The organism is Salinispora goodfellowii, assembly GCF_059570675.1.
Map to the genome: position 1 here is coordinate 57,672 of NZ_JCANTD010000014.1, position 57,671 is coordinate 115,342.

Annotated in this window: 48 protein-coding genes and 4 pseudogenes (2 of these 52 cut by a window edge); 20 read left to right on the forward strand and 32 right to left on the reverse strand. The window is 67.9% G+C overall.

The features are described from left to right. Positions 1 to 180: the 3' end of an AAA family ATPase gene (locus T398_RS15070; protein ID WP_496447561.1), read on the forward strand. The gene continues 363 nt to the left of window position 1, outside the view; the window shows 180 of its 543 coding nt (coding positions 364–543); its start codon lies beyond the left edge, outside the window; it ends in the stop codon at positions 178 to 180. Here T398_RS15070 and T398_RS15075 read toward each other — a convergent pair. From T398_RS15075 to T398_RS15085, 3 genes and pseudogenes are all read right to left on the reverse strand, one after another. Continuing rightward, on the reverse strand, positions 177 to 737 hold the full coding sequence (locus T398_RS15075; protein WP_496447562.1) for a DUF1697 domain-containing protein: 561 nt from the start codon (positions 735 to 737) through the stop codon (positions 177 to 179). The genes T398_RS15070 and T398_RS15075 overlap by 4 nt on opposite strands. Before the next feature lie 16 nt (positions 738 to 753). Beyond that, a pseudogene (locus T398_RS15080) lies at positions 754 to 834 on the reverse strand (GNAT family N-acetyltransferase); the annotation flags it as partial. Positions 835 to 887: 53 nt separating this feature from the next. Next, positions 888 to 1,074 (reverse strand): annotated as a pseudogene (locus T398_RS15085) (GNAT family N-acetyltransferase); the annotation flags it as partial. A 57-nt stretch (positions 1,075 to 1,131) separates the two neighbouring features. Here T398_RS15085 and T398_RS15090 point away from each other — a divergent pair. Further along, a complete protein-coding gene (locus tag T398_RS15090; RefSeq protein ID WP_496447563.1) occupies positions 1,132 to 1,512 on the forward strand; it encodes an ArsR/SmtB family transcription factor in 381 nt (126 codons plus the stop codon). A 156-nt stretch (positions 1,513 to 1,668) separates the two neighbouring features. Beyond that, entirely contained in the window at positions 1,669 to 2,451 is a 783-nt protein-coding gene (locus T398_RS15095) for a bestrophin-like domain (RefSeq protein WP_496447645.1), read from the forward strand. A gap of 63 nt (positions 2,452 to 2,514) precedes the next feature. Here T398_RS15095 and T398_RS15100 read toward each other — a convergent pair whose 3' ends face one another. The 7 genes from T398_RS15100 to T398_RS15130 form a co-directional block, all read right to left on the reverse strand. Further along, on the reverse strand, positions 2,515 to 3,897 hold the full coding sequence (locus tag T398_RS15100; protein ID WP_496447647.1) for a GH1 family beta-glucosidase: 1,383 nt from the start codon (positions 3,895 to 3,897) through the stop codon (positions 2,515 to 2,517). Between the two features lie 61 nt (positions 3,898 to 3,958). Further along, a complete protein-coding gene (locus tag T398_RS15105) occupies positions 3,959 to 4,990 on the reverse strand; it encodes an ABC transporter ATP-binding protein (protein ID WP_496447565.1) in 1,032 nt (343 codons plus the stop codon). Then, positions 4,987 to 6,060: an ABC transporter permease gene (locus T398_RS15110; RefSeq protein WP_496447567.1), complete on the reverse strand. Its 1,074-nt coding sequence runs from the start codon at positions 6,058 to 6,060 to the stop codon at positions 4,987 to 4,989. Before T398_RS15110 ends, T398_RS15105 begins: the two co-directional genes overlap by 4 nt. Before the next feature lie 4 nt (positions 6,061 to 6,064). Next, on the reverse strand, positions 6,065 to 7,045 hold the full coding sequence (locus T398_RS15115) for an ABC transporter permease (protein ID WP_496447569.1): 981 nt from the start codon (positions 7,043 to 7,045) through the stop codon (positions 6,065 to 6,067). Continuing rightward, the gene (locus T398_RS15120; RefSeq protein WP_496447571.1) at positions 7,042 to 8,112 is read right to left on the reverse strand and encodes an ABC transporter ATP-binding protein; all 1,071 of its coding nucleotides are present in this window, start codon (positions 8,110 to 8,112) and stop codon (positions 7,042 to 7,044) included. Before T398_RS15120 ends, T398_RS15115 begins: the two co-directional genes overlap by 4 nt. 74 nt (positions 8,113 to 8,186) lie before the next feature. Continuing rightward, on the reverse strand, positions 8,187 to 9,863 hold the full coding sequence (locus T398_RS15125; RefSeq protein WP_496447573.1) for an ABC transporter substrate-binding protein: 1,677 nt from the start codon (positions 9,861 to 9,863) through the stop codon (positions 8,187 to 8,189). Positions 9,864 to 9,937: 74 nt separating this feature from the next. Continuing rightward, a complete protein-coding gene (locus T398_RS15130; RefSeq protein ID WP_496447574.1) occupies positions 9,938 to 10,936 on the reverse strand; it encodes a LacI family DNA-binding transcriptional regulator in 999 nt (332 codons plus the stop codon). Positions 10,937 to 11,174: 238 nt separating this feature from the next. Between T398_RS15130 and T398_RS15135 the strand changes: the two genes are divergently transcribed. Then, positions 11,175 to 13,463 (forward strand): glycoside hydrolase family 9 protein, encoded by a 2,289-nt coding sequence (locus T398_RS15135; protein WP_496447576.1) that lies wholly within the window; start codon positions 11,175 to 11,177, stop codon positions 13,461 to 13,463. A gap of 213 nt (positions 13,464 to 13,676) precedes the next feature. Here T398_RS15135 and T398_RS15140 read toward each other — a convergent pair. From T398_RS15140 to T398_RS15160, 5 genes and pseudogenes are all read right to left on the reverse strand, one after another. Then, positions 13,677 to 13,847, reverse strand: a pseudogene (locus T398_RS15140) (IS630 family transposase); the annotation flags it as partial. A 57-nt stretch (positions 13,848 to 13,904) separates the two neighbouring features. Continuing rightward, a pseudogene (locus T398_RS15145) lies at positions 13,905 to 13,961 on the reverse strand (hypothetical protein); the annotation flags it as partial. A gap of 96 nt (positions 13,962 to 14,057) precedes the next feature. Then, positions 14,058 to 14,282, reverse strand: coding sequence for a hypothetical protein (locus T398_RS15150; protein ID WP_496447578.1), 225 nt, complete (start codon positions 14,280 to 14,282; stop codon positions 14,058 to 14,060). A 16-nt stretch (positions 14,283 to 14,298) separates the two neighbouring features. Continuing rightward, complete coding sequence (locus tag T398_RS15155) at positions 14,299 to 15,069, reverse strand: hypothetical protein (protein ID WP_496447579.1); 771 nt, start codon at positions 15,067 to 15,069, stop codon at positions 14,299 to 14,301. Beyond that, on the reverse strand, positions 14,993 to 23,683 hold the full coding sequence (locus tag T398_RS15160; protein WP_496447581.1) for a SpvB/TcaC N-terminal domain-containing protein: 8,691 nt from the start codon (positions 23,681 to 23,683) through the stop codon (positions 14,993 to 14,995). The genes T398_RS15155 and T398_RS15160 overlap by 77 nt, the downstream gene beginning before the upstream one ends. Before the next feature lie 341 nt (positions 23,684 to 24,024). Here T398_RS15160 and T398_RS15165 point away from each other — a divergent pair, with 341 nt between their 5' ends. Together T398_RS15165 and T398_RS15170 are read left to right on the forward strand one after the other, a co-directional pair. Further along, complete coding sequence (locus T398_RS15165) at positions 24,025 to 24,939, forward strand: NUDIX domain-containing protein (RefSeq protein WP_496447582.1); 915 nt, start codon at positions 24,025 to 24,027, stop codon at positions 24,937 to 24,939. A 156-nt stretch (positions 24,940 to 25,095) separates the two neighbouring features. Continuing rightward, positions 25,096 to 25,872: a DUF4034 domain-containing protein gene (locus T398_RS15170; RefSeq protein ID WP_496447583.1), complete on the forward strand. Its 777-nt coding sequence runs from the start codon at positions 25,096 to 25,098 to the stop codon at positions 25,870 to 25,872. Positions 25,873 to 25,938: 66 nt separating this feature from the next. Here the strand turns inward: T398_RS15170 and T398_RS15175 are convergent, their stop codons facing one another. The 3 genes from T398_RS15175 to T398_RS15185 form a co-directional block, all read right to left on the reverse strand. Further along, positions 25,939 to 26,163 carry a flavin reductase gene (locus tag T398_RS15175; protein WP_496447585.1) on the reverse strand — a complete coding sequence of 75 codons (225 nt, stop codon included), beginning with the start codon at positions 26,161 to 26,163 and terminating at the stop codon, positions 25,939 to 25,941. 172 nt (positions 26,164 to 26,335) lie between these two features. Next, entirely contained in the window at positions 26,336 to 26,533 is a 198-nt protein-coding gene (locus T398_RS15180; RefSeq protein ID WP_496447586.1) for a hypothetical protein, read from the reverse strand. After that, positions 26,533 to 26,787 carry a hypothetical protein gene (locus T398_RS15185; protein WP_496447588.1) on the reverse strand — a complete coding sequence of 85 codons (255 nt, stop codon included), beginning with the start codon at positions 26,785 to 26,787 and terminating at the stop codon, positions 26,533 to 26,535. Before T398_RS15185 ends, T398_RS15180 begins: the two co-directional genes overlap by 1 nt. A 216-nt stretch (positions 26,788 to 27,003) precedes the next feature. Between T398_RS15185 and T398_RS15190 the strand changes: the two genes are divergently transcribed. Together T398_RS15190 and T398_RS15195 are read left to right on the forward strand one after the other, a co-directional pair. Beyond that, positions 27,004 to 27,879, forward strand: a complete 876-nt coding sequence (locus T398_RS15190; RefSeq protein ID WP_496447589.1) for a helix-turn-helix domain-containing protein — start codon at positions 27,004 to 27,006, stop codon at positions 27,877 to 27,879. Then, a complete protein-coding gene (locus T398_RS15195; protein ID WP_496447591.1) occupies positions 27,863 to 28,051 on the forward strand; it encodes a DUF397 domain-containing protein in 189 nt (62 codons plus the stop codon). The genes T398_RS15190 and T398_RS15195 overlap by 17 nt, the downstream gene beginning before the upstream one ends. Positions 28,052 to 28,186: 135 nt before the next feature. On the opposite strand, the gene T398_RS15200 is transcribed toward T398_RS15195, so the two are convergent. Next, entirely contained in the window at positions 28,187 to 29,227 is a 1,041-nt protein-coding gene (locus T398_RS15200; RefSeq protein WP_496447593.1) for a S1 family peptidase, read from the reverse strand. A 404-nt stretch (positions 29,228 to 29,631) separates the two neighbouring features. On the opposite strand from T398_RS15200, the gene T398_RS15205 reads away from it, so the two are divergent. Beyond that, positions 29,632 to 30,351 carry a DUF3159 domain-containing protein gene (locus T398_RS15205; protein ID WP_496447595.1) on the forward strand — a complete coding sequence of 240 codons (720 nt, stop codon included), beginning with the start codon at positions 29,632 to 29,634 and terminating at the stop codon, positions 30,349 to 30,351. 237 nt (positions 30,352 to 30,588) lie between these two features. Here T398_RS15205 and T398_RS15210 read toward each other — a convergent pair whose 3' ends face one another. Beyond that, positions 30,589 to 33,480 (reverse strand): glycoside hydrolase family 48 protein, encoded by a 2,892-nt coding sequence (locus T398_RS15210; RefSeq protein ID WP_496447648.1) that lies wholly within the window; start codon positions 33,478 to 33,480, stop codon positions 30,589 to 30,591. 661 nt (positions 33,481 to 34,141) lie between these two features. On the opposite strand from T398_RS15210, the gene T398_RS15215 reads away from it, so the two are divergent. Beyond that, the gene (locus T398_RS15215; RefSeq protein WP_496447597.1) at positions 34,142 to 35,515 is read left to right on the forward strand and encodes a GH1 family beta-glucosidase; all 1,374 of its coding nucleotides are present in this window, start codon (positions 34,142 to 34,144) and stop codon (positions 35,513 to 35,515) included. 76 nt (positions 35,516 to 35,591) lie between these two features. On the opposite strand, the gene T398_RS15220 is transcribed toward T398_RS15215, so the two are convergent. Then, a complete protein-coding gene (locus T398_RS15220; RefSeq protein ID WP_496447598.1) occupies positions 35,592 to 36,977 on the reverse strand; it encodes an FGGY family carbohydrate kinase in 1,386 nt (461 codons plus the stop codon). 279 nt (positions 36,978 to 37,256) lie between these two features. Here T398_RS15220 and T398_RS15225 point away from each other — a divergent pair, with 279 nt between their 5' ends. Both T398_RS15225 and T398_RS15230 read left to right on the forward strand, forming a co-directional pair. Beyond that, positions 37,257 to 39,173, forward strand: coding sequence for a chorismate-binding protein (locus tag T398_RS15225; RefSeq protein WP_496447599.1), 1,917 nt, complete (start codon positions 37,257 to 37,259; stop codon positions 39,171 to 39,173). Between the two features lie 102 nt (positions 39,174 to 39,275). Further along, positions 39,276 to 40,280: a glucosyl-3-phosphoglycerate synthase gene (locus T398_RS15230; RefSeq protein ID WP_496447600.1), complete on the forward strand. Its 1,005-nt coding sequence runs from the start codon at positions 39,276 to 39,278 to the stop codon at positions 40,278 to 40,280. A 73-nt stretch (positions 40,281 to 40,353) separates the two neighbouring features. Here the strand turns inward: T398_RS15230 and T398_RS15235 are convergent, their stop codons facing one another. Further along, entirely contained in the window at positions 40,354 to 41,748 is a 1,395-nt protein-coding gene (locus tag T398_RS15235) for an MFS transporter (protein WP_496447602.1), read from the reverse strand. A gap of 149 nt (positions 41,749 to 41,897) precedes the next feature. On the opposite strand from T398_RS15235, the gene T398_RS15240 reads away from it, so the two are divergent. Then, positions 41,898 to 43,307, forward strand: a complete 1,410-nt coding sequence (locus T398_RS15240; RefSeq protein ID WP_496447603.1) for a chitinase — start codon at positions 41,898 to 41,900, stop codon at positions 43,305 to 43,307. An 84-nt stretch (positions 43,308 to 43,391) separates the two neighbouring features. On the opposite strand, the gene T398_RS15245 is transcribed toward T398_RS15240, so the two are convergent. The 5 genes from T398_RS15245 to T398_RS15265 form a co-directional block, all read right to left on the reverse strand. Continuing rightward, entirely contained in the window at positions 43,392 to 43,781 is a 390-nt protein-coding gene (locus tag T398_RS15245; protein ID WP_496447605.1) for a hypothetical protein, read from the reverse strand. 34 nt (positions 43,782 to 43,815) lie between these two features. Further along, the gene (locus T398_RS15250) at positions 43,816 to 44,448 is read right to left on the reverse strand and encodes a TetR/AcrR family transcriptional regulator (protein WP_496447650.1); all 633 of its coding nucleotides are present in this window, start codon (positions 44,446 to 44,448) and stop codon (positions 43,816 to 43,818) included. 77 nt (positions 44,449 to 44,525) lie between these two features. Next, positions 44,526 to 45,311: an ISAs1 family transposase gene (locus tag T398_RS15255; protein WP_496447607.1), complete on the reverse strand. Its 786-nt coding sequence runs from the start codon at positions 45,309 to 45,311 to the stop codon at positions 44,526 to 44,528. 174 nt (positions 45,312 to 45,485) lie between these two features. Then, a complete protein-coding gene (locus tag T398_RS15260) occupies positions 45,486 to 46,316 on the reverse strand; it encodes an ETX/MTX2 family pore-forming toxin (RefSeq protein WP_496447609.1) in 831 nt (276 codons plus the stop codon). Positions 46,317 to 46,602: 286 nt separating this feature from the next. Next, on the reverse strand, positions 46,603 to 48,018 hold the full coding sequence (locus T398_RS15265) for an MFS transporter (protein WP_496447610.1): 1,416 nt from the start codon (positions 48,016 to 48,018) through the stop codon (positions 46,603 to 46,605). A gap of 351 nt (positions 48,019 to 48,369) precedes the next feature. Here T398_RS15265 and T398_RS15270 point away from each other — a divergent pair, with 351 nt between their 5' ends. Next, positions 48,370 to 49,347, forward strand: coding sequence for an alpha/beta hydrolase family protein (locus T398_RS15270; protein ID WP_496447611.1), 978 nt, complete (start codon positions 48,370 to 48,372; stop codon positions 49,345 to 49,347). Positions 49,348 to 49,357: 10 nt separating this feature from the next. Here T398_RS15270 and T398_RS15275 read toward each other — a convergent pair whose 3' ends face one another. Together T398_RS15275 and T398_RS15280 are read right to left on the reverse strand one after the other, a co-directional pair. After that, positions 49,358 to 50,059, reverse strand: a complete 702-nt coding sequence (locus tag T398_RS15275; RefSeq protein ID WP_496447613.1) for a 2'-5' RNA ligase family protein — start codon at positions 50,057 to 50,059, stop codon at positions 49,358 to 49,360. Next, positions 50,046 to 50,864, reverse strand: coding sequence for an HAD family hydrolase (locus tag T398_RS15280; RefSeq protein WP_496447615.1), 819 nt, complete (start codon positions 50,862 to 50,864; stop codon positions 50,046 to 50,048). Before T398_RS15280 ends, T398_RS15275 begins: the two co-directional genes overlap by 14 nt. Before the next feature lie 326 nt (positions 50,865 to 51,190). Here T398_RS15280 and T398_RS15285 point away from each other — a divergent pair, with 326 nt between their 5' ends. From T398_RS15285 to T398_RS15300, 4 genes are all read left to right on the forward strand, one after another. Continuing rightward, a complete protein-coding gene (locus tag T398_RS15285) occupies positions 51,191 to 52,192 on the forward strand; it encodes a 2-hydroxyacid dehydrogenase (RefSeq protein ID WP_496447616.1) in 1,002 nt (333 codons plus the stop codon). Positions 52,193 to 52,235: 43 nt separating this feature from the next. Continuing rightward, the gene (locus tag T398_RS15290; RefSeq protein WP_496447618.1) at positions 52,236 to 53,141 is read left to right on the forward strand and encodes a haloalkane dehalogenase; all 906 of its coding nucleotides are present in this window, start codon (positions 52,236 to 52,238) and stop codon (positions 53,139 to 53,141) included. Between the two features lie 192 nt (positions 53,142 to 53,333). Beyond that, positions 53,334 to 53,765 (forward strand): RusA family crossover junction endodeoxyribonuclease, encoded by a 432-nt coding sequence (locus T398_RS15295; RefSeq protein WP_496447619.1) that lies wholly within the window; start codon positions 53,334 to 53,336, stop codon positions 53,763 to 53,765. 46 nt (positions 53,766 to 53,811) lie between these two features. Then, positions 53,812 to 54,081, forward strand: coding sequence for a hypothetical protein (locus tag T398_RS15300; RefSeq protein ID WP_496447621.1), 270 nt, complete (start codon positions 53,812 to 53,814; stop codon positions 54,079 to 54,081). 36 nt (positions 54,082 to 54,117) lie between these two features. Here the strand turns inward: T398_RS15300 and T398_RS15305 are convergent, their stop codons facing one another. Next, the gene (locus T398_RS15305; protein ID WP_496447623.1) at positions 54,118 to 54,819 is read right to left on the reverse strand and encodes an HAD family hydrolase; all 702 of its coding nucleotides are present in this window, start codon (positions 54,817 to 54,819) and stop codon (positions 54,118 to 54,120) included. Between the two features lie 215 nt (positions 54,820 to 55,034). Here T398_RS15305 and T398_RS15310 point away from each other — a divergent pair, with 215 nt between their 5' ends. Together T398_RS15310 and T398_RS15315 are read left to right on the forward strand one after the other, a co-directional pair. Next, on the forward strand, positions 55,035 to 55,844 hold the full coding sequence (locus tag T398_RS15310; protein WP_496447625.1) for a metal-dependent hydrolase: 810 nt from the start codon (positions 55,035 to 55,037) through the stop codon (positions 55,842 to 55,844). Between the two features lie 5 nt (positions 55,845 to 55,849). Beyond that, positions 55,850 to 56,752 (forward strand): amidohydrolase family protein, encoded by a 903-nt coding sequence (locus tag T398_RS15315; protein WP_496447627.1) that lies wholly within the window; start codon positions 55,850 to 55,852, stop codon positions 56,750 to 56,752. Here T398_RS15315 and T398_RS15320 read toward each other — a convergent pair whose 3' ends face one another. Together T398_RS15320 and T398_RS15325 are read right to left on the reverse strand one after the other, a co-directional pair. Beyond that, the gene (locus tag T398_RS15320; RefSeq protein WP_496447652.1) at positions 56,753 to 57,346 is read right to left on the reverse strand and encodes a nucleotidyltransferase family protein; all 594 of its coding nucleotides are present in this window, start codon (positions 57,344 to 57,346) and stop codon (positions 56,753 to 56,755) included. A gap of 250 nt (positions 57,347 to 57,596) precedes the next feature. Next, positions 57,597 to 57,671 carry the end of a bifunctional 3'-5' exonuclease/DNA polymerase gene (locus T398_RS15325; protein WP_496447629.1) on the reverse strand. It continues 1,674 nt past the right edge of the window, so only the last 75 of its 1,749 coding nucleotides appear in the window; the start codon falls outside the window, past its right edge — the gene reads right to left on this strand; the stop codon is at positions 57,597 to 57,599.

Here is a 57,671-nt window from a genome sequence, read left to right on the forward strand (position 1 = left end):
GAGCGACTGCTCCCCGGAACGGAGTGGCCCGGCCTCCGGGCACGCATGAATGACGCACTGCTGGAACTCGTCTATGCCGACCCGCTGGACGCCTGGCCGGACACGCCGGTGCTGGAGCTCAACGGGCCGCTAGATGGCAGAGCCGACCTGGTCCTCGGCGCCGTCGCGCAACTCGGCTAGTCAGAAGCAGCGCCGACCGGGCCGGCGAGGGAGACCAGCTTCCGCACCGTGTTCCAGCTGCGCAGGGTCATGTTCGCGCCGAGTTTGTGGGCGCGGATCGCCTTGCCGAGGGGGGAGTTCTGGGGCCCCTCGGCAAACCAGAGGTAGCAGGTACCGTCGCGGACCATGATCCGATCCGCGCCGAGCTTGTTGGGATCGATCGAGTCCAGGCGTTCCTGGCGCGGCGCGGGGTCGCCGAATCCCACGTGGAAATAGCTCGGCGCGCGCTCCGCTTCCTCGGGCATGGGATTGCGCTCGATGACCGCCTCGACCAGGGCGCGACTGCGCACCATGACGGCGATCGACAGACCGAACGATTCGCTGATCCCCTTCTGGATCTTGCGCGCCACCGCGGCCGAGTCCACGTCCGGCGTCGTGACCACGGCGTTCCCGCTGTTGAGCAACGTCCGCACGTCCGTGTAGCCGAGGTCGGTGAGCAGCGCGGTGAACTCGGCCATCGCGATCCGGTTGTGCCTACCGACATTGATGCCCCGCAACAGGACGATGTGCCTGGCCATAGCCCTCCTCGACTCGTCAGATGATAACCGGGCTGCGGCGCTCCAGCAGCACCACGTCGCGCCACCGGCCGTGCTGACGAGCGACCCGCTCGCGGGCGGCGATCAGCGCGGTGAGCAGCGCGGTGAGCAGCGCGGTGAGCAGCGCGGTGAGCAGCGCGGTGAGCAGCAGCCGGGCGATACCGCGCCGCTGCTGCGTCGGGTCGACGTAGACGGAGTGCTCCACCACTCCGGCAGACACACGGCGGGTGGAGACCGACGATACGGCGATCCAGCCAAGAACCGTGCCGCTGGTGTCAACGGCGACGTAGCGGTGCTCCGGTAGCCGGCCGGCATCAAATTCCGTCTGCAGGCTGATTCGCTTGCACGCTGATTTGAGAAGTGTCAACCTAGACGAATGCCGAAGCAAGCGACACCGCTCCCCCACACCGTCCTCGGCGACGACGCGCCCTGCTGCCCACCCCTGGCGCAGCAGCGCGTTCCGGCGGAAGTCGCCACCGCACTCGCTCCGGCGTTCAAGGCGCTCGGCGATCCGGTGCGGCTCCAGCTGATGTCGATGATCGCTTCCGCCGAGAACGGCGAGGCGTGCGTGTGCGACCTGACCCCCGCCTTCGACCTGAGCGGGCCGACGATCTCGCACCACCTCCGGACGCTTCGCGAAGCGGGGCTCGTGGACGCCGAGCGTCGGGGCACCTGGGTGTACTACCGAGCCCGGAAGGCCGTCCTGAGCCAGTTGGCGGCGCTACTCGCCAACGGGGGCGAGACAACAGCCCCGTAGGGTCGAAGCACCCCCTTCGCGCCGACCGGCTCCACCGCCCCCTCCACCAACACCGCCCGTCACCCGGTCGCGAAACCCCCGCTGCCTGGACCGCAGAACTTGCCATACTCCTCTCATCTGGGCATGAAACACCTTCCGGACGAGGGGCGGGTCACCGTGCGCGACTGGAGCCATCTGGTACCGGGCTGGGCACTGTTCCTCGTCTTCCTGACGTTCTTCGTCGGAATAGCCGCGTTGGGCGCACTCCTGCTACACGGGCGGGCCAGACGGACGTTCAGCGCCGAGCCGAAGTGGCTGAACTTCATCACGCACACCATCATGATCACCGGTACCTTCTATGCGCTTCTGCTCGCCCTGACCGCCTTCTCCGCGTACGGGACCTACACCCAGGCGAGCTTGTCGGTCGCCACCGAGGCAGCGGATCTGAGCGCGCTCTATCGCACAGTGTCCGAGCATCCCGAGCCCGCCCGAAGTCAGCTGCGGGGTCTGCTGCGCGAACATGTCGACTTCATGATCGAAGAAGCCTGGCCCGCCTACCAGCAGGGAAGCAGTGCGGACGGGGAACTTGAGGCAGAGAACAACGTTCACCACGTGTTGCTGAGGTTCACACCAAAGTCGGAGAAGGACGGGCAGCTCAACGGTCTCGCCCTGTCCGAGCTCGAGAAGTGGAGCGAGGCGCGCCAGCTCCGTTACACCTACACCACCACCGCACTTCCGACAACGCTGTGGTTCGCGCTCCTGTTCGGCGCCCTGATTGTCATTCTTCTGTCCTGCCTGATCCCGACCCGGACCCGACGCGCCCTCATGATCCTCGTGTGCACCGTCGCCACCATGATCAGTCTCCTGCTCTTCGTGGTCGAGGGCATCGACGAGCCGTTCCGAGGATCGATGATCGTATCCGTCGATCCCTACATCAAAGCCGGACAAACATTCAACTGACCACCGGCAGATGCCCCGCACGTCTGCGTTGGCCCGGCTCACGGTGGAGCCGGGCCCCGTCGCCTATCCCGCCTGTCGCGCCCGCGCGACGACATCGCGGTAGAAGAGGGCCGAGCGCTTGGGCACCCGCCGTTGGGTCTCGTAGTCCACCCGGACCAGGCCGAACCGCTTCGCGTACCCCTCGGCCCACTCGAAGTTGTCCAGCAGGGACCAGGCCAGGTAGCCGCGAACGTCGGCGCCGCGTTGGCGGGCCCGGGCTACCGCCCGCAGGTGCTCGGCGACGAAGGCCACCCGGTCGTCGTCGGCGACGAAACCGTCGGCGTCCGGCTCGTCGTCGAAGGCGGCACCGTTCTCGGTGATGACCATGGGGATGCCGGGGTAGTCGTGGCCGAGGCGGACCAACAGGTCCGTCAGGCCCTCGGGCTGGATCTCCCACCCCATCGCGGTCACCGGCCGACCGGTGGGCAGGGAGCGTCGAACGGGTAGGCCGTCGGCGTCCTCGGTGCGGCCCTGTTCGTCGGTCCCGCTGATCCGGTGCGCGAAGTAGTAGTTGACGCCGAGTACGTCGATCGGCGTGGAAATGGTCTCCAGATCATCCGGCCGCACCGGGATCTGGACGCCGACCCGAGCAAGGTCGGCGACCACGTCGTCGGGGTAGCTGCCACGCAGCACGGGGTCGAGGTAGAGGCGGTTGCCGAGGCCGTCCGCGAGCCGGGCCGCGTTGCGGTCCAGCGCGCTGTCGGTGGCCGGCTCTCCCGGCCCCAGGTTCAGGGTGATGCCGAGCTTGGTGCCGGGGGCGGAGGCCGCCCGCAGCCGCTCCGTGGCGAGGCCGTGACCGAGCAGCAGGTGGTGGACGGCGGCGACAGCGGCACCCAGGTCGCGCCGGCCCGGGGCGTGCACCCCGATGTGGTAGCCGAGCATCGCCGAACAGAGCGGCTCGTTGAGCGTCGTCCAGGTGGGTACCCGGTCACCGAGCGCGTCGTGGACAAGCATCGCGTAGTCGGCGAACCGGTACGCGGTGTCCCGAGCCGGCCAGCCGCCCGCGTCCTCCAACTCCTGCGGCAGGTCCCAGTGGTAGAGCGTGATCCACGGTTCGACACCGCGACTGAGCAGTTCGTCCACGAGCCGGTCGTAGAAGGCCAGGCCGGCGTGATTGACCGGGCCTCGCCCGCCGGGTTGCACCCGCGGCCAGGCCACCGAGAAGCGGTAGGTGTCCAGACCGAGGTCCGCGATCAGGGCGACATCCTCCGGCATCCGGTGGTAGTGGTCGCAGGCGACATCTCCGCGGTCGGCGTCGTGCACCGCACCCGGGACGCGACAGAAGGTGTCCCAGATGGAGGGGGTGCGGCCGTCCTCGCTCACCGCGCCCTCGATCTGGTAGGCCGACGTCGCCACACCCCACCGGAACGTGGCCGGCAGCGACCAGATCGGGTCGTCCTGGCCCATGGCGAACGAGGCACGGTGCGCGGTGGGGATAGGAGGTGGTGCGGTGTCCATGCTGCTCCTGTCACGGTCGGGTATCGGTGGAGGGCTCAGTGGTGGAGGGCTCAGTGGTGGGGTGCAGCCAGCAGGCGACGGTGCGACCGGCGTGGCTGTCGATGGGTCGGCCGAGGGGTGGCAGTCGGACGCGGCACACGTCCAGAGCGGTCGGGCAGCGAGGGTGGAAGGCGCAGCCGGTGGGCATCGCCCGGAGGTCGGGTGGGGACCCAGGAATGCCGGTGAGGGTGCGCCGCGGCCCCCGCAGGGCGGGGAATGACTGCAGCAGGCCCTTGGTGTACGGGTGCAGCGCCTGCTGGTAGAGACGGTTACCCGTGGCCTGCTCGACGACGCGACCGCCGTACATGATGGCGATGCGGTCGGAGAATTCCACCAGCAGCGACAGGTCGTGGGTGATGAACAGGACGGCGAATTCGAGCCGCTGGCGTAGTCGCGCGAGCTCGCCGAGGATCTGCCGCTGCATGACCACGTCCAGTGCGGTGGTCGGTTCGTCCATGATCACCAGCTGCGGTTCGAGCAGCAGCGCCATCGCGATCATGACCCGCTGCCGCATGCCACCGGAGAGCTGGTGCGGATAGGCGTCCAGCCGGTCCGCCGGGATGCCGACCAGCCGCAGCACCGCTCGGGCCCGCTCGCGCCGCCAGCCGGCGGTGCTGGTCGGCCGGTGCGCCTTGAGCACGTCCAGCAACTGGGTGGAGATTCGGTGAACGGGATTGAGCGAGTTCATCGCGCCCTGGAACACCACGGACGTCTCGCCCCAGCGGAATCGGCGCAGCTGCGCGGGCGTCATGGCCAGCACGTCCACCGGGGTACCGGCCGGCGGGTGGTAGATCACCTGCCCGCCCGCCACCACGCCGGGCGGGGGAAGCAGCCGGGTCAGCCCGTACGCCAGCGTGGACTTGCCGCTGCCACTCTCGCCCGCGAGACCGAGCACCTCACCCCGGTGCAGGGTCAGGTCCACGTCGCGAACCGCGCGGACCGCCGTCTCACCCACTCCGTAGTCGACGCACAGGTTGCGGATCTCCAGTACCGGGCTGCTCACGGCCCGACCTCCTCGGTGTGGTCGGCCGGCGCCGCTGCCGACGTGGTTGGCGGCTCAGCGGCTCGTGCCGGGGCTGCCGGCGCCGGGGCGAGTACCGGGGTGAAGCCGGTCCGCATGCGGACGGCACGGCCGTCGGGAGTCCGGATCGGGCCGCTGCCTCCGGTACGAAGCCGCGGGCTGACCAGTTCGTCGATGCCGAAGTTGACCAGCGCGAGGGCGGTGCCGAGCAGCGCGATGGCCAGGCCCGCGGGTACGAACCACCACCAGGCGCCCTGGGCGAGGGCCTGTTGGCTCTGCGCCCAGTAGAGGATGGTGCCCCAGTTCCAGGGGGAGATGGACGAGATCCCGATGAAGGCCAGGGTGATCTCGGACATGACCGCGAAGATGACCGTGCCGATGAAGCCCGAGGAGATCACCGCGGTCAGGTTCGGCAGCACCTCGAAGCCGATGATGCGCCAGGTCGACTCCCCGGTGGCGCGGGCGGCCTCGACGAAGTCGCGCCGACGCAGCGACAGCGTCTGCGCGCGCAGCACCCGGGCCCCCCAGGCCCAGGCCGTGAGCCCGATGAGCAGCGCGATGGTCAGGTCACCGGCCTCGGGAATGGCGGCGGAGACGATGATGATCAGAGGTAGCGCCGGAATCACCAGGAACACGTTGGACAGCACCGAGAGGCTCTCGTCGGCGATGCCGCCGAGGTAGCCGGCGGTGACGCCCACGGCGACGGCGAGCAGGGTGGCCACGAGACCGGCGGTGAAGCCGACCAGCAGCACACCGCGGGTGCCGACCAGGACCTGGCTGAAGATGTCCTGCCCGAGGTGCGTCGTGCCGAACCAGTGCCGACCCGAGGGCGGTTGCAACAGGTCGGCGCTGCGGCGGCCGGGGTCGTACGGGGCCAGCCAGGGACCGACGATCGCGACGACGGCGAAGAGCCCGAGGGTGATCAGCCCGGTCATGGCCTTACGGTTGCGCAGCAGCGGGAAGCGCCGCCCGGTACGGCGGCGTGCTCCGGAGCCGACCGTCGCGGGGCCCGCCGGGGTGACGGCGTCGACGGTGCCGGTAGGGACAGCCATCTCCTCAGCCCTCCTTGCGGGTACGCGGGTCGAGTGCGAGGTACGCCAGGTCGGCGAGGAGGTTCGCCACCAGTACGGAGACTGTGATGATCAGGAATATGCCCTGTAGGAGGGGGTAGTCCTTGGCGCCGACCGCCTGGAAGAGCAGGAAGCCCAGTCCGGGGTAGGAGAAGACGATCTCCACCAACAGGGTGCCGCCGACGATGAAGCCGAGGGACAGCGCGAAGCCGGAGATGTTGGGCAGCAGCGCGTTGCGCGCCGCGTAGTGCAGGGCGACCCGGCGTTCACCGAGCCCTTTGGCGTGGGCGACGGTGATGTAGTCCTCGGCGGCGACGGTGACCATCATGTTGCGCATGCTGAGCACCCAGCCGCTCATCGAGGAGACCAGGATGGTGGCGGCCGGCAGCAGGCTGTGCTGGAGCGCGCTGCCGAGGAAGATGGTGTCGAAGGCGGGCACCAGGCCGGGTTCGTAGCCGCCCGCGGACGGGAAGAAGCTGCCGGGGCCGGTGAGCAGGGCGATCGCGACGAGCCCGAGCCAGAAGTACGGGATCGAGGACAGGAACGTGGTGACCGGCAGCAGTCCGTCCAGCCAGGAGCCACGCCGCCAACCGGCCAGGACGCCCAGCCCGGTGCCGAGGGCGAAGCTGACCAGCGTGGTGATGCCGACCAGCGCGACGGTCCAGGGCAGCGCGTCCCCGATCACGTCGGCGACCGGCGTGGGAAAGAAGGTGAAGGAGAGTCCGAGGTCACCGCGGAGCAACTGCCCCCAGTAGTCGACATACTGCGCCCAGAGGCCCTGTTCCTGATCGAGCCCGAACAGCACGTACAGCGAGTTAATGGCATCGGTGCTCAGTTGCCCCTGGTAGCGGGCGATCAGCGAGCGCACCGGGTCACCGGGGATGAGCCGGGGCAGGAAGAAGTTGACGGTGATGGCGGCCCAGGCGGTGAACAGGTAGAAGGCGAGCCGCTGCAGCAGGAACCTCACCCGTCCCCCTTCCCCGGGTCGGCGACCGGCGCGGTGGTTGGCCGGTCGTAGAGCCAGCAGGCCGCCCAGTGGCCCGGCTTGTCCCCCACGTCGAGGCGGGGCGGCAGGTCGGTGGCGCAGCGGGGCAGCGCCGCCGGGCAGCGTGGATGGAACCGGCACCCGGCCGGGGGCCGGATCAGGCTGGGCGGCTCCCCGTCACCGCGGTCGGACACCGCCGGCGGCGCGGCACCGGTGATCCGGTCCGGGTCGGGTGCCGAGCTGACGAGCAGCCGGGTGTACGGGTGCGCGGGTCGCTGGGTGACGGTCTCGCTGTCACCGCCCTCCACCGACCTGCCCGCGTACATCACCAGTGTCTCGTCAGCGAAGTAGCGCGCCGAGGCGATGTCGTGGGTGATGTAGAGGACGGCCAGGTGTAGCCGTTCGGTCAGCTCGCGCAGGAGGTTGAGCACGCCCAGTCGGATGGAGACGTCGAGCATGGACACCGGCTCGTCGGCGAGGAGCACCTCCGGGTCGGCGCCGAGGGCGCGGGCGATGGCCACCCGCTGCCGCTGACCGCCGGACAGTTCGTGCGGGAAGGCGTCCAGGTAGCGCTGCGGTGGCGTGAGGGCTACCCGTTCCAGCAGCCGGTGCAGGGCGGCCTCGCACTCGGCCGGGCCGCGGCCGGCCGTGCCATGGATCCGCAGCGCGCGCGTCAGGTGGTAGCGCACGGTGTGTACCGGATTCAAGGAGGCGAACGGATCCTGAAAGATCATCTGCACCCGCCGGACGTACGCCCGGAACGGCCGGCCACCACGAACAGCGACGGGCTCGCCGTGCAGCAGGATCCGGCCGCTGGTGGGCGGTTGCAGTTGGGCCAACAGCCGCGCGACGGTGGACTTTCCGGAGCCGGACTCGCCGACGAGCGCGGTCACCCGGCCACGGCGCAAGGTCACGGTCACGTCGTCAACGGCGTGCACGACGGGCCGCTGCCGGCGCAGGAGTTGCACCAGCCCCCGGCGGACCGGGAAGTGCCGGGTCACCGCCTCGGCGGTGAGCACCACGTCGGAGCGGGTTTCGGTCTCGGTCATCTGGGCTCCTTCGCCCGGGCGGGCAGGACCGGGTGCGGGGCCCACCCGGACGAGGCCCCGCACCCGGTCCACCGTCAGGAGGTGGGCTTGAGGCGCAGCAGCACGTCCAGGGCGCTGGGCTGGGTCGGCTGCGCGGACGCGTAGGGGGCGGCGTCATCCGGCCAGCCGGTCCAGTTCCTGGTGACGTACGCGCCGCCGACGTTGCCGGCCCCGGCCGGCAGCATCGGCGCCTGCTCGACCATGATCTTTTGGAGGATGTTCAGGGCCGCGGTACGGGTGGCGTCGTCGGTGGCTTCGGCGTAGTCCCGCAGCGCCTTCGTCGCCTCCGGGCTGTCGAACCGGCCGAAGTTGCCCTGCTGTGAGACGGTTCCGACCGGCTTGAGCAGCGCACCATCCATGATCGTCTGATACAGGTCATAGGGGGTGGCACCGGAGTTGGTCCAGCGGAAGGTGCCCTCGAAGGTGCCCTCCTCGACGGACTTCTGCCAGGCCTCGGTGTTGGCCTTGTCGACGGTGGCGGCGATGCCGATCGTGGACAGGTTGTCCTTCACGATCTCCAGACTGGTGATGTAGTCGGACCAGCCGGCCGGATCGCTGAGCGTGATGGTGACCGGCTCGCCGGCGGGGTCGAGCAGCGTGTCGCCGTCCAACCGGAAGCCGGCGTCGGCCAACACCTGCTGCGCACCGTCAACGTCGACCTGGTACGTGCGGCCCTTGTACTCGGGGGCGATGAACGGTTCACCGGCCGGGGTGGGGATGCCGGTAACCGAGGTCACCTCGGGGTGGAACCACCCGGCCGAGGCCTGCACGAAGATGTCGTTGCGGTTGATCACCATGCTCATCGCCCGGCGCAGTGCGGGGTTGTCGAACGGCTTGCGGGTGGTGTTGATCCACAGCCCGTGGACGCCCAGTGCCGGCGCCGCCCACACCTTGTTGTGCTCCGGGTCCTTGGCGACGAACACCGTCTGGTAATTGGGGATGAAGACGAAACTCCACTCCGACTCGCCGTTGGCCAGGGCGGTTGTCTGCGCGTTGTTGTCGTTGTACGAGGTGTAGCGCAGCTCCTTGACCTTCGGCAGGTCCTGCCAGTAACCGCCGTCGCGCAGGGTGAGGGTGGTGGTCTGCGGGGTGAAGGACTTCAACGTGTAGGGACCGCTGCCGACCGGCTCGGCGTTGAGGTCGGTGGCCGGGTCCGGCACCGCGGACCAGATGTGCTTCGGCACGATCGGGATCTGACCGAGGATCTTGGTTTGGTTGACGAACTGCGAGGCACCGAAGGTGACGGTCACCTGGTTGCCGTTGGTGGTGATCGAGGAGAACGGCAGGGCGTTGAGGTTCAACGCCTCGTTGTTCTTGATCAGGTCAAGCGTGAACGCGACGTCGTCGGCGGTCAGCTGCTGCCCGTCCGACCAGGTGGCGTTCTCCCGGATGGTCAGGGTGAGGGTGCGGTAGTCGGGGGACCACTCCCACTCCGTGGCCAGCCACGGCCGGGCGGGCTCGGCGGGACGGGCCAGATTGGTCATGGCGAGCGGCTCGTAGAGCGTCCACCGGTAGCCGAGCGCCGCCGCCGAGGAGGACTCGAGAAACGGGTTGTGGTTCTCGGTCTGCGGGCCACTCGGCATGCCGATGTTGAGCACCGGCACGCCGTCGTCTTGGGCGCGGGTGTTCGCGGTCTCGCTGCAACCGACGAGGGCGGTGGTGGCGACGGTGCCGGCGAGCGCGACGGCGAGGAGGCGACGTCTGTCGATCATAACTCCCTGCCCTTCTCCGGCCGCAGGGCCGGCGGGGATGGTGTGGGGGGTGATCCAGGACCAGTGGTGCGACCTCAGGCGACGGTGGATTGACGAACGGTGAAGGTGGTGGGGATGACCACCGGCGCCGTTGGCAGCGGCATCCCGTTGAGGTGATTCAGTAACGCGCGCGCGGCGACCGCACCCATCTCGCGAACGGGTTGCCGCACGGCGGTCAGCGGCGGCTCGGTCTGCGCCGCCAGTGGCAGGTCATCGAAGCCGACCACGGCCACGTCGGCCGGAACCCGCCGGCCGTTCTCCCGGAGCACCCGCAGGGCCCCGGCTGCCATCACGTCGTTGTGCGCGAAGACGGCATCGAACTCGAGGCCCTCGGCGAGTGCGCGGCCGGCCAACGCCCGCCCGCACTCGTACGTGAAGGCACCCTCGAGAAGGAGTGTCGGGTCCAGCCGCGCACCGGCGGCGGCGTAGCCGTCGGTGAAGCCGGCCAGGCGCTCCTGGATGCAGCCGAACCGATAGGGCCCGGCGATGACCAGGGGCCGTAGCCGCCCGAGACCGACCAGGTGCTCGGCAGCGGCCCTCGCCCCCGCCCGGTTCGTGGTGCCGACCGAGGGGAACCGTGGCTCGTGCCCCCGATCGTCGATCAGCACCACGGGCAACCCCTGGTCGTGCAACTCCGCGATGTAGTCAAGGGTGCCCTCGGGCTCGATGACCAACAGCCCGTCGAAGGACTTCGCGGACACGTGGGTGGCGAACTGCCGCATCGATTCGACACCCCGGTTGCAGGTGGACAGCAGCAGGCCGTACCCCTCGCTCTCCACCACGTCCACGGCACCCTGGAGTACCTCGCCCGCCCAGGGCCAGGTGAGCGCGGGGATCAGCATCCCGATGACCCGGGTGGAGCCACGGGCGAGGTTGACGGCGCGGGCGCTGGGAACGTACCCGAGTTCGTCGATGACGGCCCGGACCCGCGCGGCGGTGGCCTCGTCGAGCTCCCCCTTGCCGTTGATGACCCGGGAGACGGTGGTCTTGCTGACCCCCGCCCGGGCCGCCACGTCCGCGATGGTGATCGGCACTGTTGCGTCCTTGTCAAGCGCTGAACGAACCCGAAACCGGTTCCGGAATCGGTTTCGGGCAGTCAACCCCCGTGAGGTGCGTCACGTCAATAACAAGAAGGCAACAGAAGAAGTTTCCTCGCCATCCCTTCTCAGCCCCGCCCCCCGCATGGTTTCATCGGCACACGTGAGTTCGTGGAGCGCTCCCACGTCGCCCGACGCCCCACCCGCCACCAGCACCAGGATCGAGAGGAGCCGCATGGCCCCCAATCCACCGGCCGACCGGAGGCGACGCGCCGCACCGCTCGCCGCCGGCATCGTCGTCGCGCTCGCCGTCAGCGGATTCACCGGCGGCAGCGCGCAGGCCGACGCCGTGGAGCAGATCGTCAACGGCACCTTCGACGACGGCCACGCGCCCTGGTGGTCCACCCCCAACCTCACCCTCGACTCCAGCGACGGCAAGCTCTGCGCCGACGTGCCCGGCGGCACGACCAACCCGTGGGACGCCATCATCGGCCAGGACGACATCTCCCTCCAGGCCGGCGAAACGTACGAGTTCCAGTTCTTCGGCAGCGCCACCCCGGGCAAGGTCGGCAAGGCGCTCATCCAACTCCCGGTCGCCCCGTACACCCAGTACCTCGCCGCCAACCCGGCGCTGACCGTCTCCGGCGACAGCTACCGCTACACCTTCACCTCCCCGGTCGACCTGCCGAACGCCCAGGTCGCGTTCCAGATCGGCGGCAGTGCCGAGCCGTGGCGAATCTGCCTCGACGACATCAGCCTCGTCGGGGACGCCGAGCCGGACGAGTACGAGCCGGACACCGGTCCACGGGTACGCGTGAACCAGGTCGGTTACCTGCCCAAGGGGCCGAAGAACGCCACCGTCGTCACGGAAGCGACCGAAGCTCTGCCCTGGCAGCTCAAGAACGGCGCCGGGACCGTCGTGGCCAGCGGCACCAGCCAACCCCGTGGCCTGGATGAGTCGTCCGGGCAACACGTACACAGCATCGACTTCGGCGGCTACCAGAAAAAGGGCACCGGCTACACCCTGACCGCCGACGGGGAAGCCAGCCGGCCCTTCGACATCGGCACCGACTTCTACGAGCAGCTCCGACTCGACGCGCTCAAGTTCTACTACACCCAGCGCAGCGGCGTGGAGATCCGCGACGAGCTGCGCCCCGGCTACGGCCGACCGGCCGGGCACGTCGGGGCCGCCCCCAACCAGGGGGACACGTCGGTTCCCTGCCAACCCGGCGTCTGCGAGTACTCCCTGGACGTCTCCGGCGGCTGGTACGACGCGGGCGACCACGGCAAGTACGTCGTCAACGGCGGTATCTCCGTACATCAGCTGATGAGCGAGTACGAGCGCTCCCTCCTGGCCCGAACCGGTGAATTCTGGAAGCTGCGCGACGGCACCCTCGACCTGCCGGAGAGCGGTAACTGGGTGCCGGACATCCTCGACGAGGCCCGCTGGGAACAGGAGTTCCTGCTCAAGATGCAGGTACCGGCGGGGCAGCCCTACGCCGGCATGGCCCACCACAAGATCCACGATGACGAGTGGACGGGTCTTCCGCTCCTGCCCCACCTCGACCCGAAGCGCCGCGAGCTGCACCCGGTCTCCACCGCGGCGACGCTCAACCTGGCGGCCACCGCCGCCCAGGCCGCCCGGGTCTACCTGCCCTATGACTGGCGCTTCGCCCTGCAGAACCTCAACGCCGCGAAGGCGGCGTGGGCGGCGGCGAAGGCCAACCCCGAGATGTACGCCGACCCGAACGACGGCAACGGCGGTGGCGCGTACGGCGACGACAACGTCACCGACGAGTTCTACTGGGCCGCCGCCGAGCTGTTCATCACCACCGGCGCCCGGGAATTCCGGGACTTCCTGCTCGACTCCCCGCTGCACACCGCGGACGTCTGGCGGGACCGGGGCTTCGACTGGGGCAACACGGCTCAGCTCGGCCGGCTCCAGTTGGCGACCCTGCCCAACCGACTGCCCGACCGGGACCGGGTCCGACAGTCGGTCGTCGCCGGCGCCGACAAGTACCTCGCCACACTGGAGGCGCACCCGTACGGCATCCCGTACGCACCCGCGGACAACACCTACGACTGGGGATCCAACAACCTGATCCTGAACAACGCCATCGTGATGGCCGTGGCATTCGACATCACCGGCACCGACCGCTACCGCGACGGCGTCCTGGAGACCATGGACTACATCTTCGGGCGCAACGCGCTCAACCAGTCCTACGTGACCGGGTACGGCGAGGTGGCGTCGGAGAACCAGCACAGCCGCTGGTATGCCCACCAACTCAACACCGACCTGCCCAACCCACCCCGCGGCACCCTGTCCGGAGGTCCCAACTCAAGCATCCAGGACCCGGTCGCCCAGCAGAAACTGCAGGGCTGCACCCCGCAGTTCTGCTACCTCGACGACATCGAATCCTGGTCAACCAACGAGTTGACGATCAACTGGAACGCACCGCTGGCCTGGCTCGCCGCTTTCGTCGCCGACCAGGACAACGGCGACGCCCGCGGCCGACTGCGTTAGGTGCTCGTGCGGCTCCCCCGGCCTGATGACCAGGCCGGGGGTTCGTACCGGGACGGTGCTTCCGGCTCTTCTCGAACTGGCAAGCATCTCCGTCGAAGACACGAGATGTGACGGCCACTCTGTGTACTCGGACTACAAGCGCGACTCCGGCTCGCCGCAAAAATTGAACAACAATGGGGGCTGTGGATCGACAGGTGCGACTGGCGCCTCAACGAACTGGGCCTCGATCGAATTGGCCCAGGAGGCGTAGATCGGTGCCCCGTCCGGTCGGGCGGCGCGGTTCGATTTGAGCGCGGCGAGGGTGTTCGCGGCGCTCTTCCGCCGCCGCACGACGCCTCAGAGTTGGTCATCACCGAGGCTGTAGCAGCCGTGGAACTGCCGGACCATCCCCATCTCGTTGAACCGGTGGATGACCTGCCGGACCGTGTCCTCGTCGGCCTGGACGAGACGGGCGATCGCCGGCACCGTGTTCCCACCAGCCGCAGCGAGCACGACCATCGACCGCCGTAACCGGATCGGCGAGCCGGTACCTCTACGACACCGCCCGCCCAACAGGCCGGACGGCGTGTCGACCAACACCGCGAACGTTCGTGGTCACGGCACTAGCCGTACCAGTTCCCGGGGCTGGTAGGTGGTCAGCCGGGTGTCGACCCACTCTCTGCCGGTGGTGGCGTGGATCTTGAGCCGGGTGGCAGCGCCGTCGGTGTTGCGCAGCGTGTTGTGGATCCGGCCCGAGTTGGTGCCGGCGTCCAGGGTGGCGGATGAGTCGCGGGCGGCCTCGACCGTGGTGTCGGCCGCCCCACCCACCCTTCGGCACACAGCGATGTCGCCGAAGTCACTTAGAGTGACTGAGGTCGCCCCCCTTGTCCTCGGCGATAATTCGCGGTTCCAATGTGTCGAGAAATTCGTTCGACGCAATGACTTCCACCCCCACGGCAGCGTCATCGAATTGCCCGAATCCCCGTGCAACAAATACATAGCTGGCGAGCCTTTCCACAGCGGCTGACAGCAGGGTGGGCGTTTGGGCACTAGTCGAGGTTGACGAGGGAGAAAGGCTCACTAATGGGGCTGGGGCTTGGGCATCGACACCCAGACACACGGCATTTTCACGCCGTGTGACTTCAAGAGCAACCGGAAGATCAACCGCGTCGATCCGAATGCTCCCACGGAAGCCAAGCGAGCCGTCCTCGTATTCAACCTTAATCTCTGAACGACGACCCCCAGGAACGCCGACTCCACGCTTTTGCATTGCGCCCCATAGCCGGTCTCGCTCGGCATGGTAGGCAGCCACACGGCCGGGCCCCTTGACCGGCTGACCGAACGCCAGAAGCCATAGTTGGTGCTGGCCAGAAGGCATCGCCGAGACGAGCGCCGAGCGGAGTATCGACGACGCACCTGCCACCACCGCATCAACAGTCTCTTGCGACGGACGGTTCAACTCGACCGAAAGTACACCCACGTCGTCCGGCAGCGCGAGACTGCCAAAGATTGGCCAATCACGAGCACGTTCACGACGAACTACTTGCCGCCTAGTAGTCATAGTGATCCCCATTTTCGGTGTTGAAATGCGGGCCGCGGTTTTGCGACGGATCGTCAGGGAAAGCATGACCACCGGCGTCGTCCCGAATCCTCGCGGTACGAGTGCCACCGCCCGGCGCTGGAACATCGAACTCATAGAGGAAACCCGGCTGCGGGTTGCCGCGTCGGTCGACGTTCGGAAGCACTCTTGTAGGGCTCATGCTAGTTGGGATTCCAGAGTCAAGCTTCGCTTGGTTAAATGCACCACCCCGGCCAGCTCCGGGGGGCGAGAGATTCGGAGGTCTACAGCCGCCACTGTTGTGGACCAGCACCGGGGTGTTGCCGGCCATCACATAGTACGTGTGAAATTCGGCGACGGTGAGGTTGTGGACACGTTGGTGGCGTGCCCAGGTTCGGACGCTGGTCACCTGGACGAAGGAGCCACTGCCAGTCTGCAGGAGGGTTCCCGGGGTAATCTCCTTGCCGTAGAGCCACCTGGCGAGTTCGGGCGCCCAGAAGGGGTGGTTGTCCGTCGCGGTGACCGTGCCAGCCTTTCCCTCGTGGTTGGTGATGGTGATTTCGACTAGCTTCTTGGGTCCTTCACCGGAGATAAGCGCCGTGACGGCGCGAGGGCCACTCTCGCCGGCCACCGGGTCGGTGGCGGCAACCTCGTCACCGATGCGAATCTGGTCGATGCGCTTGTAGCTGCCGTCGGCCATGAGGACCCGCGTGTCCGGGGTGAAGCTGTTGGTGCAGCCCGAGCCCGACCTACCGCCTGGCTTGCCCGTCGGTGCACTACCGGCGGCTCTATCGGCTGCCCTGGCGTTCTGCGCGGCGTCGGCTGCCTTATTGGCCATTTTGGCGGTGGTCGCCAAGGTACCAAGGCCTGGGACGGCCCCGGCAGCGGAAAGGGCGGCGTTCGCGTAGTCGCCTTCCGCCGTATACCAGGCCGCGTTAACGAGGTCTGCGGGCTCACCGACAACTGGGACCATGCCAACGGCGTCGAGGGCGCCATGACCGACATCCGACCATGACGGCCACTTACCGGTCGGATCAACCAGTATTATCGGCCGGTTGTGCGTGTAGGTGTAGGCGGCGAGGTTACGCGGCTCGCTGATGCCTCCCGCGATGTCCTCGTCAAGATAGTCGGGCAGCGCGGGGTCAGGGCTGACCCACAGTTGGGTTCTCGGGTTGTAGTAGCGGGCGCCGTAGTAGTAGAGGCCGGTTTCGGGGTCGAGCTCCTTTCCCGTGAATTGGTATGGCGTGTCCGCCTGCACGCTTCTTTCCTCAACCCAGGTCTCCCCGTAGGGGAAGTATTCCAGATGCTCGGTGACGACACCCTGCTTGTTGGTCATGTATCCGGATGAGCCAAGGTGATCTGAATGGAAAAAGGATTGTTCGTCTTCGGTACCGGCGGTAGCCACGGTTTTGGTGGTCAACCTCCGGTCGCCGACGAAGATGTGTTTGTAGCCGGTCGTATCGCGTTCACTGTAGTTGGAGTTCGGATACAGGGAGAGCTTCTCCCCATCCTTGACGACCCGATCGCCCTGGTCGTCGTAGGTATAGGTGACGGTGGCGCCAGCACAGCCAGCCAAGTCCTGCGTGACGGTGGCTGTTGCGCTGTCCTGGCTACAAGCGAGGCGGTTCTCCTCATCCCAGACAAATTGGCGTCGTTTGCCGCCGGCAGCGGTGTTGACCGTGTCGGTCAGATTGCCGTTGGCGTCATAGGTGTGGGCCACTGGTCCGACCCTGCTTGGCGCGTGCGGCTTAGCATCGTCGTACTGGTAGGTGTAGTCGTAGCTGGTCCGATCTTGAACCTCGATCGGGTTCGACGGGTCGTCGACCGGTTCTATCGAGCCAGCCGGGCCGCCGCTGAAGGGAAGAGCCGGTGCGCCACCAGCGATCTCGTGATGCTGGGTCTTACTTGTTGTGTTGTGGATCGAGTCGTAGCTCAAGGCGAGGGTATAGGAATTTAAATTGTTGTACTTGTCCGTGTATTGACCGGAGGCCGAGGTCAACCGGTACTGGTCGTCGTACCCGTAGGTCTGGCTACTCGGCCCGCCGATCTCCCCACCCTGCGGCGCGTTGTTCTCCAACGCGGTGATGTTGCCGACGTTGTCGTAGGTATAGCCCAACTTCTGGAACGTGGTGCCGTCGGGCGCCTTCGACGTCAACGCCGCGAGCCTGCGGTCCTCGTCGTCGTAAGTGTAGGTGGTGCGGACCCCGTTGCCGGTCTGCTGCAAAATCTTCTGGCCGAACTTGTCGTAGTCGAGTCGGTCCAGATAGATATATTCAGTGCCATTTTTGGCCCCAGTGGCCCGGGTCACCTGTCCACCGGAGTCGTAGTCGTAGGTGAGGACCTCGCCGTCCGGGTAGGTCAGTTGCAGAACCCGATTAAAAGCGTCGTAGCGCCAGGTGGTGGTGTAGGTGCGCGGGGCATCGCTGACCGCGGTGATCGTGCGCGTTTCCCTGGTCACTTCGCCCAACGGCCCATAGGACCGGGTGACCGTACCTGCGCCATCGTGGACCTCGGTGATCCGTGACGCCGCGTTGTCTGTTTCGCCCGGTGCGCCGTAGGTGTAGGTGACATTGTTGCCCGGAAACGTCGGGTAGCGGATGGCTGTCAACCGCGAGTAGTCGTAGTCGTACTCGACGGTCTTTCCCGCTTCCTGGAGGGCTGAAGTGATCTTGGCAGTAATATTTCCAGCCAGGTCGTAGCGCGTCTGGGTACGCCCGGCATCGGGGCTGTCGAATACGGTGCGTCGCCCCAGGCGGTCGTACTCGGCCCGGGTCACGTTGCTATGGTCGTCGCTGATCGCGGTGAGTTGCTTCATCGGGTCGTGCTCGTAGCTGGTCCAGATCGTGGCTGGGCCGTCGGACTCCTTCACCGCTGTGATCGCGCCACGGATGTCGGTGTAGGTGCGGCGCTGAACTCCGTTACCGTCAATCGTGGTCTTCTCGAATCGAGTCGTACCGACCCGATCCGAGCCGAACGCATACCTGACGGTCGTCGTGACCCCATCTGGCCTTGTGGTTGTCACCGGCCGGTCCAGTACGTCAAAGGCGGCCGTCGTCGGCGAGACCGCATCGAATGTGGAATTGAACGAGGTGCTCTCAGGTCCCTTTGCCTCGGTGGTCGGATAGTACGTCTCAGCCGGGCGACCAAGGGCATCGAATATGAGCCGACCCGACACCGTCATCACCTGATCGGGTTCGGCCCCCGGGGAGGAGGCGACAGAGGCATCCTTTTTGGTCTGCAGTACCCGCTTAAGACCATCGCTGAACGCAATCGTGTCGATGGTGTCCCCCCGTACACCGGAGGCGGTGCGGTCCAGGTGTTTGGTCGTCGCGTAGGGAACCGACGCCTCCGGATGGTATTCGAAGTCGATCGTGGCTTCGTCGCCACCCAGTTCGTAGGGACCGGTCACAGTGTCCAGCCGACCGACACTGTCGTAGGTCATCTGAATCGACTGGTTGTTCTGGTCGGTGTTCCGTTCGGGCTGGCCGTACTTCAGATTGTGAGTCGAGGACGACTGGTAGCCAAAGCTGTCCGTGATAGACGCCACGTGGACGCCGACGACGCCATCATATTCGTACTCGAGTTGGTATCGCTGCCCGCCCGCGTTTTCCGGACCAGTGATCGACTTGAGATTTCCGTTTGCGTAGTATTCCAGATCGGTGATGGCCGAGGTGCTGTCATCGAGGTATTCGCGCACCTGGCGCACCGCGGCGGTCTCGCAGTTGATATCGGTTTCGCGGTGCCGCAGAACTTCTCCGGTGGAGTCCATCTGTCGCAACGCATTGGCAATTCCGACAATGCCACGTTCGCGGCACATTGGGTCGGAGTCGCTGTACTCGTAGATCGTTTCCAGGTCATCGGCGACCCCTTGATCGTTCGCATCGAATACGCGAACAACGTTGCCGTAGGCATCGTAGGAAAGCTTGGTTGACGTCGACTTGGCCGCAGTGTTCGCGCCTTCGTAGAACTTGTCCTCGACCTGGATGAGCTGTGGGAACACGGTGGCAGTCTGGCTGCGCGGGTCGGCCTCCGTGCCGGACGCTGTGTCACGGAGCCGATAGGTTTGAACCGTTTCCTGATAAGGGCGTCCGGCGCCATCGGCGGTCAGCGTCCGGGTGAGTAGACCGCGGCTGTAGTACCCGTCGTTACGGAACTCGCTTGTCACCGCGCGCTGCACGGCGTTGTCCGCGTCGACGTCGCGCTCCTCAGCCACGACACGGCCGAAACCGAGGAACTCGCGCTCCAGCCGGTCGTAGCGGCCATGCTCGTAGCGGAAGGTACTCAGGCGAGTGTCAACGCCGTCGCCGGCGAGCCCGTCGAACACCGTGGTGCGGGAGAGCACCCAACGGCTCTGTGGCATGTCACTGGTGTTGCCGGTGCGCGTGTAGTCGAGGTCGATTCGTGCGCCCATCGGGCGGGCAACCGAGCGCAGCAGGTTAGTACGGCCGGCCTTGTTGGCTGCGACCAACAACTCGTCGTCCCTCGTGGACGTGATGTGGTCAACCGAGCCGTCGCCGTTGACGTCTCTCAGCGCCACCTCGGCACGGCCGATGCCGATGGCGGAGGACACACCGGGGTTGAAGACGATGCATCCGAAGCCGAAACAGAACCCAAAGGTGAAGTAGACGCCACCGCCGAGGGTGGCGTTCTTGTCCAGCGCGATGTCGCTGAAAGCACCGTGAAACGACGTCGGCGTGGTAAAGCCAGCGCCGGTGTTGATCGCGACCTTCACCGGATTGGCTCCGTCAGTGAAAACCCGGTCGGTCAGCCCGTCACCGTTGACGTCCGCCAGCGTGGCTTTGGTCCGTGACGTTCCCAGCGTCGCGGAGACACCGCCGGCGAAGCCATAGTTGTCGAGATTGAACCCCAGGTTGACCCCCGCGTTACGGGTAGAGGCGTCATTGACCGGACCGCCACCCCATGGCTCACGCGCGGCAAATCGATAGCCGAGATTCAACTCAACATCCCCGTTGGCGTACACCTTGTCCGGTAGACCATCGCCGTTGATATCGATCAGGTCGAATCGGGCGTCAGACTCCCCGCCGCCGAGGTTGCCTCCAATGCCCAATGGAGGCATCTCGACGCCGGTACGCGCGGTGTTCGCTGAGTCCTGACCAGTGGGCGCATCGATGCCGCTCGCGGTCGCGAGGGTCCGGACGGGGCTGCCTGCGCTGAACGAGACACCACCAGCAAGGGAGTCTGATTCACGTACGTTTCCATCGAGTGTGCTGCGGGTGGCGCCAAGGCCGCCATGCATATCGGAGTATTGAATTTCCTCGGCACCGACGGCGTCAGGGAAACCGTCGCCGTTGAGGTCGAGGAAGTCGACCTCACCAGCGGTGATGCCGATGGCGCCACTGCCCCCGAACTGGCCGAGTGTCAGCGTGGTGGAGATCTGTCGGGTGCGTCCACGCCGGATCAGCCCGGTCGATCCGGCGATGTCGGCGTCGGTGACGATGTCGATGGTGTCGAGACCGAGCCGGGAACTAGCTGCGGCCGAGGCGCTTACCCACGTACTGTCGTCGGAGGCGACCCACCGGCCAGTGGCTGGCTGTGGAGCGAATACGATGATCCGTGGGGTGGACACCACCGGGTTCTCGGTGAAGGAGTCCAAGTCAGCATCGACTGGCTCTTTCGGCAGCGCGTCTTTGTAGCTTTGGTCGAGCACCAGCTCACTTTGCGCGATGGGACGGGTGGCACGGTCTCGGTTGCCCTGGTAGCCGATTACGCCCCAACCGCGGTACGGCTGGGCGAAAGCCGCGTGGTCGGCAGGCGAATGCATTGCGCTCGGAACCTGTTGGAAAGTCGAACTGCCGTAGCGGACCTTGACTGTCTGCGATTTCAGCAAACCGACGAGTTCGGTGTTGGTCGTGGACAGGTCGAAGAACAGTTCGTCACCTTCCGTGACTGGTACGTTCAAGCGAGTCAGGGACGCAGGTAGGCCCACACCCATCCAGATGTCGATTGCCCGCTTGCCGATCAGCTTGTTGCGCTTCTTGACCGTGAGAAAGATTCGCGCGTTCTCCGTATTCGGGTTCAACTTGATATCCGCCTCCACCGTGAGGGTTCCGGTGCGTGTGGCGGTATAGGAGCCCTGCGGTCCGGTCAGGGAGTTCACCGGGTAGAGGTTCAGCTCGTACGGCGGGTTGACCACCACTGTCGGCTCACCCGTGGAGTCAACGACGGACTCGAGCCCGTCAGCCTGGGTGTAGTGTGCCTTCGGCGTCCACTGCAGTGCGTTCGCGTCGATCGGGGAGTCGACCAGCAGCTTCCACGACAGCCGCTCGCGTGCGTCCACCTGCACTTCCAGGTCGATCGGCACGGTGCCGGTCGAGTCCGCCGGCAGTACCTCTCGAATCAACTCGTTGGTGATCGGGTCGCCCCAACGGTTGGCCGTCTCATGAGTGATCAGTACGGTCACGTTGTCGGAGGTCGCCGCGGTCTTCACCAGATCGCCGGTGATCTTCAACGTGCCGGTCAGCGGAGCGGTGATCAGTGACTGCCGCCCGGCGAGGGTGAAGTCAGTCTGCGCCTGGAAGACCGTGGTGCTCTGCCCGTTGACATCGGTTGCTGAGGGCATTCCGATATAGCTGATCTTAGGATCCCACGCTACCGTGTCGTACTGACCATCAAGAATGGACTGAACGCGGAAGTACACGGCGTCGCCCTTGCGCACCGGTACCGAGTTCACCCCGGTTGGGACGAACTCGATGTAGTCGTCTGGCCCGATTCGCTGCGCCCACAACTCGGTGTCGTTGTGCTGGACGGTCACCCGGACACCGTCAGCCTTTTGATACCGCTCGCGCTGCGGGCTCGAGTCCTCGACCAGCCGCGCCCCGCCTTCGATCCGCACCGTGCCGTCATAGGGCGCCACCCAGCGCCGCACGCTGTCCAGCAACGGTGAGTTGTCCACCGCGCGCTCGAACGCCTCGGTCTGATCACCGACTATCGTGCCCGCTGCGGCGCCCGACCCCACCGGGGCCGCCGTGTCGGCGCTGTCAGGGCTGTAGGTGGGGCTGCCGTTGGCGTCCAGTCGTCCGTAGAGCACGCTGCCGTTGTTGACCAGGTCCGTAATGCCATCAGCGTTGACATCAATGAAATAGCGGTCGGACGTCGTTGTGGTCGACACGTAGTCGAGCTGTCCGTTGACGCCGACGTACGCCTCGATACCCGCGGTGCCCGAGAGGGTGGTCTCGCGGAAGATTCCCGGCAACCCGGCGAGCTTGATGGGCGTGTCCCCGAACTTTGTCTGCCCGCCCGGTCCCGACAGGTTCGGCCGGTAGAAGACCTCGCCGTCCTTTCGAAACACCTTGTCCGGCAGGTTGTCGCCGTCGACATCCCGCAGCGCCAGCAAGCCGTCAGACACTCCAGCGCTCCCGCCGACCTTCACCCCAGCAGAACCGGACTTGACTGGCGCACCCGGGTTATAGCCGACATATAGGTGCCCGCCCCCGTTGACCGTCGTGTTCGACGACAACGCACTGGCCTCACCATCCCGGACATCGGCCCCGAGGCCGTCGTCGGGAACGGTCCAGCCCTCGGCCGGAGAGAACGCAGTGTAGGAACCGGATTGGTCCCGCACATCATCGAAGTAGTCAAAATTGTGGGTGTTGAACAGTCGATCGTCCTCACCGAACTGCGACACCGAATGTAGCAGCGTCTTGGCGAATGCACCGGTACGGAAGTCGAGTTCGTAGGAACGAATCAACTCGTTGTCAAGTTTGATTTCGACGCGCCGTAGCAGATCTGCGACTACCCGCTTGAACCCGTACCGTGCGTCGATCTGCACGTCGCTGCGCCGCGGCTCGCCCCGATCACGGTCCCGAATAAAGGTGACCGAATAGCGTCCCTCGGTCCCACCGTGCCCGGTGTAGGTGATTCGCTGCGGGTACAGGGTGCGACCGAGAACGGTCGCATCCACGACACCGCCATCGTCAACCCGGACGTGGTGGTAGCGCAGCAGGTTGTCGTGTGCGTCCCGGACCTCCCGGGCCGCCCACATTGCGATGTTGCCGGAATCGTCGGCGAGTGTGGAGTCCTCCGCCCCGCCGTAGATGGTACGGGTACCCTGCCTGTCCGTGACCTCCCACCAGTAATTCGACGGATTGTCGCCGTGCCGGACTATTCGATCGAACCGGCCCTCCACCCGGGAGTGAAATACCTTTTCCGAAGTCCGATCGCGGAGTTCGCCGCGGTGTGCGACCGGAGTAAGCTGCTGCCCGTTCAGGAGATACGACTCAGTTTCTTTCCCGACATCGTAACGTGGCACACCCCACCGCGTATCCACGGTGATCAACGGGGTGTGCACGTCCCAGCCGACCCCTGTCCAGCTGTTACCGCCCGCCGAGTCGTAGGTGATGGCCAGATCGGGTTGCAGGCCCCCACGCCCCCTCGGCAGCTCGAGCGGATACGCCAGTCGTGCGGCACCCGTCGGGTTCGCCGCCGGCGCCTCGATCAAGTTCACCCCAGCACCGGGATCAGCCGCCACCATGTCCTTGATCTGATTCGGATCAAACGACGTACCCTCAGGGCCCTCGGGCCCGATGACCGCTGAACCCGCGTCCGGACTGCCCGACACGGGACTGTGGAGTACCTCGGGCAAGGTCAAACCGGAGACAGCGAGCGCCATCACCAACGCTGGACCGACGACGAATCGCCCACGAAACATTCGCTGGACAGTCACTACAAACACCCTCCATGCGGTCGCGACCCAGGGCTCAACGCCTTCCAACTCGCCACCCACGACGAGCCCGGGCCGATAGGGCATCCCACGCCTTCAGCTCGGCTAATGTTCCCGATGCGGCGCGCCGGACTGGCCGCTACGGAGTCCGGCATCGACGTTGTCCTGCCCCAGCTCTCGCGGCGTAGATGGACTTGAAGCGGAAGCTGATTCGGTCGAGAGCTCGAGCCGCAAGCATGTCCCGGCACCGAACCCCCTACGGACGACAAGTGCGGTTGGACCTTTCCAGCAGCGATTGTCGCGAGCGGGAGCCAGGCCGAGCCTCTTCGGAGCACCGGTCATCGATGGCCGGTGCTGACTACCAGCACGTTCTTGGGAAGGATGACCGGTGCTGCCGACTCCGCGACCCGCACGCGGCGGCCGAGCCCGGCCAGTGGGCGCTCCCTGGCGGGCACGTCGAGGCCGGCGAAACTCCGGCGCGGGCCGCGGTCCGGGAATTGGCTGAGGAAACCGGCCTGGCGGCGAGCCTTCGCCCAGTGTGGCAGGGCCGGCGCCCGGACCTGACCGGCTCGGCTACGGCGGTTGAACTGTATGCCTTCGCTGGCGCGATCATCGAGACGACGATCGTGCTCGGCGCGGGCCGGGCAGCGCGGTTCGTACCGTCCGGGGCGTTGCCCGACGTGGACCTGAGCCCAACGGCAGCGGCAGTGCTGCACCGGTTTCTCAACGGCCCTGCCGCGTCGACTCGGAAGTCTCGGACGTCGACGAGCGAGTGCGCTCCGACCGCAATGGACAGGTCCACCGGTGGAATCCGAAGGCCATCACCGCATACCGGCGCCGCCAGGATGCCGACCAGCGGATACCGCCGGCCCCGCGGATCCCGCAGGTCCTGCACCGCCTCCAACGCCACGAACAAACTCAGACAGTCACCTTCGCCTGCTGCCATGTCGACGCGATCGATCGGGGAGGCAACGGCCACGGTGGCTCAAGCCGCCTTGGTGGACGGGCTCGTTGGTAGTGCCACGGTCACCCTGGTGCACACCGAACTCGTCCGCCAATGCCCAGGCGACGAAACGGCGATAGAAGCAGCGCTTCGGTTGACCTCCGTCAACCCTTGCAGCCCTGTGGCAGGCACCCAGGCGGCATTACCATCACGCCGTGATCTTGACCCTGTGGCGACTGCTGACCCTTCAGATCGACTACCGCCTGGCACAGGACGACACCGAGTTGCGCAAGATATGCGATCAGGCACGGTATGACGACAACATCGAGCCGGCCCGAAAGGCGCTGAGTGCCGCATCCGACGACTACGACCGACGGGCGCGGTACGTCCAGGTACTGGCGGAGTCGACCGTTCGGGGGTCGGGCCCAAAGCCCGATCCCCAGACGGGCCAGATCGATACCGGGGGACCTGGGTGGACCAGTGGGCCGTACGCTGCCCGGACGATCCGGATGCCCAGCTCGTACGTGCGGGGTCGTTGCGGGAACGAGCCTGGCAGGTACGCGGCGGACACTGGGCCTCCACCGTCCGCCCGGAGCAGTGGGCCGAGTTCGGCCGCCTCCTGCCCCTGGCCGAACGGGCCCTCGACCTGGCCTCGTACCTCGCGCCCGAGGACCCCACCCCGTGGGCGCACCGGCTACGAATCATGATCGACCGCAGCGCGCCCCGGGAAGACCTCGATGCGGTGTGGGCGGAGCTGGTCCGACGGGACCCCTGGAATCGAGACGGGCATGTTTCCCAGCTGACCTCCCACTGCAGGAAGTGGGGTGGCTCGCACGAGGCGATGTTCGACTTCGCGCGGTCGGTCGCGGCCACGGCCCCACCCGGCTCGCCGCTCCACCTGCTGCCGGTGCGAGCTGCCTGCGAGTGGGCGCTCTGGGAACAAGAGCGTGAATACAGTGGCACCGCCGAGGAGATCGACCAGCGATGGCGGCTGGACCCGACCATGCAGTCTGATCTGGATGGCGCGTTGCACCGCTGGTTTCACCAGCCGGCCAGCCGGCACGCCGAGTGGCTCGCGGACGTGAACTTCCTGGCCTACGGGCTGGCCCGTACCGGGCGCGACGCCGACGCCGCGCCGGTCTTCGCCTCGATCGGCCGGTACATGGCCCCTGTTCCCTGGGCCTGGTGGGACGACAAGAATTCCACCAGCGCATTCTTCCGAGCCCGCCGCCGAGCCCGCCGGGCTTGACCTGGCCTGGCCTGCCCTGGCCTGGCCTGGCCTGGCCTGGCCTGCCCTGGCCTGGCCTCCGCGCGGCTACACCCACGCCAGGAAGCGGCGATACAGATCCGCGTTCCGGTGGACCTGCGCCAGCTGCCCGTCGGCCTCGGCCATCAGCGCCGCCAGATAGACGCGTAACGCGACGCGGTTGTCGTGGTATTCAGCCCGCAGAGCGCGGCGAGCTGAGCGGCAGGGCCACTCAGCCTGACAGGTGTCACATCCCCACAAAGGCCGCATCGGCAGGTGCCGCCCGTTCGCCATCAGGAGGCCCGGATCCGCGCCAGCGCGGCGAGCAGGACCACGCGTAGCGCCGCTTCGTCAACTGTCGGCGGGTAGCCAACCGGGGCTACCCCGACCGCCCGGCCGACCGATGGCGGACGGCGTCTCCGACCAGCACCCCACCGCCCACCACCTCGATCCGTCGGCCGGGCAGTCACCGTAGCGCCCCGATCACGATGGCGGCGACGACGATCACCACGATCAGGGTCGCCACCGCCTTCTGCCTGGTAGTCGGTGGCGGGGTGGGCACCGACGGGGCGGCTCGCCGTACCCGATCACCATCGGCCAACGGCGGCGCGCCGTGCGGATCATGGTTGGCCCGCACCTCGGCAGGCTTGTTGTCGTCGACCATCACAGCCTCCGTAGCCCCGCCAGCACGGCCGCGAGCACGTCCTCGCTCGGACGCACACAGCCGACACCAGCGCAGCCGACACCAGCGCAGCCGACACCAGCGCAGCCGACACCAATGCCGGCGAGTAGCCGCTGCTCTGAATCGAATCCGGTCTCGACGGCGAGCGGATCGCTACTCGTCGGGTCAGGTGACGCAGTTCGGCGTGCGCGCTGCGGCAGCCGGTCGAGTGATTGGTATTCAGTAGCTCTCCTCATGAATGCTCCTGTTTGAAAGGCATACAGCGGTGCTTGCTCCACCCCGGGCGGCGGCTTCCCCCGCCGCCCTGTAGCCCACGATCAGCGCAATCGATCTCGGATGCAACGTCTCGAACTACGAACCTCTATGCAGGGCGACCCTTTTAGGGAATGATGCGAATGCCATCTCATGACATGCCAGCCAACGCATCAGGATGAGACAGGGAGACCTCACCAATGACCGACGTCGGATCGACAGTGCCGAGGCGGCAACTTGGCAGGCTGCTTCGACAGGCGCGGGAACAGGCCGCCATCGGGCTGGAAGCCGCTGCCGCTGATCTTGAATGGTCCCGCGCCAAGATGTATCGCATCGAGTCGGGGCAGGCGCCCGTCCGCGTGTTGGACGTTGATCAGATGTGCCGGCTGTATGGCGCGTCAGCCGAGATGACGGAGGTCATGAAGAGCCTCGCCAAGGAGTCGAAGAGTAAGGGCTGGTATCACTCCTATGGCGAGGCGATCCCCCGCTGGTTCGAGCTGTATGTCGGGCTGGAGTCAGCGGCCAGCCGGATCCGGACCTACGAGCATGCTGTCGTGCCAGGGCTACTCCAGACTCCGACGTACGCCGAGCAGGCCATCCGCACCAGGCCGGACCTTCCTTCGGAAGAGGTGGCGAAGCTCGTGGAATTACGCGCCGAACGGCAGCGCCTGCTGCACCGAAAGCGGCCCGCTGCCCCAACCCTGGACGTCGTCCTGGAAGAGGCGCTCCTGCACAAGAACGTGCCCGGGATGCGTGAACAGATCGAACGACTGCTCGAGGCCAGCACGACTCCGCACATCTCCGTGCGGGTGATGCCCCTCGGCGGCAAGCTCAGCCAGGTGGTGACATCGGGAAGCTTTGTCATCCTGGACTTCCCCAAAATCGGGCTTCGGCCCTCCGAGCCGACCACGGTCTACAATGAAGGGCTGTCCGGTGCCCTCTACCTCGATCGCATAGCGGAGGTCCGAACGTACGCTGACGCCTGGAATGTGCTGACCGCACAGGCGCTGGACGCCGACGACTCCCGGAAAGCCCTACACACGATCAAGGAGAAGTACTATGACCAGACTCAGTGACGCGATGTGGCGCAAGTCCGGCCGGAGCTCGGGCCAAGGGAACTGCGTGGAGGTTGCCGACAACCTTCCGGGTGTCGTGGGTGTCCGGGATTCCAAGGACCCGACCGGCCCCGCCCTCACCTTCGGCCCGGCAGCCTGGCGCCGGTTCGTCACCTACACCAAACAGCGCTGACCCAGCAGCCAGAGCGAAGGCCCGGCCTCCCGTGGGGAAGCCGGGCCTTCTGCCGCACCACCTGTTCTGAGCTGTTGATCGTCCGCTGTGGCGGGCCACCGGATGGCGTCCGGCGCCCCGCCACTGTCGGTTGGATCAGTAGACGTTGACGCCGTAGACGTTCAGGGCTTCAACGACCGGCTGGAAGAAGGTCGTGCCACCGAAGAAGCAGTTGCCGCTACCGCCGGAGGTGAGGCCGAGCGCGGTGGAGCCACTGAACAGCGAACCGCCGCTGTCGCCCCGCTCCGCGCAGACGTTCGTGCGGATCAGGCCACGAACCGTGCCTTCGGCGTAGTTGACGGTGGCGTTGAGTCCGGTGACCGAGCCGCTGCGCAGGCCGGTGGTCCGGCCTGAACGCTGCACGGACTGGCCGACGAAGGCGTTGCCGGCGGACGTGATGTCCTGGTGACTACCGTTGTAGAGGTAGACATAACCCGGCTCGTAGCCGCTGAGGCTCACGATGCCGTAGTCGTTGCCGGGGAAGCTGGACCCGGCGGTGGGGCCAAGGTAGGTGCTCAGCGAGCTGTTGGCGTACCAGTTCGAGATAGCGTCGGTGCAGTGCCCGGCGGTGAGGAAGTAGTAGTTGCTGCCGCTGCGGACGTTGAAGCCGAGCGAGCACACACCGGCGCTGCCGTAAATTGCCTCGCCTCCGGTGATCCGGGTGCTGTACACACCCGCCTCCGACTCGATGCGCACCGCACCGCCGCTGCGGGCCACCGCAGCCTCGACCCGCGCCAGCTTGGTGCCGGTCACCGTGCTGTCGACGGAGACGACGACCTGGTTGGTCGCCGGGTCCGTCCACCAGGCGGTGCCGGGGATCTTGGCTGAGCGTTCCAGCTCTGCGGTGGCGCGCTGCAACTCAGCGGCACCACGCTCGACGATCTTCGGGGTGGCTCCGGCGGTGCTGACCTGCCGGGCGGCGGCAGCGTCGGTCACCGCGACGGTGACGGTGCCGTCGGCCTCGGCGTAGACCCCGGCGGCGCGGTCGCCAAGCTGCTCGGCCAGGTTAGCGGCGGTTTCCGGTGACGCGTCGGGGGCTGCCGCCTGCGCCGGACTGCCGACGAGTACTCCGACCACCAGCGTTCCGGCCGCGGCCACCGCCGCGGCACGACGCAACGTAAACCTCATAGGTCGCATGTGACACCTCCGTTGGGGGTTGGGAGGAAGGGCCCACGCCGATGGCGGCGGGGCCGGTGGAACAGCCCGGGCCGAGCGGGGGAAACGGCCAGGCTGAAACGAAGTATTCACATGTTTCGATTATTTGGCAAGGCGCACGGGACTTTGACTTGCCCGGCCTAAAGTGCCTTTTTGTCCAATTGCTACCAGATGTGTGGCCAAAGTCACCACGATGGCACACCGCCGCCCCGACACTCGTTTGCGGCCTGAAAAGGGAACTCCGGTGCAGTGCGGGCAATAGATGACAAGAGGGAAGTCACCACCTGATCGCCCAATGCCGCAGCCGTACTAGGTTGGAGGTCGGTCTACCGATTCGCCACCGAAACCCGGTCGACCGAGCTGGTCCCGCGACGGGAGGGAAGCAAGTGGGCAGCACTTCGGAGCACCAGACGCCGACGCCGGGGCCGGAGTCCCTCACCGACCTACTCGGTGGGCGACGTGGCGCGATCGACGCCACCGTGCCGCCGGTGGCGTTCGCGGCCGGCTGGCTCCTCGGCGGCGAGTCGCTGCAGATCGGGGTCGGCGCGGCGCTGGTGACCGGCGCGGCCGTGGCGGGCTGGCGCTGGCGCCATGGACATCGACCCCGGTCAGTGTTGGTGGGCCTGCTCGCCGTCTGCGTCGGCGCGCTGGTCGCGCTTCGGACCGGACGAGCCGAGGACTTCTTCCTGGTACAGCTCCTCGCGAACGCGGCAAGCGCTCTCGCCTGGATGGTCAGCATCGTGATCCGCTGGCCACTCCTGGGAGTGGTCGTCGGCGGCGTGTTGCGCCAGCGGACCCGCTGGCGCCGAGACCCGGCGCTGCTGCGGGCCTACGGGCGCGGCAGTTGGGTCTGGACCGCCAGCTTCCTGCTGCGGGTTTCGGTCTTCCTGCCGCTGTGGCTCGGCGGCCAGGTGGTCGCGCTGAGCGTGGCCCGGGTAGCGCTGAGCTGGCCGTTGGTCGCTGCCGTCCTCGGGGTGAGTTGGGTGGTGGTGCGCCGTTCACTGCCGGCCGGTCATCCGGGGCTACGGCATCCGGCACCCCCGGGCGAAGCATCGACGCGGGCCGCACAGGTGGCGCGGTGCAAGTCGGCGGGCAGCCCAGGCTAGACAATAAGGGAGAGGCCGCCACGGGGGGAGCGGCCTCTCCGGTGACTTACATTACCCCGTCGCGATCAGCTCCGCGCTCCCGGGGCACACGTTTTTTGGCCAGTTTGCATATCGCGCACACTCCGGCCATTCGGGCGTCCCGGAACCAGGCTGAATCGAGGACCCTGGATCGCCCCGCCTCCTCTCGTATCGACCCAGCGATCCGGGGGTAATGTCCGTTAGGTTCCAAATCTGCAGTCAGTCATTCGGAAAGAGCCGCCCAAAGTCGGCATACGCCATCGCGACATCGGCCTGGGCCCAGAACCGGTGGTAACGGAACGTCGGCTCCGCGCCGCCGTCCAGATAAGCCTGGACCTTCGGCCAGTCCGGATCGTTGAGGTAGAACGACCGGATCTCGACGAAACTCCTGCCCGCCTCGATCACGTCGCCGTTGGGCATCGTGCCCGTCCAGCCCGGCGGCAGGTAGAGGCCCTGCCCGGTGCTGGCGTCGTAGACATCGTCGAAGCGCTCGTAGTCGCCGCGCGTCTCCACCGTCGACACGCCCAGGGCATCGCTCGCCGCGTGTAGCGCGTCCAACAACCCCTTGGCCGTGTTCTTCGCGGCCACGTTCCCCGACCTCGCCGCGTACGCGGTCAGGGTCCGGGCGTAGGCGGCAGCGGCACCGACGTCCTGGCCGGTCTCGGTCACCTCGACGTGCAGATCGGTGTTCGGCTCCGGGTTGGTCGGGTGCCACGTGTTCGGCTGGCCCGTCCAGGTGAGCTCGGCCGGGATCGACCAGTCGGCGCCCAGCGTGGTGTTGGCGATCGCCCACGGCACCCACCGGTCCAGCAACGCCTCGGCCCGGGCGTCCCCGGTCTCGAGGTACAGCTCGGCGATCCGGTGCATCGACCAGACCTGCATGCCGAACCACTGGTTCGACGGCGGGTCGTGATAGACCGGCTTCTCGTCGTAGAACATGCCGTAGAAGGTCGGCGTGCCCGCGGGTGGCTGACCGTACCGGCCGCCCCAGCTGTTGGTCGCGCCACCGGCGATCGCGCCCTCGGCGGACTGAAGCCAGGTATACAGCTCCAGCTGCCGCTGCAGACTCTGGGCCCAGTCGGTGGTCGCGCTCGGCGACCTCGGCTCCAGCTCCGGCACGGTGGTCAGGGCCCAGGCGGCGAAGGGGTTCTGGTAGCCGAAGTGGTTGTGGCTGGAGCCAATCCGCCACGACCAGTTCTGACCCTGCTCGTACGCGCCACCCCAGGCGTAGTACCAGGACAGGAGGTAGTGCGCGGACTCCCGACCACTGCCGGCGGGGCAGGTGGACGCCCCGACACAGTTGCCGATCTGCTTGAAGTACTTGTCGAACATCGCGTACCGCAGGTAGTCGCCCAGCTTGGCGGCCTTGGCCACGGTGGCCGCCACCTCCGCGGCCCGGCCCTGCTGCGTGGCCCAGGTCAACGCCCAGTAGGCGGCCTGCACCGCTCGGGCGTCGGCGTCCGGCGCGTTGGTGTACTTCCACTGCTTCGCCGGCGCGTTCTGCTCCTGGACGGAGATGTCCAGGAAGCCGTACTGCCCGCCGTGGGTGAAGGTCTCGCAGGACGGCTGCGGGACGGTCTCCCAGACCGACTCCTGCTGCCCACGCTGGAAGGTGTTGATGTACGCCGGCCGGGTGGTGCCGTCGCCACACCGGCCGAAGCCGTAGGTGTTGTCCACGTCGAGCAGCCAGTGCATGCCGTAGATGTCACCGGTGCCGTAGGTGGACTGGAGTTCGGCCCGCAACGGGTCCTGACCGACCGGGACGCTCGGTTGCAGCTGCGCCGGGTACTCGCTGGGCAGGTCGTACTCGGCGGCGTACTGCGCGGTGCCGGGGGCGCCCGCGGTCGGCTGGTCGGCGGCGGAGGGGATGATGTAGTTCTCCAGTACCGTCCAGGCGTTGTTGAACGGCGCCCAGTCCTCGGTCACCCGGCCGTACTGCGCCTCCAACCAGAGCCAGAAGCTGAACGCCTCACTCGTGGTCTCGTGGCCATGGTCCGGCGCCTCGACGATCAGGGTCTCGATGGAGTGGTACGGCACCCCCTCGGGGCTGAAGTACCCAGAATTCTTGATCTTGCCGTACTGGGTGAGGAACCGCGCGATGTACTCGTTGTCGCCACCGGGAGTGTCGTTGTCAATCTCCGTCGCGGTAATCGTCAGGGCGGCGAGGCCGGCGGCGGAGGCGGTGATCGTCGCACGCCCCCCGGCGGTGTCGGCGTCCTCGGCCGCCGACACGGCCACGTCGACACCGGTGTTCCAGTTCCCGCTGGTCAGCGTCAGCGAGGTGGGGGCGACGGTGAGGTCGGAGTCACCGGTACGGCCAAGGCTCACCAGGACGTTCGCGGCCGGCGCCGCACTCAACGTCAGGGTCACGGTGACGCTGCCGCCCTCCGGTACGCCCACCGTGGCCGGGGTAGCGACCAGTTGCGGGCCGGTGGCGGGCCCGACGGTGAAGGACTGCTCCGCGATCGCGCTGAGCCCGGTGTCGTCGTACGCCTTGGCCTGCACGGTGTAGGAGCCGGCCGGCAGCCCCGGCAGGGTGTACGCGTACGGCGCGGTGGTGTCGGTGTTGACCAGCAGACCGTTGCGGTAGAACTCGACCTTGCTGATGCTCCCGTCCGGGTCGCTGGCGGTGGCCGCCAGCGGCACGTCGGCCGGCGCCTCGAAGGGCCCAGCCGGCACGTTCAGCGAGACCGTCGGCGGCTGCTGCGCACCACCGCAGGGAACACCGTTGACGGAGAACGAGGTCGGGTCGGCGTTGGTACCGCTGTATGCGGCGTTGAAGCCGATCTGCGCGGTGCCGCCGGTGCCGAGGTGGGCGTTCCACGCCTCGTTGGTGGCGGTGACGTCGCTGCCGCTCTGGCTCCACCGCGCCGACCAGCCGTGGGTGATGTTCTGGTTGCCGGCGAAGGAAAACCGCAGGGTCCAGTCCGTGATCGGGTCGCCGAGATTGGTGAGGGTGATGTTCGCGGTGAAGCCGCTGCCCCAGTCGTTGGTCGTGTAGCTGACGTCGCAGGCCGGCGCGGCCGACGCGGCCGGCGCGGGTAGGGCCGCCCCGCCGGCTACCGCCAGCATCGCCGCGGTGGCTGTCGCCCAGCCGCGGCGTCGGTTCATGGGTCTCATGCGCGGTGTCTCCTCGGGCCAGGCCGGAGCCGAGACTCCGGCGGGGCGCCTGGCCGTTCTTCCTGCGGCGGTCGAGGCACCCGGGGTGAAGGTCCCCCGGCCAAGGACCGGGGCCGGTGACGTGGCGTGGACGGGCACCCGTCCACCTCGGGTGCCGCACCGGACGTCCCGGCTGCCCTCGGCCCCGCGCTCGCGCGACGGCGGCTCATCCATCAGCTTGCCACGCCTGGAAACGCTCCCACAAGGAGACTGACTCATTCCAGTTAGATGTTTCAATTTTGTTAAGGCGCTTTCACAAAGTAGTTACGAGACGTTACAGTTGCACCAGAAAATTGGGAGCGCTTCCACCTCGCCTCCCACTTCCACAGTGGAAGGAGGTGACTCCACAAGCCACTCGCGTGACCCGGCTCCCCGGTGACACACGCGGGCCAGACGCCGCCGTCCGACCCGGTGTGTCCAGCACCGATGGGGGCGGGGGCTGCCCTCCCCCGCCCCCATCTCGCGCCCCGGCGACAGTGCGACCGGGGCGCACCGCCCCACGCCCCGCCCAGAATCCCCTCGCCTCCGGGCTCCCGCCGGGAGAACCGAAGGCGTACTCTGTTCTTGGGAGCGCTCCCGGTCCGGTTCAGCACTAGCAGAGGAGACTCTCCCGATGTCGACCCTCCCCCACCCCTCGCAGCCCGACAGCGCAGAGCACCAGCCGGCCGGCACCCTGCGCTTCCCACCGAACTTCGGCTGGGGAGCCGCCACCTCCGCCTACCAGATCGAGGGCGCGGCCAAGGAGGACGGCCGGGGCGAATCGATCTGGGACACCTTCAGTCACACCCCCGGACGCATCCGTAACGGCGACACCGGTGACAACGCCGCCGACCACTACCACCGGTACGACGCGGACCTCGACCTCATGGCCGAGCTGGGCCTGCGCAGCTACCGGTTCTCCATCGCCTGGCCCCGCATCCAGGCCGACGGCACCGGTACCCCCAACCAGCGCGGGCTGGACTTCTACCGGCGGCTGCTCGACGGACTACACGACCGCGACATCCAGCCGGTGGCGACGTTGTTCCACTGGGACCTCCCCCAAGCCCTCCAGGACCGGGGCGGCTGGGAATCCCGGGAAGTCGCCTACCGCTTCGCCGACTACGCCGAACACCTCTTCCGCGCCCTCGGGGACCGGGTGCCGACCTGGCTCACCATCAACGAACCGAAGACCGTGGTGCAGAACGGCTACCTCTCCGGCCATCACGCCCCCGGTCACCAGGACCAGCAGGCCGCGTACCTGGTCGCGCACCACCTACAGCTCGCGCACGGACTCGCCGTTCGGGCGTACCGGGCCGGCAGTGGGACCGGGCGCATCGGGCCGGCGTTCAACCTGCACCCGTGCTACCCGGCCGACTCCTCCCCCGACGCGACCAAGGCCGCCTGGCGCTACGACGGCTACGAGAACCGGCTCTACCTCGACTCGACGCTCACCGGCCAGTACCCCCAGGACGTGCTCGACGATCTCGGCCCGGGCCACCGGATGATCCACGGCATCCACGACGGCGACCTCGGCATCATCTCCGCTCCCGTGGACCTACTGGCCGTGCAGTACTACACCCCGTACTACGTCACCGCTGCGGGCACCACCGTGCGCCGCTGGCCCACCTCCGAGGCATCCTGGCAGCAGATCTACCCCGAAGGCATGTACGACATCCTCACCCGGATCACCCGGGACTACGGCCCGATCCCACTGACCGTCACCGAAAACGGCCTGCCCACCCCGGACACCCTCGGCGCGGACGGGACGGTTGACGACGGCCGGCGGATCCAGTTCCTCCGCGACCACCTGGCCGCCACCCACCGCGCCATCGCCGCCGGCGTACCGCTGGAGAGCTTCCACGTCTGGTCCCTGCTGGACAACTTCGAGTGGGCCGAAGGCTACGACCAGCGCTGGGGGCTGGTCTACGTGGACTACCCAACCCAACGCCGAGTGCCCAAGCGCAGCGCACACTGGTACCGCGAGGTGATCGCGGCGGGCGGGTTCTGACCGCGAAGCGCAACCCACGCCGCACTCGGAAGCGGTGCAACAGCGCCGGTGGCGCGAAAGTTCGGTGGCGCGGAGGTCAGGAGGGAGCGGTCAGCTCACCGGTCCGGTCCAGGTCGACGACCCCGGCCGCGTCGCCGACCCGACCGAGTGCCACCAGCGCCGCGCCCGTCGCGCCGATCTCCGGGCTCCGCTGGTACCAGACCGACCGGGGAGCGAGGGCCACGGCGAAGGCCCGACGCCACCACTCGGACGCCGCCATCGCTCCGCCGCCCAGGACGACCTCGACCGGCCGCGAACCCAGCTCCGACTCCAGGGCCGCCAGGTCCACCGCGACCAGTTCGCTCAGGCCCCGCATCAGGCCGGCCAAGATCTCCACGGCGGTGGTGTCGAAGCCGAGCCCGGCCAACACTCCGGAACCCGCCGGAGCCAATCCGGGTGGCCGGTCGCCCCCGAAACAGATGTTCACCAGGGGTCCACCGCCGACGACGGGCACCCGGGCCAGGGCCGCGCTCAGCTCGGCCCGGTCCGGGAGCCGCAGCTCCCGGTTGGCCCAGGCGAAGAGGTTGCCGCCCGCGGAGTACGCCTTCCCGGTGACGATGTGCCGCTGGTCAACCCGGTACCGCCAGAGGCTCGGTGCCAGCCGGGGCAGCGGCTCCCCCGGCGCGACCGCCCGCACCACCCGGACCGCCGCCGAGGTGCCCACCGTCACCGCCGCCCGTCCCGGATCAACGCAGCCCGAGCCGACATTCGACGCGGCCCCGTCACCGATCGGGGCCGTCCACCGGGCCCTAGCCAACGGCGGCCAGCGGCGCGCGTACTCCGAGCGCAGCCGACCATGCCAGTCCACCGGCGCCAACTCCGGCAACTCCCCCGAGCCGGTGTCGGCCAGCGCACACGCCTCCGGGTCCCAGTCCATCGAGCCGAGGTCGAGCAGGCCGGTGCCGGATGCCTGCGACACCGACATCGGGACCGGGTCCAGCAGCACGCCGAGGACGTACTCGGCCAGCCCGGCGAAGCGGGTGGCGGAACCGCCGACCCTCGCCCGTAGCCAGGGCAGCCGGACCGACCAGTAGCAGCGATGCCACCAGGTGCCGGTGCGCTGGTGGAAAGCCTCCGGGTCGCGCGGGCCGGATTGCCCGGGCAGCGGCACCGGTCGGGTGTCCAGCCAGGTGAGCACCGGGCCGATCGGGGTGCAGTCGGCGGCGAGCGCGACCACCGAGTGCCACTGCGCGGAGGTCGCCACCAGTTCGACGCCGTCCAGGTGCCCGCCGGCGGCCAACTCGTCCAGGCACTGCCCCAGGCAGGCGAGGTAGCTCTGCGCATCCAGCGTGCCGGCGCCGTCCCCGCCGATGACAGGACTCACCGGCCGCCGGGCCAACGCCCCGGGCAGCAGCCGGACTGCCTCGTCGAGCACCAGGCCACGTACCGAGGAGGTGCCCAGCTCCAACGCGAGTGTGGTCATCGTCGGTCACGCTATCCGGCCCGGCGGAGTGAAGCTCTCGCTTCCGCCCCTGGCCCTCGTCGTCACGCTGTCCGACCCGGCGAGGTGAAGCCCTCACTTCCGCCCTCGGCGACGACCGCGTAGGCTGGTCGGCATGCTCGCGCACCCGCACCGCTGGTGGCCCGCCGACCCGGCGGCCGCGCTCCGCGCGTAGCATCACGCGGCCGCCCGTCGAGGCGGCCATCGGTCTCGGACCGGCACCGGACCGCCCGTCGGGTGGCACCGGACCGAGGAGACCCGATGACCCACCTTCCCCTGCTACTCGCCGCCGTCGCCGCCGGCACCGACCCCGGCCCGTTCGCGCTCGTCCGCCGTGAGGGCGCCGACCACCTCGACCTCTACACCGGGTCGGTACGGGTGGTGGAACGACTCGCCGACATCCCGCTGTCGACCGGGGCAGCGGGGCCAGCCACCCTCGCGCTGGTGCCCTACCGGCAGGTGATCGAACGGGGCTTCGACTGCGTTGACGACGGCGCCCCGCTGGAGTGCCTGGTGATCGACCGGCACGAGGAGATTGACCTCCCGACGGCGCTGGCGGCGCTGCCGGACGCCGCGGTGGTCACCCGGAACGCGGGCTTCGACAGCTCCGACGAGGAGTACGCGGCCACCGTCGACCGGGTCCTGGCCGACGAGATCGGCCAGGGAGCAGGCGCCAACTTCGTCATCCACCGCACGCTGCACGCCACCGTGCAGGGTGCGCCGCTGGGGGCGGCGCTGGCGGCGCTGCGCTCGCTGTTGCTACGCGAACGCGGTGCCTACTGGACGTTCGTCGTGCACACCGGCGCTCGGACGCTGGTGGGGGCGAGCCCGGAGCGGCACGTCAGCGTGGACGACGGGCTGGTCCTGATGAACCCGATCAGCGGCACCTTCCGCCACACCGGCGCTGCTGCCGACCGGGCTGACCTGCTGCGCTTCCTCGCCGACCCGAAGGAGGTCGAGGAGCTGTACATGGTCCTCGACGAGGAGCTGAAGATGATGGCCTCGGTGGCCGAGCGGGGAGGCCAGGTGGTCGGCCCGTACCTGAAGGAGATGTCTCACCTCGCCCACACCGAGTACCTGCTGGCGGGGCGAGGCTCGAAGGACGTCCGCGACGTGCTGCGGGAGACGATGTTCGCCCCCACGGTGACCGGCAGCCCGATGGAGAACGCGTGCCGGGTCATCGCGCGGCACGAGCGCACCGGGCGCGGCTACTACGCGGGGGTGCTGGCGCTGCTCGGTCGGGACGAAAGCGGCCGGCAGACCCTCGACGCCCCAATCCTGATCCGTACCGCCGCGCTCTCCCCCACCGGTGAGCTGCGGGTGTCGGTCGGGGCGACCCTGGTCCGACACTCGGTCGCCGCCGGGGAGGTCGCCGAGACCCACGCCAAGGCCGCCGGGGTGCTCGCCGCGCTGGGCCTCGGCCCGCAGGCACCCGCGGCAGCCACGGGGGCGGTGCCACGGCTCGCCGACGACCCGGAGGTACGCGCGGCGTTGGCCGCCCGCAACGCGCCGCTGGCCCGGTTCTGGCTGGACCAGCGGCCGGCGGACACCCCCGGCCGTCCCGGGCTCACCGGCCGCCGGGCGTTGATCGTGGACGGGGAGGACACCTTCACCGGCATGCTCGCCCACCAGCTACGGGCACTCGGCCTCAGCGTTACCGTGCGGCCCTGGGACGCGCCCGGCCCGCGGGACGGATTCGACCTGGTGGTGGTCGGCCCGGGACCCGGTGACCCGGCAGCGCTGACCCAGCCGAAGATGGCGGCGCTGCGCCGGCTGCTCACCGAACTCCTCGCCACCGGCCAGCCAACCCTCGCGGTCTGCCTCGGCCACCAGCTGCTCTGCGGGCTGCTCGGGCTGCCCCTGCACCGCCGGGACGCCCCGTACCAGGGGCTGCAGCGGGAGGTGGAAATCTTCGGCGTCCAGCGGCGGGTCGGCTTCTACTCGACCTTCACCGCCCGAGCGGAGACAGATCGCCTGCCCACCCCGTACGGCCCGGTGGAGGTGGCCCGGGACAACACCAGCGGTGCGGTACACGCGCTGCGCGGCGCCGGCATGGCTGGGGTGCAGTTCCACCCCGAGTCGGTGCTCAGCCCGGACGGCGTGGATGTGCTCGCCGACCTGTTGGACGACCTGCTGCCCGCGGCGAGCCGCCGGTGCCCACGACCCGTGGCACGGTGACACCGGCAACCCGGCAGCCGCCTCGCCCCTGCGCCACGCGGGTTAACCGGCGTACGAAGGGGAAGTCCACCCGCGCGTTCCGCCAGGACTCGGGGGGTGCCAGTGCGGGATCCAGAACCGACCGTCTCACCGGTTGTCGACGCATGGACCACATCTCGGACATCATCGGCGCAGGATTGGCACACCGAACGGCTGATGGAGGCGAAGGGGGAGAACCGGGTCAGCGTGGTGCTACCCGCCTACAACGAGGAGGCGACGACCGGGCCGATCGTCTCGACGATCCGCGAACACCTGATGGAGCAGATCCCCCTCGTGGATGAGCTGGTCGTGGTCGACTCCCGGTCCACCGACCGGACCGCGGAGGTGGCCCGGGCCGCCGGGGCGGAGGTGGTCAGCCAGGACGAGATCACCCAGGGCCTGCCCCGGCTGACCGGCAAGGGCGATGCGCTCTGGGCCGGCCTGGCCGCCACCGACGGAAACCTCGTCGCCTTCGTCGACGCTGACCTGCGTGAGTTCCGGCCGCACTTCGTACGTGGTCTGCTCGGCCCGTTGCTCACCGACCCGTCGGTCGATTTCGTGAAGGGCTTCTACCACCGACCGCTGGAAGACCAGTCCGGCCCCGAGGAGGACAACGAGGGCGGGCGGGTGACGGAGCTGATGGTCCGGCCGCTGCTGAACCTGTTCTGGCCGGAGCTGGCCGGCTTCGTGCAGCCCCTGGCCGGCGAATACGCAGGTCGACGTCAGGTGCTGGAACAGCTGCCGTTCGTCACCGGCTACGGGGTGGAGACGGCCATGCTGGTTGACCTGCTGGAACTGGTCGGCCTGGACGCGCTGTCCCAGGTTGACCTTGGCATCCGGAAGCACCGCCACCAGGACACCGAGGCGTTGGGGCGGATGTCCGCGCAGATCATGCACACCGTCTGGGCACGGTTGCAGCAGCAGGGCTGGGCCGTCGCGGGAACCAGCCCAGCTACCCTGCTGGCCCAGTTCCGCCGCGGCGACTCGGAGGAGCTACCCAACCTGGACCGGGAGATCGTCGTCAACGACGTTTCGGTGCAGGAACGGGCGCCCCTGCGGGAGCTGCGGCACCTGGTGCCGCGCCGGTAGCGGCGGCGCCAACACCTCGGCCGTGGAGTCACCCCCTGGCCACCCGGGCAGCGGCGTTGCCCGGTCGGGTGGGTCAGGGGATCCGGACCAGCAGCAGCGCGGCCACGGCGCTACCGGCCGCGACTCCCAGGAGAACCCGCATGATGCCGGTGGCGAGGTTGCCCTGCTCGATCAGCGTGCCGGCCGTCGCGATCGCGAGGCCCGAGCCGGCGGAGAGGATCGAGAGCGTGGTCCCGGATGCCTCGCCGGCTCGCTCGGCCGGGACCATGGCCTGCGTGCCCATGTTGGTCAGGGTGAGCCCGGTCCGGTAGCCGAACCCGGCGACGGCCAGGCCGATCAGGTACGGCACGATCTCACCGCCAAAGGCCACCACGACCAGGCCGACCGCCCCGACCAGGGTGGCCGCGGCGATCAACCGACGCACCTCGACCCGTTGGCTGAGCCGACCCGCGAACGGACCGGCGATGCCACCGCTGATCGAGGCGGTGAGGACCGCCAGGCCCGCGACGAACGGCGAGTAGCCCCGGACCTGTTGTAGATGGATGGTGGTGGCGAAGATCGTGACCACGAAGGCGATGTTGGCGACCAGCCCCATCAGGGTCACCGCCACGAACTTGGCGTCGTAGAAGAGGTCCAGCCGGACCAGCGGACTTTCGGCGACCCGTTCCCGGAGCACGAACGCGGCCAGCAGCACCAGCCCACCGACAGCGAGGGCGGTGGCCACCACCGGTCGCCAGGCGTTCATCCGGTCCGCGGCCACGGTGATCGCGAGGATCCCGAACACCACCACGACCAGACCCGCCAGGTCAATCGCCCTCGACACCGTGGGGTCCCGCGACTCCGGCAGCCAGGCGACGATGGCGACGATGGCGACAACGCAGAGCGGCACGTTCACCAGGAGCACGCTGCGCCAGCTGAGCCACTCGGTGACCCCGCCGCCGAGCAGCGGCCCCAGCGCCAGCGCCACCGCCCCGATGCCGTAGGCTTTGCCGATCGCCCGCTTCGCCTGCTTCCCCGGGAATGCCTCGGTGATCACCGCGAAGGCGAGGGGGAACACGATGCCCGAACCCATCCCCTGCACGGCCCGAAAAGCGATCACGATCGGCAGGTCGGAGCCCAGACCGGCACCGAGCGAAGCCGCCCCGAAGATGAGCAGGCCGACCAGCAGCATGCGGCGGCGACCGAGGATGTCGCCGAGCTTGCCACCGGGGATGAGAAACGCCGCCTGGGCCAGGATGTAGCCGCTGACCACCCAGTGCAGATCAGTGGTGGTGGTACCCAACTCCGCCGCCATCGCCGGCAAGGCGAGATTCAACGCATAGAAGTCCAGCTGCACGAGGAAGATGCACGCGGCGGCCGCAAACAGGGTCAGCTCGCGCCGCGGCCGGGCCTCCTCCCCCGCCGATGCGTCACCTTGGCCGTGGGGCTGGGGCAGACGCGGACGGAACGACACATCGAATCGTACCATTCATACGAGAATGTCTTCCTTGTTCCGCAGCCCGTACCTCACCTGCGGCCAGTGCGGCCCGAACACCCTGGACACAAATAGTTAACAGTCTTAATAATGGAAGGGTGACGTAGCTACCGACAGATGCCTGTCCGGGCCTGGAGGCTCCCATGAAGCGTCCCAGTTCCCTGATCCTGCCCCTGGTCACCGTCCTGACCGTCGCGCTCGGCGCGGCCTGGCTGGCGAAACCGGCGTACGCCGCCGGCCCCACCGCGGCCTTCGCCAAGGTTTCCGACTGGGGCACCGGGTGGGAGGGTAAGTACACGATCACCAACGGCGGCAGCAGCAGCGTGACCGGCTGGAGTGTCGCCTTCGACCTGCCCGCCGGCACGACGGTCGGCACCCACTGGGAGGCGCTGCTGCACTCCTCCGGCCAGCGGTACACCTTCAGCAACCAGTCCTGGAACGGCACCATCGCGCCGGGCGCAGCGGTCTCCTTCGGCTTCATTGGCAGCGGGCCCGGCTCACCGACCAACTGCCAACTCAACGGCGCGGAGTGCGGCGGCGCACCACCGCCCACCACGTCTCCACCACCGCCCACCACCGCGCCGCCCACCACCAGCCCACCGACCACCGCGCCGCCCACGACCCCACCCCCCACCACCGCTCCCCCGAATGACGACCTGCCCGCGCACATCCTCACCGGCTACTGGCACAACTTCGACAACCCGGCGGTCGAGCTGCGCCTGCGGGAGGTCCCCGCCGAGTACGACGTGGTCGCCGTCGCCTTCGCCGAGGCGACCGCCACCCCCGGCGAGGTGACCTTCGCCGTCGACCCGGGTCTCTCCGCTGCACTGGGTGGCTACACCGATGCGGACTTCTCGGCCGACGTACAGACGCTCAAGAGCCAGGGCAAGAAGGTCATCATCTCGGTCGGCGGCGAGACCGGACGGGTTACCGTCAACGACGCGGCCTCCGCGGTCGCCTTCGCCGACTCCGTGTACGCGTTGATCCAGCAGTACGGCTTCGACGGGGTGGACATCGACCTGGAGAACGGTCTCAATCCCACCTACATGGCGCAGGCCCTACGGTCCCTGCGGGCCCAGGTCGGTGCTGGACTGATCATCGCAATGGCACCCCAAACCATCGACATGCAGAACCCGACCACCAGCTACTTCAAGCTGGCGCTCGACATCCAGGACATCCTGACGGTGGTCAACACCCAGTTCTACAACTCCGGCGCGATGCTCGGCTGCGACCAGCGGTTCGCCTACAGCCAGGGAACGGTGAACTTCATCGTCGCGCTGGCCTGCATCCAGCTGGAGGCGGGGCTGCGGCCGGACCAGGTCGGGCTTGGCCTGCCAGCCGGCCCCGGGGCGGCCGGTGGGGGGATCGTCGCACCCGGCGTGGTCAACGCCGCGTTGGACTGCCTGACCAGGGGGACGAGTTGCGGCAGCTTCCGGCCACCCCGCACCTACCCGGGGCTGCGTGGCGCAATGACCTGGTCGGTGAACTGGGACGTGACCAACGGCAACAGCTTCGCCCAGACCGTCGGCCCGCACCTGGACACCCTGCCCTGACTCCGCTGAGGTGGGCAGCGAACGCCCGAGGGTCGGCGCCGCCGAATCCGGTGCTGCCGACCCTCGTGTTTTCCCGCTACTGGCTCAGCCGAAGAAGCTGAGGTAGCCGAGGAGAGCGCCGTAGCCGATGAAGCCAGCCCCCAGCACCCGGAGCCCCCGCGCGGACCCCCGCCCCTGTTCCGCCGGTCGGAGCACCAGCTGGGGGATCCAGTAGTAGCTGATACCGCGCAGGGTGAAGAAGACTCCCAGCAGGGTCACCAGCACCTCCGGCAGGCCACTCCACTCGAAGTGGGTGACCAGTACGCCGAAGCCAACAAAGAGGTGCACCATGCCGGAGATGTTCACCGCCATCAGGTCCGACCGGTCGGCCCGCTGGGTGAGTCGCAGATAGAACTGGGTGGCCACGATAAACGCGACTCCGGAGGTCAACAGATACAGCGAGAGGATTTTTCCGAGCGTCTGGGTCAGGTCCATGTTCGCCGCCTCAGGGGGTGTGAGTAGCAATCAATCAGGTGCGAAAGATCCCGTTACCAAGTAGCTCCGACGCAACGCGCCCGTAGGTTGACTCCACCGCTGTCGCACCATCGAGGGCGGTCAGGTCAACGCCGAGCAGCCGCTGCACATGTTCGTGGAGTGCGAGTGCGCCCAGGGACCAGATCGCCAGGAGCGCCGCCCGTTCGTAGGGGTGATCCGTCGGTCGGATCAAGCCCGAGGCGACTCCGTCGGCGAGGTAACCGACCGCGTCATTGACCATCTCGTCAACCAGCGCGGCCGTGTGCGGGGAGCCGTCGGCCAGCGTCCGGGCCAGGTATCGCAGCAGCGGCGGCCCGTCACCCAGGTCACGCAGCTCCGCCGGATCGAACCTTCCGGCCCTCATCACCTGCTGCTTGTGCTCCCGCACGAAGGCCGCGACATGCTTGTCGCAGGCCACTCGTAGCCCGTCCTTCGTACCAAAGTAATGAATGATCAATGATGGGTGGACGTCGGCTGCCGCCGCTATGGCACGGACCCCGGTGCCCGCCACACCCTGATCGGCGAAGAGGGTGATAGCGGCAGCGAGGATGCGCCTCTTTGTGGAGGACTTGTCGCCTCTCGGCGGCGATTCATCGGACACCCTGCAGATGCTAAACGAACGTTCGATTAATGTCTAACTATCTCAATGATCGCCATGATCATATCCACTACTCACGCTGGCCGGGGCCCACGGGCGTTTCAAGATCATGATGTGAGGCCGAGGATGGTGAAGGGCCTGGTCATGTTACGGCTGGCCCAGCGGGTGGCTTCGGTGATGTCGTAGCGTCCGGCCAGGCGGAGGGCGTTGATGGCGAGGTTGCGCATGGAGGCCAGGACGCGGGGTCCGTTTCGGGTACGGACTTGGCTGGCGTCTTCGTGGTAGCAGGTGTCTCTGATCCAGTGCAGCGATTCGATAGCCCAGTGGCCCTGGTTGAAGGCCGCGATCTGGGCAGGTGTGGCCTGTTCGGGGGTGTGGCTGGCCACGCCGAGTTGGGCGGCGGCGCGCAGGTGCCGACCGGCGGCGTTGGTGACGTAGCGTTCGATCAGCCAGACCTGGTTGACGTGGGGAAACGGCAGGTCGGCCGGGGCAGGTAGGACCTGGATCGTACGCCGGTTGGTCCGCCCGTGGCTGGTGTCGATGCGAGTGGCGGCGGCCGGCGTGTCCGGCCAGGGCAGCGTGTTGAGGGCGTCGAACAGGGCCTGCCGGTTCTCCTTGACCGGGAACACGAACCGGCCGCCGCGGGAGTGGATGAGTTCGGCGGTGGCCTTGACGGTGTGCAACGCGTCGGCGGTGACGGTCCTGCCGTCGAGGTCGAGGGTTTCCAGCAGGTCGCGGGCGCGGGCCGGCTCGTTGGTCTTGGCCCCGGCGACGTCGACCTGGCCGATCACCACCGCCGGTGTGCCGGGCTCGACGCCGCCGGCCAACGCCGCGAGCAGGTGCAGCTGCTGCCCGTCGGCGTCGACGGCGCCGCAGACGGTCTTGCCGTCCAACCGGACCAGGTCAGCCGGTGCGGGCGCCGGTGCCGCAGATCGAGATTTTGGCGGGAGCCCTCGGGGAGTGCTTGTCACAAAGCCCCGCCCGACCTATGGCCGGACGGGGCTTTGTCGTTGTGGCAGATGCCGGTGGGACACCCGGTGGCTGCTAGGCGGCCAGCCTGATCCCGTTTAGATCACACACTGTGCTGCCGACAACTCACCCGGCAACGTTTCCAGGACGTCGACGCTGAAGTTGGTCCCAGCCCTCACCGTATAGGTCCCGGCTCCGTGGAAGTCCAGCATTCGGGTGGAGGCGTTCAGCGAGAACCCCGCAGGAAGCTGGGCGCCAGCGTCTTTCGCCTGAGACAAGACGTCATAGACAAAGTAGTTGATGGGGTTGCTGTTTAGAATGCTGGTAGCCGAAAAGGGGCCACCAAAACTGGTGTTCAGTGACAGCGAACCAGTGTAGGTGGATTGCGCCAGCGACGACACGACGTAGCGGGTTTGTCCTGCGGGTACCATCACACGCTGGGATGGCGCGGTGTGAGTCTCATTGATCGACTCGGACTGCGTGTTCGAATTTTGGTACGAGACCGTAACTGACTCTTCGAGGCCAAGGCCGATCACTTCTGAGAGGGCGAAGCTGCCCGAAACCTTCGTGGTTGACGACACGCCAGTGGTTACGGTCGTCGACACCGAGTTCGTGTAGGACTTGCTGAACGAGTGGCTCGTCAGGGTCTGGTCCGAACTTGTGGAGTTCGTCAACCGTGCGCACCCCAGGTAGATCGGGCCATCCGATGCCACCTGCGCCGTACCCACCGGAACCGCATCGGCTTCCGAAACCAAAATTGGTGGGAAGAAGATCTGAAGACCCCCGAAGTAGACGTACCTCGAATGATCTTCGATCAGTGAGTTGATGTTGGTGATCGTCGCCGCCTGTGCGGGCGAGGCAGTCATCAACACCGCAGCCACGGTGCCGATCGACACAGCCAGGAACGCTCGCGTCCGCTTTAATCTCATGCCATTTCTCCTTTGACTTGACGCCTATCCAGTAGGCGACAGACAGATTGATGAAACGTGGCGTGATTCATGGTGGGACTAGCCCAACCCAATTACCCCCATCCCGCATGCTTGGGCGATCCGACTGAGAGTTCGGTGATGACGTCTATGAATCATGCCCGCAATTACTCCGAAGCCCTTCCCGATGGCATCCGCAGCCTTCATTGCGTTATTTAGAGACTAGCTCTGGCTTGGTCCTCTACGCAAGCTATTCCAGCTTGTCCATCATTTGACAGACCATCTGACGTTACCTATGTCTCATTACCGAATTGTTATGCGGCTTGACGAACAAGGCTTGATTAAGTTCCGTAGGTGTCCGGCTTGTTGGTGATGCCCAGGAAGGCCGGGGCCATCGAGTGTGGTTGACGTCGATCAGCACCCGGTGAGTGTGCACCCACGCCGTTCCATTCCACTCGGCATCGGCCAGGTGTGCGCGATCGGCGCCGACGCCGTGCTGATGCTGGAACACTTCGGGAAGGCCAGCGGGCCAGAGCCGGCGGGCGAAGAGTCCCGCCACGAGCACCACGCCCGCCAGGAGCGCCCACGCCGTGGTCAAGCCGGCGCCCGCCCCGACCCAGCCGACCAGGGGGTAGGTGAGCAGCCAGCAAAGGTGGGACAGGGAGAACTGGGCGGCGAACAACGCCGGCCGATCGGCGGCCGCCGACGAGGCGCGTAGCACCCGGTTGACCGTTACGACAATCAGGCCACCGGCGAAACCGATGAGCAGCCAGACACCCATCGCCAACGGCCAGGACGGCACCGTCGACAGCAGCAGCGCTCCGGAGAGGGCGAGCAGAGCTGTGCCAGCGCCGATGAGCAGCACCCCTCGATCCTCGCGTCGGCGCAGGAGCAGCGGCGCGCCGAGCGCCGCCGCGACACTGCCGAGACCGGAGACGGCGAGCAGGAGTGGAACCTGCGCCTCCGTGGCGTTCAGCAGGTCACGCACCACGTTGACCGCGCTGACCAGGGTGACGGCTCCGGAGCCGGCGACCACCATGTTCAACGCCAGCACCGCCCGCAACCGTGGCGCGCCCGCGAACATCCGCATCCCCACGAAAAGGCGCTCGGAGAACCGGACCCGGCTGCTACGTTGCGCCCTGGGCACCGTTGCCGCGCCGACAAACAGCGCGGAGACGAGAAACCCCACCGCGGTCCCCACAAACAAAAGATTGAACTTCAGAACGAGCAGCAACGCGGCGGCGAAGACCGGACTGACGATACTTTCCAGAGCGACGGCGAGCTGCGACGCGGAGAGCGCCTTCGTGTAGTTTCCCTCATCCGGAATGACATCCGGGAGCACGGACTGGAAGGTCGGCGTGAAAGTCGCCGACGCGGCCTGCAGCACCGCGATGAGCAGGTAGATCTGCCAGATCGCCTCGACCCACGGCAGCAGCAGGACAACGCCGAACCGGACCAGGTCTGCAGCCACCAGCACCCCGCCCCGTGGCACCCGGTCCAGCACTGCTCCCACCAGCGGCGACACACACACGTACGCGACCATCTTGATCGTCAGCGCGGTGCCGAGGACCGCTCCGGCCCGCGCGCCCGCGAGGTCGTAGGCGAGCAGCCCGAGCGCCACTGTCGCCAGTCCGCTGCCGATGAGTGCGATTACCTGGGCGGTGAACAGCCATCGGTAGGTTCGGTTGCACAGCAATTCACGCACAATACACCGGTCGCCTTTCTGAAGCTCCCCGCCGAGGAGAGTACCGACAGCAGTTGAATGCGACAATGCTGCTATTGCCAGGTTGAGGCAACGAGCAAACTGACGTAACTGCGCGTCGACACAATTGCCGTCGCGGGTCGTTTCGAGGAACCGGCCCACCCCACCGCCACCGGCGACGCCCACGACGGCGACGTCGGGCTTCGTCCGCGACCGCTGCTGCGGTGGCCCGGACACTTGACGAAGCGGAACGACGCTCCGTATAGTTGCGGAACGCCGCTCCGCTTTGCCATCCGGGGTGCCCGCCCCGCGCGGGCAGCCAAGACGGGTTATCCAACGAGAGGACCAGACGAGATGAGTGAGCCGACCCAGCCTGCCTACACGTTCGGTGTCACCCCCACCCCTGTCCTGTCCGTCAGTCCAGTGGTGCTGCCAGCTCCCGACCGGGCCGTGGATCTACAGGTGCGCGTCTCCGCCCCCACGACCGGAGGCGAGCTACCGATCCTCCTGCTCTCACACGGACACGGCCCCGCACACCACCTGTCCTCACTGAACGGCTACGCCCCGCTCGCGAACTACTGGGCGGCCCACGGCTTCGTCGTCATCCAGCCCACCCACCTCAACTCGAGAACGCTGAACCTGGACCCAGGTGATCCCGAGGCCCCCCTGTACTGGCGGTCGCGGGGTGCGGACATGAAACGGCTCCTCGACCAGCTCGACCAGATCGAGGCCGCCATCGGGCAGCTAGCCGGGCGCCTGGACCGGGACCGCGTCGCCGTGGCCGGGCATTCGTTGGGCGGACACACCGCGAGCCTGCTGCTGGGCGCCCGGCTGACCGACCCGCGCGACGGAACGGAGGTGGATCTCTCCGAGCCCCGGATCAAGGCGGGTGTGCTGCTCGCCGCGCCCGGCCGGGGAGGCGACGCCCTCACCGACTTCACGCTCGACAACTACTCCTTCTTCTCGACCACCGACTTCTCCACGATGACGGCACCCGCGCTCGTGGTCGCCGGCGACCACGACGCCTCCGCCCACCTGACGGTCCTGGGCCCGCAATGGCACACCGACCCCTACTTCCTCTCCCCCGGCCCCAAGTCCCTGCTCACTCTCTTCGGTGCGGAGCACGGGCTTGGCGGCGTCGCTGGATACGACGTGGCCGAAACCACGGACGAGAGCCCCGCGCGGGTCGCCGCCGTCCAGCGGCTCACCTGGGCCTACCTCCGCTCGACCCTCTACCCCGGGGTACCGGCCTGGCAGGAGGCACAGGACGAACTGGCCGGCGGGCCCAACCCGGTCGGCCGGGTCGAGTCCAAGTCAACGCTCGCACGGTAGCCGCGGCGCGCTATCCCCGTGCCGCCAGCGGAACGGCCGCGATCTGCCGCCAGAGATAGGTGTGGCCGGCACGCCGCAGCTCGACCAGGCTGACGGTCTCGACCTGGACCACCACCGGCGGAATCGACCGCACGGTCGCCACCTGCTCGATGACCGGCTTCGCGACGGTGGGTCGGCGGTTGTAGGCGATGCTGACGTGTGGATCGAAGGTCGTGGGGGCGTCAGGTACGGCCCCGGCTCCTCGCACGTGCACGGTCGCGGCGACCACGGCGTGCCGGAGAAGGTGAAACGGCCGGTGCGGACCCACGCTCAAAAAGACCGAGTTCGCCGATCCGGTGAGGGGGCCGACAGTCGCGGCGAAAGGTCGGATGGACGCACACCGCCGGCTGGCCGCGGCGGCCACCGCGAGCGCCTGCGAGCTGGTGATCTCGTCGGTGAAGGAGACCCGTTGCACGGTCAGGTGCAGACCCGCGACGGGAACCAGATCCAGGGTTTCCAGGTGCCCCAGCCGGGCCTGACAGCGCTCGACGAGCCGCTGGACCGCCGGGCGCTCGTCAAACCGAACAATCCAGTGGTAGGAACGGCGGCCCGCCTCCCAGCCGGGCCGCTCCCAGTGGTTGACGAGCCGCTCCAGCTGTCGATAGCGGTGCCAATCCGACCGGATGTACCCGTACTCGTCTGGGCGGTCCGCGGCGCCCTCAACCGGTCTCATCGGTGTGCCTCCCGGGCCGGTCGCGCCGCGCCCCGAGTACCGCACCAACCAGGGCGCTGGTATCTCGGAGGTCGGGAAGAACCGCGTCGGCTCCGCTGGCGGCCAGGGATTCGACACCGTACGCGCCGGTGGCCACCCCCACCGCGAATGCGCCGCTGGAGCGGCCAGCCCTGATGTCCCGTGGGGTGTCCCCGATCAGCACCGTAGGGGCCGGCGGGAATGGGATCCCGTACTTCGCCGTGGCCTTCGTTCGCGCGACCGGCACCAGGTCGGCACGTACCTCGCTGTCCGAGCCGTACGCGCCCACCTCGTAGTCGAGGGCACCGGACAACCCGAACACGGAGACCTTGAGCTGGGCGTTGTGCCGCGTGTTTCCCGTCAGCACGGACTGGACGACGTCACCCTGCCCAGCCAACGCCGCGATGGCCGCCTGTGCCCCCACCTTGGCGTGTCCACGTTCGGCCAACCGCGACGTGAGCGCTTCGAACACCCGGTTCATTATGTCAACCGCCTGTTCCATCACGTCCGGGGTGGCGTCGACTCCGTGCTGTCGCAGCATCAGCCGCAGGACCGCGGGATCGGTCCTGCCCGCGGGGACAATCGGGTACTCCGGGGGTCGGCCGGTCAGCCGGGTGAAGGTCAACGCGTACGCCTCCTTACTCACCCCACCGTTGTCGATCAGGGTGCCGTCGATGTCCCAGAGCACCAGCAGCGGGCCAGCGGCACCGGGCGCCCCGCGAGCAGACTCTGGTCCGGTGTGGTCCCTGTGCTGGACGGGGGGCGTTCGCTCGCCGCTGGCTGTCACATAGGTCGTTGTAGCACCTGTCCTGCCGGTTACCGGCCGACTTGCCGCCTGCGCGGTCGCCCGAGCGGCAGGTCACGCTACCCACGAGTGGCACCGGACCTCGGCTGGTTCCGGTATGCGACGGCTGCAGGCGGCATCAGGGGCCCGGTGCTCAGGGAACGCGCTGGCGGGATCCGCTCGGAAAACGCGGACGGAACACTACCCCCGCCACCTACCTTTTGTGCAGCTAAGTCGTCTTCATCCCGCATAGTGCGCTAAATCCCAGTCGACTACCCGCCGTAAGCGACGAACCCGGCAAGTCGTACGGTGGTTACCGGAGGTTCCACATGCGCGTATCGGTATTTAGCACGAAACCATACGATCGGGAGTTCCTGTCGGCGGCCAACCCGGCCGACGGCCACGAACTGGAGTTCCTCGAGCCCCGGCTGACCCCGCAGACCGCCAAGCTCGCCAGCGGCGCAGCGGCGGTCTGCGCGTTCGTCAACGACGACCTCGGCACCGAGGTACTGGAGCGGCTGGCCGCGGACGGCGTCCACCTGATCGCGCTCCGCTCCGCCGGCTTCAACCACGTGGATCTGGCCACCGCCCGCCGGCTCGGCCTCACCGTGGTTCGGGTGCCGGAGTACTCCCCGTACGCCGTGGCCGAGCACACGGTGGCCCTGATCCTCGCCCTCAATCGCAAGGTCTACCGGGCCTACAACCGGGTCCGGGAGCACAACTTCGCGCTCACCGGGCTGCTCGGCTTCGACCTGCACGGCCGGACCGTCGGCGTCGTCGGCACTGGGAAGATCGGCTTCTGTGTGGCCCGCATCCTGTCCGGGTTCGGCTGTCGGGTCATCGCCAGCGACCCGTACCCGGACGACGCGGTGACCGCGGCCGGAATCGAGTACGTGCCGCTGCCACGCCTGCTGCGCGACTCGGACGTGATCACCCTGCACTGCCCGCTCACCCCGGACACCGAGCACCTGATCAATCCCGAACGGATCGCCCAGATGCGCAAGGGGGTCATGTTGATCAATACCAGCCGTGGGGCGCTGGTGGACACCCGGGCGGTGATCGACGGGCTCAAGAACGGCCAGATCGGCTATCTCGGTCTCGACGTGTACGAGGAGGAGACCGACCTGTTCTTCGAGGACCTCTCCGACCGGGTCCTCGATGACGACGACTTCTCCCGGCTCAACACCTTCCCCAACGTGCTGATCACCGGTCACCAGGCATTCTTCACCGAGGAAGCGATGCGCAACATCGCCGCCACCACGATCGACAGCCTCACCGCCATCGAGCGGGAAGGAGCGGACGCCGTCTCCCAGTCGGCCCGGGTCTGCTGAGCGCGGTAACCGCACACCGACGCGCTGTGCGATATTGACTGCCATGTCTGCACTGCGTACTCCGGACAGCCGGTTCACCAACCTGCCCGACTTTCCTTACGAGCCCCACTACGTCGACCTGGACGGCGTACGAATGGCCTACGTCACGGCCGGCCCAGCGGATGGGGAACCCGTGCTGCTGTTGCACGGCGAGCCCAGCTGGTCATTCCTGTATCGGAAGGTCATCCCGGTGCTCGCCGATGCCGGGCTGCGGGCCATCGCACCGGATCTCATCGGCTTCGGCCGGTCCGACAAGCCGGCCGAGCCCAGCGAGCACAGCTACGCCCGGCACGTCGAGTGGATCCGCAGCTTCGCCTTCGACCAGCTGGGCCTGACCGGGGTAACGCTGGTCGGGCAGGACTGGGGCGGCCTGATCGGGCTCCGCCTGGTCGGCGAGCACCCGGACCGCTTCGCCCGGGTGGTGGCCGCCAACACCGGGCTGCCCACCGGTGACCAGCCGATGCCGGAGCTCTGGTGGCAGTTCCGGCGGATGGTCGAGACGGCCCCCGAGCTGACGATCTCCCGACTGGTGCAGTCGGGCTGCCAGAACGAGCTGACCGAGGCGGAGCTGGCGGCCTACGACGCGCCGTTCCCGGACGAGTCCTACCTCGCCGGCGCCCGCACCATGCCCACCCTGGTGCCGACCGCACCAGACGACCCGGCCAGCACCGCCAACCGCGCCGCCTGGACCGAACTCTCCCGTTGGGAGCGCCCGTTCCTGGTGGCGTTCAGCGACCAGGATCCGATCACCGGGGGGATGGCGCCCGTGCTGCGCCGCACCGTGCCGGGTGCTGCCGGACTCGACCACCCGGTGATCAAGGGAGCCGGGCACTTCCTCCAGGAGGACGCGGGAGAGCAGCTCGGCAAGGTGATCGCGGAGTTCGTTCGGTCCACCTCCACCGCGTCCTAGCCGGGCAACATCTCATCGAGTGAGCGAACAGTTACCTAGAGCGCACCAGGTGGACTAGCCTTACCTGCGCGTTCGCCAGCGACGTCGACACGCCTCGGCCAACCCTTCCCGCCCGATCGGCCGGTTTTCCAGCGAACCCACACCGCTGCGTCGCTGATTGGGCAGGATCGTCCGCAACAAGGAGGTGCCGTTGTGCAGGACACCCGCGCTGTCGCCCTGACCGTCCAGGTGAGCGGCCTGCCACCGGTCAAAACCGAAGCGCTGTCCATCTTCGCCGCCGGGCATCGGCAGGCAACGAGGGTCCGCGCCCTACTTCAAGCGGCCTGTGCGGCGGCTCAGCACACCGGCTGGACCCCGTTGTCCGGGCCGATCGAAGTAAGCCTCGTGCTGCGCTGCCCGCCGGGGCACCGCACATCCGACGCCAGCACGCTACTCGGCGGGGTGTGTGCGGTGCTCCAGGACAAGAAGCGGGTGGCCAGCATCGGTCTGGCCCACCTCGGCGTCCTGGTGGACGTCGCACTCTACGACGATGACCGGCAGATCAGAACAATGACGTACCGGGAGGAGCCGGCGGAGGACTACTCGTACGAGGTGCGGGTCGCCGCCGTGCCGACCGCGGTGTAACCAACGCCGACGGCGGGGTACCCGGTCGCCGAGGAAGGGAGCGCCGATGTCCGAGCCACACGTCACGCTGGAGCCCCGGGACCCGGTACAGAAGAAGCTGCGGGGCCCGCTGGAGGAGCAGCTGACCTCGGCGCTTCAGGCCGCCACCGACCGGGTCCGGGGAAGCTACGCCGGCGAGCCGGTCGAGCAGGTCTGCCAGCAGCTGCTGGACGAGACCCGCGCCGGTCTGCATCCGGACATCGCGGCCGGGTTCCAGCCCGACATGGACGAGTTCTGTCGGGTGGCGGTGGCAATCGTCCGCGGCACGGACGTGTGAGCGCTCCGCCCACCAGAAGCGGCGGAGCGCTCCACGTCAGAAGTGGCGCAGCAGGTCGGGGAAGGCGGTGAGGTGCAGCACCGCCGCGTCGTCGTGGTCCAGGGCGTCGTGCTCCAACACCCAGGTGTTCTCGTTCGGAACGTAGACGGCGTTCATGCCCGCCGCCCGAGCCGGCAGAATGTCCGACTTCGGCGAGTTCCCGATCATCCAGGCACGCGACGGCGCGAAGTCGTGCTCGTTGGCCAGCCACCGGTAGGTGGTCACGTCCTTCTCCGGCACGATGTGCGCGGCCCGGAAGTGGTGCAGCAGGTCCGAGGCGTCCAGCTTCCGCTGCTGCTCCTCCCGGTCGCCCTTGGTGAGCAGGAACAGCTCGTGCCGGCCGGCCAACTCGTCCAACGCCGCCGCCACCCCCGGCATCAGCTCCACCCGGTGCTCGACCAGGGCGACGGCCAGCTCCTCGATTCCCCGCCGCTCGGCGGCCGTGGCCGGCCGCTCCCGCAGCCGCTCGAAACAGTCACCGAGACTGCGCAGGAAGACCTTGCTGCCGTAGCCGTGCGCGACCGCGTTGGCCCGCTCGATGTCGTCGAGGATCGTACGGATCTCGGTGCGCTCCAGGGTCGGGTGCGCCACCCAGGTCAGAAAGTCCTCGATGACCCGCTCGAAGACGATGTTGTTCTCCCAGAGCGTGTCGTCGGCATCGAAGATGAGCACCTGCCCGTGTCGGCGTGCACCTGCCATGTCGCCCTCCCGTCAACAACTGGACCACCGTAACGGCCCCCACCGACCCGGTCACCTGGTTTCGCACTCCACCGCCGGGCGGGTAGCGGCCGGAGCCGAGCCCTTCCGGTCTGTACCGTCCCGTTCGGAGGTTGGGTGCGCTCCCGAGCGGTGCCCCCACTGCATTACAGTGACGTAGCTTCTGGGCGTCCGGGATCCGGGGAGGGTGAGCGGGCATGATGGGACCGTCGCACGCGCTGTCTGGCGCGACGGTGTGGCTGGCCGGCTCCTTGGCGCTGGACTACTTCGCCGACTACGAGCAGTCGCCGCTCGCACTCGCCGTCGGTACCGCGGTCTGCGCGGGGGGTGCACTCTTTCCTGACCTCGACCTCTCCGGCAAGGTCACCCGCAACCAGGGCGGCGCCACGGTCGCCCGCACCTTCGGCGTTTTCTCCCTCTTCGTCGCCGAGGTGACCGAGAAGGTGTCGCTCGGCGTCTACTACGCGACGAAGCTGAAGCGGGACCCGCGCCGCACCAACGGGCACCGCACCCTGACCCACACCATCCCCTTCACCGTGCTGGTCGGCTGGGGCACCACCGCGCTCTGCGCCGCGTACGGCAAGTGGGCGGTGATCGGCATCCTCTTCTTCATGTTCGGTCTCGCCCTGCGCGGCCTCTTCGACGATTGGGCCGAACGCGCCGGCTGGCTCGTGGTGACCCTCGCCTCGCTCGCCGCGGCGTGGTTCACCTTCGCCACCCTGCCGGGAGACCGCGGCTACCCGATGATCGGGGTGGCCGTCGGCGTTGGCTGCTTCGTCCACATCCTCGGCGACATGATCACTCGGGCCGGGGTACCGATCCTCTGGCCAATCCCGATCAAACGTCGGATGTGGCGGATGATCAGTCTGCCGGACTCGATCGCGCTCCGGGCGGGCGGCAAGACCGAAGTGGTCTTCGTCCGGACCGCGCTCACCATCATCGCGGTGCTCTCCGCCGTCGGGCTGGTCGCCCCGCACCTGCTCAGTCGCTTCAACATCGAGGTCTGACGGCCGTGCCGGTGCCCACCGACGACGCCGACGACGCCGACGTCCCGGCGTTCTGGCAGGGGCTCGGCCTACCCGGCCTCGCCGACGTACACGTGCACTTCCTCCCGCCCCGGCTGCTGCGTCGGGTGTGGGCGTACTTCGACGGGGCCGGTCCACTCCTCGGTACCACCTGGCCCATCCGCTACCGGTGGAGCGACGCGGAGCGGCTGGCGCACCTGCGCCGGATGGGCGTACGGGCGTTCAGTGCCCTGGCGTACGCGCACCGCCCCGCGATGGCCGCCGACCTAAACTCCTGGACCCTCGACTTCGCCCGCGCGAACCCGGACTGCCTCCCCTCGGCCACGTTCTTCCCCGAGCCGGCGGCACCCCGGTACGTCACCGAGGCGCTCACCGCCGGCGCCCGGGTGTTCAAGGTGCACGTGCAGGTCGGCGGGTTCGCCCCGACCGATCCGCTGCTGGATCCAGTGTGGGGGCTGCTCGCCGACGCCGGGGTGCCGGTGGTGGTGCACGCCGGACACGCGCCGGCCGGTACCGACCACACCGGCCCCGGCCCCTTCGCCGCCCTACTCGCCCGGCACCCGCGACTAGCCGCGGTGGTGGCGCACCTCGGCGCACCGGACTACACGGCCTTCCTCGACCTCACCGACCGGTACGAGAACGTGCGGCTGGACACCACCATGGCCTTCACCCCGTTCTTCGACCAGGCCGTGCCCTTCCCCACCGCGGAGCTGCCCCGGCTACGCGAGCTGGGCCTGGCCGGCAAGGTGCTGCACGGCAGCGACTTCCCCAACCTGCCCTACGCGTACGCCGCGCAGCTCACCGCGCTGGCCCGACTCGACCTGGGCGACGCCTGGTTGCGGGCCGTGTGCTGGACCAACACCGCCGACCTGTTCGATCTGCCGGGCTGACTACGCGCCGACCCGCTGCGGTGGGACGGTCAACCCGTACAGGGCCATCGACTCCGGGCTGTCGACCCGACTGCCGTCGGCGACGGTGTCACAGGAGATGTCGACGATCTGGTCCTTGTGCGCCAGCAGGTACGGACGGGCGCCGACGTCCGCGCTGGCCAGCGTGGCGATGCCGGACCAGTGCCGGCGGCCGAACAGCATCGGGTAGCCGCGCAGTCCGCCGTAGGTGGCGCAGACCAGCACGTCCGGGTACGGCAGTGCGGCGACCCGCTGGACCGCCGCGGCGGTCAGGCCCGGCATGTCCACCGGAACGACGACCACCGCCTCGACTGTGTCGTCGTCGATGGCCGCGAGGCCGGCCTTGATTGAGGAGCCGACTCCGGTTCCCCAGGCCCGGTTCACCACCACGGTGGCCCGGGTGAGGTCAGCGGTTTCCTGTACCTGGTCGGCGGCGGCGCCGAGGACGACCACGATCTGCTCGCAGCCCGCCGCCGTCATCGTGTCGACCATCATGCTCACCAGTGGTTTCTCGCCCTGGCACAGCAGCGCCTCGGGGCCACCGATCCGGCGCCCGCCACCCGCGGCGATGATCATTCCTGCGGTCCGGTTCAGCGGGGCCACCTCCGTCTTGGTAACGGACCGGGCAGGCCGCCCGCCCGGTCCGGGACGCACAACGGACCCAACGAGCAGTCAGCGTTCAGGTTCCGGGGGGCGAATCGGATATTCCGGCTATCCGAGACAAAAGGCTAGAGTCAGTCGCACGGCCTGGAGTGACGGCGTCTCCCAGGCGCAGGCCGAAACAGCGGCTCCGGCCGGCAGCCCACCCACGCCGTCGAGGGCGGTGTCAGAAGGCGTCGGCGTAGCACTCAACGGTGCAGAGATCGAGCGGGAAACGCACCGGCGTCCGCCCGAAGAGCAA

Excerpts from the sequence above, each read along its gene's own strand:
- T398_RS15075 (WP_496447562.1), bottom strand. The coding sequence starts at position 737 with ATGGCCAGGCACATCGTCCTGTTGCGGGGCATCAATGTCGGTAGGCAC.
- T398_RS15090 (WP_496447563.1), top strand. The coding sequence starts at position 1,132 with ATGCCGAAGCAAGCGACACCGCTCCCCCACACCGTCCTCGGCGACGAC.
- T398_RS15100 (WP_496447647.1), bottom strand. The coding sequence starts at position 3,897 with ATGGGCCAGGACGACCCGATCTGGTCGCTGCCGGCCACGTTCCGGTGG.
- T398_RS15110 (WP_496447567.1), bottom strand. The coding sequence starts at position 6,060 with ATGGCTGTCCCTACCGGCACCGTCGACGCCGTCACCCCGGCGGGCCCC.
- T398_RS15120 (WP_496447571.1), bottom strand. The coding sequence starts at position 8,112 with ATGACCGAGACCGAAACCCGCTCCGACGTGGTGCTCACCGCCGAGGCG.
- T398_RS15125 (WP_496447573.1), bottom strand. The coding sequence starts at position 9,863 with ATGATCGACAGACGTCGCCTCCTCGCCGTCGCGCTCGCCGGCACCGTC.
- T398_RS15135 (WP_496447576.1), top strand. The coding sequence starts at position 11,175 with ATGGCCCCCAATCCACCGGCCGACCGGAGGCGACGCGCCGCACCGCTC.
- T398_RS15155 (WP_496447579.1), bottom strand. The coding sequence starts at position 15,069 with ATGCTTTCCCTGACGATCCGTCGCAAAACCGCGGCCCGCATTTCAACA.
- T398_RS15165 (WP_496447582.1), top strand. The coding sequence starts at position 24,025 with ATGGCCGGTGCTGACTACCAGCACGTTCTTGGGAAGGATGACCGGTGC.
- T398_RS15175 (WP_496447585.1), bottom strand. The coding sequence starts at position 26,163 with ATGGCGAACGGGCGGCACCTGCCGATGCGGCCTTTGTGGGGATGTGAC.
- T398_RS15180 (WP_496447586.1), bottom strand. The coding sequence starts at position 26,533 with ATGGTCGACGACAACAAGCCTGCCGAGGTGCGGGCCAACCATGATCCG.
- T398_RS15185 (WP_496447588.1), bottom strand. The coding sequence starts at position 26,787 with ATGAGGAGAGCTACTGAATACCAATCACTCGACCGGCTGCCGCAGCGC.
- T398_RS15190 (WP_496447589.1), top strand. The coding sequence starts at position 27,004 with ATGACCGACGTCGGATCGACAGTGCCGAGGCGGCAACTTGGCAGGCTG.
- T398_RS15195 (WP_496447591.1), top strand. The coding sequence starts at position 27,863 with ATGACCAGACTCAGTGACGCGATGTGGCGCAAGTCCGGCCGGAGCTCG.
- T398_RS15200 (WP_496447593.1), bottom strand. The coding sequence starts at position 29,227 with ATGCGACCTATGAGGTTTACGTTGCGTCGTGCCGCGGCGGTGGCCGCG.
- T398_RS15210 (WP_496447648.1), bottom strand. The coding sequence starts at position 33,480 with ATGAACCGACGCCGCGGCTGGGCGACAGCCACCGCGGCGATGCTGGCG.
- T398_RS15215 (WP_496447597.1), top strand. The coding sequence starts at position 34,142 with ATGTCGACCCTCCCCCACCCCTCGCAGCCCGACAGCGCAGAGCACCAG.
- T398_RS15220 (WP_496447598.1), bottom strand. The coding sequence starts at position 36,977 with ATGACCACACTCGCGTTGGAGCTGGGCACCTCCTCGGTACGTGGCCTG.
- T398_RS15225 (WP_496447599.1), top strand. The coding sequence starts at position 37,257 with ATGACCCACCTTCCCCTGCTACTCGCCGCCGTCGCCGCCGGCACCGAC.
- T398_RS15235 (WP_496447602.1), bottom strand. The coding sequence starts at position 41,748 with ATGGTACGATTCGATGTGTCGTTCCGTCCGCGTCTGCCCCAGCCCCAC.
- T398_RS15240 (WP_496447603.1), top strand. The coding sequence starts at position 41,898 with ATGAAGCGTCCCAGTTCCCTGATCCTGCCCCTGGTCACCGTCCTGACC.
- T398_RS15245 (WP_496447605.1), bottom strand. The coding sequence starts at position 43,781 with ATGGACCTGACCCAGACGCTCGGAAAAATCCTCTCGCTGTATCTGTTG.
- T398_RS15260 (WP_496447609.1), bottom strand. The coding sequence starts at position 46,316 with ATGAGATTAAAGCGGACGCGAGCGTTCCTGGCTGTGTCGATCGGCACC.
- T398_RS15270 (WP_496447611.1), top strand. The coding sequence starts at position 48,370 with ATGAGTGAGCCGACCCAGCCTGCCTACACGTTCGGTGTCACCCCCACC.
- T398_RS15275 (WP_496447613.1), bottom strand. The coding sequence starts at position 50,059 with ATGAGACCGGTTGAGGGCGCCGCGGACCGCCCAGACGAGTACGGGTAC.
- T398_RS15285 (WP_496447616.1), top strand. The coding sequence starts at position 51,191 with ATGCGCGTATCGGTATTTAGCACGAAACCATACGATCGGGAGTTCCTG.
- T398_RS15290 (WP_496447618.1), top strand. The coding sequence starts at position 52,236 with ATGTCTGCACTGCGTACTCCGGACAGCCGGTTCACCAACCTGCCCGAC.
- T398_RS15300 (WP_496447621.1), top strand. The coding sequence starts at position 53,812 with ATGTCCGAGCCACACGTCACGCTGGAGCCCCGGGACCCGGTACAGAAG.
- T398_RS15305 (WP_496447623.1), bottom strand. The coding sequence starts at position 54,819 with ATGGCAGGTGCACGCCGACACGGGCAGGTGCTCATCTTCGATGCCGAC.
- T398_RS15310 (WP_496447625.1), top strand. The coding sequence starts at position 55,035 with ATGATGGGACCGTCGCACGCGCTGTCTGGCGCGACGGTGTGGCTGGCC.
- T398_RS15320 (WP_496447652.1), bottom strand. The coding sequence starts at position 57,346 with ATGATCATCGCCGCGGGTGGCGGGCGCCGGATCGGTGGCCCCGAGGCG.